The sequence below is a fragment of the Microbacterium sp. UBA7513 genome (assembly GCF_002478345.1).
Classification (GTDB): domain Bacteria; phylum Actinomycetota; class Actinomycetes; order Actinomycetales; family Microbacteriaceae; genus Microbacterium.
On record NZ_DLNJ01000002.1, the window covers coordinates 162087 to 215764 of the forward strand.

Below are 53678 nucleotides of genomic sequence, written 5' to 3' on the forward strand. Positions count from 1 at the left end.
CAAGGCGGAGGGGGATGCGGCGGCGGCCGATCTCGCTGCCCGCATCGACGACGGCGTGGCCCTCATCGCCGACGGTGCCGACCCCGCGATCCTCGACGGACCGCTGGACGAACTCCGTGACCACGCCGTCACCCAGAAGACCCTCGAGCTCGCGCACGCGTGGACGCAGGAGGCGATCGACGCCCTCACGGCCCTGCCGCGCGGCACCGTGCGCGAAGCGCTCACCCGATTCGCCGAGACCCTCGCCGAGCGCTCCAGCTGACACCGCACGGGCCCTGGGCCCGGGTGACTGCCGCGACGGCACACGAAAGGACCTCCATGACCAAGCTGAGACTGGCCATCGTCGGCGCCGGCCCCGCGGGCATCTACGCCGCGGACATCCTGCTGAAGGCCGAGCGCAAGTTCGACGTCTCCATCGACCTGTTCGAGCAGCTCCCCGCCCCGTACGGACTCGTCCGGTACGGCGTCGCCCCTGATCACCCGCGCATCAAGGGCATCATCACCGCGCTGCGCGATGTGCTCGACCGCGGCGACATCCGCCTCTTCGGCAACGTCCGCTTCGGTGAGGACATCACGCTCGACGACCTCAAGAAGCACTACAACGCGGTCATCTTCGCCACCGGAGCGATCCGCGACACGTCGCTGGACATCCCCGGCATCGACGCGGTGGGCTCCTACGGCGCCGCCGACTACGTGAGCTGGTTCGATGGCCACCCCGACGTGCCGCGTGAGTGGCCGCTGGACGCCGCATCGGTGGCGGTCCTCGGCAACGGCAACGTCGCCCTCGACGTCTCCCGCATGCTCGCGAAGCATGCGGAGGACCTTCTCGTCACCGAGGTCCCGGAGAACGTGTACGAGGGACTCAAGGCGAGCGCCGTCACGGACGTGCACGTGTTCGGCCGCCGGGGCCCGGCCCAGGTGAAGTTCACGCCGCTGGAGCTCCGCGAGCTGGGGGAGCTGCGCGACGTCGACATGGTCGTCTACGACGAGGACTTCGACTACGACGAGGCCTCGAAGGACGCGGTCGCGAGCAACAAGCAGGTCATGGTCATCGACCGCATCCTGCAGTCGTGGCGCAAGCGCGACTCCGTCAACAACGCCGGCGGCACGGCCTCGCGTCGTCTGCACCTGCACTTCTGGGCGCGGCCGGTCGAGGTCCGCACCGACGAGAACGGCCGTGTCGCGGCTCTCGTGTACGAGCGCACCCAGCCGGACGGCCAGGGTGGTGCGGTCGGCACCGGGGAGCTGCGCGAGGTACCCGTGCAGGCGCTGTATCGCGCGATCGGCTACTTCGGCTCGCCGCTGCCCGGCGTCCCCTTCGACAAGAAGCACGGCGTCATCCCCAACCACGAGGGCCAGGTGCTCGCGAAGGACTCGAACGACCGCGTCCCCGGCGTGTACGCGACCGGCTGGATCAAGCGCGGCCCGGTCGGCCTCATCGGCCACACGAAGTCCGACGCCATGGAGACCGTCCGTCACCTCATCAACGACCAGGGCTCGTGGTGGCACCCGGAAGACCCGTCCGAGGAGGCCATCCCGGCGCTGCTCGCCGAGCGCGGCGTCGCCTGGACCGATCTGGACGGCTGGCACCGCCTCGACGAGCACGAGATCGGCCTCGGCGCCCCGCAGGAGCGGGCGCGTGTGAAGGTCGTCCCGCGCGACGAGATGGTGCGCGTCTCCCGCGGCGAGTGAGTCGTCCCGGTGCCGGGAGCGCTTCCCGGCTCCGGGTCCGCGCAGCCCTAGGCTGAGGCCATGCGACCTCGTGCACTTCTGGCCCTCGGCGCCGTGGCCGTGCTCCTCCTGTCCGGCTGTGCGCCCGAGCCCGAGGTGAAGCCCACCGGCACTCCGACGGCCGCCGCCACGGTCGCGCCTACTCCCGCGTCGGCGGAAGCGCCCACTCCGGCCTTCGACGTGGACTGCGCCGATGTCGCCGAAGCGATGTCGGGCTCCGCCGGCGAGGTCGAGGGTGAGGTGGCGGAGGTGCTGGGGGTGTGGTCGTCGCCGAGCTGGTATCCCGGTCCCGCGCAGCACATGTTCCAGCGGGCGGGCGGCATCGCCTGCTCGGCGGGGACGGCGGAGCACAACTGGGAGGTCACGATCCTCCCCGGTGCCGAGGAGACGATCACCGGCGCGGAGTCCCGCGGTGGATACTACGGTGAGGAGTCCCGCTGCGAGAGCGGCGGATACTGCTTCTTCCAGCTGGTCGACGGCGACGTCCTGGTCTCGGCGACCGTCGTAGACCCGGAGAAGGGGCCGGACGACACGGCGACGCTCGAGGAGGCCCTGCGCGGACTCGGCGCCGCAGCCGTGGCGTCGCTGCGGCAGGTGGATGTGCCGGAGAGCGCGGTCGAGGGCGTGGACTGCACGCGATTCCTCACCGCGACGGAGCTCGCAGAGCAGGTCGACGCCGAGGTGCACGTGATCGACGCGTTCGGCGGGTGGTCCATCCCGGCCGAGGTCTACCAGGAGCGCAACGGTGCGCGGATCTGCTACTACGCCTCCGGGGACGACGAGTACGCCGCGCAGGGGTACATGATGCTCACCGCGCTGCCCGGTGGCGCGTGGGCGTTCGACGAGCTCAAGGACGGAGAGGAGATCGCGATCGAGGGCGCGGATGCCGCCCGCACCGGCGTCGACGAACTCCGCCGTCCGGTGCTCGATCTTCGCGTGGGTGCGGACTGGCTGCGTCTCACGACCTTCGACGGGTCGGGGATCGCCGACCTCGCGCCGATCGCGGCCACCATCGCGGACGACTTCGCCGTCGCCCGTCCCGGCGGTGAGTGACGTCGTGGGCTAGCCTGGGCGCGAGGGGAGGACGCATGGCCGAGTGGGTCCCGGATGTTCTCGGCGATGAGTTCGCCCAGCTCACCCTCGACCTCGGCAGCGACGAGCAGGGCCCGGTGGTGGCCACTCTCGTGCGGGCGCTGCCGACTCCGGTTCCGTGGTGGGAGCGCGCTCGGCGCCGACGCCCGTTGCTCGAGGGCGTGGACGTGCTCTACATCCACGGGTGGTCGGACTACTTCTTCCAGAAGCGGTTGGCCCGATTCTGGACCGCTCGTGGCGCCCGCTTCTTCGCCCTCGACCTGCGCAAGTACGGGCGCAGCCTACGCGAGGGTCAGACCCCCGGTTACATCACCGACCTGTCCACCTACGACGAGGACATCGCCGCGGCACTGGACGCGATGGGGCGCGGCGAGGATGGCGAGGAGAGCGGGCGACGCCTGATCCTGCTCGGACACTCGACCGGCGGGCTGACGCTGAGCCTGTGGGCGTCGCGGCATCCCGGTGCGGCCGACGCCCTCATCCTGAACAGTCCGTGGCTCGAGTTCCAGTTCGCTCCCGTGCGGGCCGCGATCGCCCCGATGGTGGAGTTCCAGGCGCGGATCCGGCCGCTCGACGTCGCGCCGCAGGTCGATCTCGGCTACTACACGCGGGCGCAGCAGGAGGTGGCCGACCCGGACGATCCGATGGAGGTCAACACCACGTGGCGCCCGGTGCAGACGATGGCCGTCTACGCCGGGTGGCTCAATGCGATCCTCACCGGGCACAAGGCCGTCGCCGCCGGTCTGGACATCGCGGCGCCGGTCTGCGTCCTGCTGTCGAAGCGGTTCGTGGCGCCGACCCGGTGGTCGGAGGAGCTGACCTCCGCCGACTCCGTCCTCGTCGTCGACGACATCGCCCGCGCGGCCCTGCGGCTGGGTGCCACGGTCACCGTCGAACGGATCGACGGCGCCCTGCACGACGTGTTCCTGTCCCGGCACGACGCCCGGGAGGACGCGTACCGCCGCCTGCACCGCTGGGTCGTCGGCTGGCGCGCCGCTCAGACGTAGTACATCGCGCGTGCGAGACGCTCCGCCTCATCGCCGTCGCCGGTGCGCACCGCCTCGGCGAAATCCGCATAGACCTGTCGTATCCGCTCGCGGTCGCCGGCACGCACCACCCACCCGCGCAGGTTCCGGGTCACGGCGACGGCGACATCATCGATGAGCATCCGGTGCTGGCGGTTCCCGCTGTGGTCGGCGAGGTAGGCGAAGACGGCCCACCGCGCCCGCGCCGTGGACGCGCCGTCGGTGAGCGAGCCCTGCATCCGCGCGATGAGCTCCAGCGCCCGCTCGCGTTGGACGGCGCTCAGTCTCGGCACCGCCATCCGCGCCGTGATGCCGCCCTGGTAGCCGGCGAACTCCAGCGATTCGGCCATCACCTGAGGCGTGACCGTCGTCACCTCCGTGTACCGGCTCGGGTACATCGTCACCAGTCCCAGTCGCTCCAAACGCTGGAGCGCTTCGCGCACGGGCGTCCGCGAGACGTGGAGCTCGTCCGCCACGTCGACGTCCCGGATCCGGTCGCCTTCGGCGAACTCTCCCTCCGTGATCAGCCGCCCGATGTGGTGGAACACCTCATCCGCCAGCAGCTGCTTGTTCTCTCCGATGCTCTTCGACTCGATCTGCCCCATGGCCCAGCCCCCGGTCGTTCTTGGTCTGCCACCGGCGTCCACTCTCGGGTGGGAGGGGCGCGGCGGTCGCAGGATTGCCGTCCTGCCTCCTCGGGGGGCCGATCCGCGTGGGGGCGCGCAGCGGGCGGGGAGGCCTGTCATGAACCCGGGACCGGTCGGCGTGCGACGTCGGCAGATCCCAGGCCGACGCGAGCTTCGAGGGCCCGCGCCGCTCCCTCCCCTGAGTCGGCGTGGCATCCTCGAAGCGCATCCACCGCGGCGATCGGGTGTCGGGCGGGGATGGCGTCGGAGTCGTGACCAATCACGACCGCTTCCAGTCTCGACGAAGAACACCGATATCTCGGTATGCGTTGACCGGGGAAAAGATGCGTGAAACTTCCTGTCTAACTATTTGGATCTAAAGTACTTTTAGATCACTATTTAGTGATCTAAACTAATCGCATGGCCATGACACCCATCCCCGTGAAGCGCGCAGTGCGCACGATAGGGCAGAACCTCGCGATCCAGCGCAAGTTGCTGGGTCTTACCGCCAAGATGGTCGCTGAGCGGGCCGGAACTACTCCTCAGACGATCAGCCGGCTTGAGAACGGCGAAGGCACGACTCTCGAGGTAACGCTCCGAGTCATGCGCGTTCTCGGGCTCATGGATGCGGTCGTCGCGGCCAGTGATCCGTTCAATACCGAGCGGGGGCGCCTCATGGCGGATGAGAAGCTCCCCGAACGCGTACGGGTGCGCTCCGATGGTTGACGTCTACGATGTCACGACCGTTGTCAACGGGAGCGAGGTCCTTGCGGGCAAGATCTATCGCACTCGGGCCTCAGGCTCATTCGAGTATGACTCTGGATACCTGCGCATGCGGACGGCGTTCGAGTTGGCCCCCGCTCTGGGCCTGTTTCCTGGCGCCCAACCGCTCCTTCCCAACAATCCCTTCGGAGACTCGGCCCCCGACACCTGGGGTCGGAAGGTGCAGAATCGCGCAGCCGGCCGCCGGCTTGACGAGTTGACTCTGATGTTCGGTGTCAACGACGAGGGTCGCCAAGGAGCAACGCGGTTCTGGGCCGACGGCGTCGCGGTCGCGCCGGGGGATGGTGTGCCGGTGGAGGCCGATCTCGCCGACATCATCCACGTCGCCGATCAGGTCGAGCGGGGAGAACAGGACATCGACGACGTTGCGGTTCGGCGGCTCTTCCGAGCCACCGGTTCCCTCGGGGGTGCTCGTCCCAAAGCCAACGTGAGGATCGGTGCTGACCTCTGGCTCGCGAAGTTCCCTAAGCCCGTCGGTGATGAGTGGAACGTGATGGCGTGGGAGGGGGCGATGCTCGATGCGATGGGGGCGGTCGGCATAGACGTCCCTCCGCATGAGACGAAGCGGATCGCGGTGGATGGAATCGAACGGACGGTCCTGTTCCTCAAGCGCTTCGATCGCAGAGAAGGCGACACCCGAATCCCATACATCTCCGCGATGACCGCGCTGGAAGCCACCGACGGCGAGGGCGGTGACTGGCTCGACGTCGTCGACTTCGCCCAGGTCTCCGGCTCCGATGCGACCGAGCTCTGGAGACGAGCAGCCTTCGGTGCGCTCATCGGGAACCTTGACGACCATCTTCGGAACCATGGCTTCCTGCGCTGTGGGGCAGATTGGAGGCCCTCTCCGGCATTCGATGTGAACCCCGAGCCGCTCTCCGACGGGAACGAGCATCAGCTCTCCCTCTTCGGCAACCGCGACCTCGTCCTCGATTCCTTTCTCCGAAAGGATGCCCTTGATCTCTTCCGCGTGAAGCAGTCAGAAGTCACCGAGTTCCTCGACCGGCTGCGGCCTGTGGTGCGCCGGATGCCGCGTGTCGCGGAAGCCCACGGTGCGGACGCCGTCTCGATCGAGATGATGGCCACACGGATCGCCTCCGCCGCTGCCGCCCTGGGCTGACGACCCGCGACGCAAGAAGCGCCCGTCGGGAAACGGGCGCTTCTGTCGGTGTGATTCCGGCTCGCGCGGGCGCCCGGTGGACTGAATCAGGAGTGCTCGGGCCGCGGAATAGAGTCAGCGGTAGTTGATGAACTGCAGATCGATGTCGAGGTCGCTGCCCTTGAGGAGCGCGATCACGGCCTGGAGGTCGTCGCGGCTCTTGGACTGCACGCGCAGCTCGTCGCCCTGGATCTGGCTCTTCACACCCTTGGGACCCTCATCGCGGATGATCTTGCCGATCTTCTTCGCGTTCTCGGAGGAGATGCCGTCCTTCAGGCTCGACAGGATGCGGAACTCCTTGCCGCTGGCGAAGGGCTCGCCCGAGTCGAGGCTCTTCAGCGAGATGCCGCGCTTGATGAGCTTGGACTGGAACACGTCGAGGACGGCGTTGGCGCGCTCCTCGGTGTTCGCGGTGATGAGGATCTGCTCGCCGCTCCAGGCGATCGAAGCGCCGGTCCCCTTGAAGTCGTAGCGCTGCTCCACCTCTTTGCGCGCCTGGTTCAGGGCGTTCTCGGCCTCCTGGCGATCCACTTTCGAGACGATGTCAAAGGAACTGTCAGCCATGACTCAACTGTATCCGCGGGGGTGCGGAAAGTCCCGTGGCCGGGCTCCCCGGGGCGCGCGCCGTCCCGGCACCTAGACTTCGTCGATGCCGATGTCCCCCTACGTCGAGGCGATCCGTGCGCGGATCGGACACGACTTCCTCCTGCTGCCCGGTGTCACCGCCGTCATCCGCGACGGCGAACGGTTCCTGCTGGCCCGGCACGCGCACTCCGGGGCGTGGAGCCTGCTCGGGGGCGGGGTGGAGCCCGGTGAAGAGCCCGCGGACGCGGTCGTCCGGGAAGTCCTCGAAGAGACGGGAGCGCGTCTGCGGATCACAGGACTGATCGGTGCGTACGGTGGCGACCCGATGACGGTGACCTATCCGAACGGCGACCAGGTCGGCTACGTCACGGTCGCCTACGAGTGCGAGCTGCTCAGCGACCCGGCACCGGACATGGACGAGATCGTCGAACTGGGCTGGTTCCCGCGAGAGGCCATCGCCGCCTTGCCGCGGCGTGCCTGGATCGATCGCGTCATCCGCGATGCACCGCATCGTGCTGGCGGCAACACCGCGCGCTGATGCCCTCACCATCGGCTGATATGGAAGCGTTTTCATATCAGGTGCGTCTCGCCGCGCCGATCACGGGTTGATATCAACGCGCTCGCGGATTGTGATCGCCTTTCGAAACGATGCATACTGTAAGCGCTTGCAGTCTTGCAGGCGCTCAGCACTGAGAGAGGCACACACCAATGAAGGTGAACAAGAGGGGCATGGTCGCCGCGGGCGCCATCGCCATCGTTTCGGCTCTGACGCTCGCCGGCTGCTCGACCGGCTCCGGCGGCGACGACTCTTCCTCCGGTGGGGACAGCGGCGGCACGCTGACCGTCTGGGTCGACGCCGAGCGGGTCGACGCGCTGCAGGGCGCGGCGGACGCGTACCAGGAGAAGACCGGTGTCACGGTCAAGCTGGTGGGGAAGTCCGTCGACGATATGAAGGACGACTTCATCCAGCAGGTCCCGACCGGCAAGGGCCCCGACGTGGTCATGGGCGCCCACGACTGGCTCGGCGAGCTCTCGACCAACGGCGTCGTCGCGCCGATCGAGCTCGGCGACAGCTCCGAGGACTACCTCCCCGTCGCGCTCCAGGCGGCGACCTATGAGGGCACCGTCTACATGCTCCCGTACGCGGTCGAGAACATCGCCGTCCTGCGCAACGCCGACCTCGTCCCCGAGCCCGCGACGAGCTTCGACGACATGGTCTCGAAGGGCACCTTCGTGGTGGAGCAGGGCGCCGAGGGCAACCCGTACCACCTGTACCCGTTCCAGACCGCCTTCGGCGCTCCGGTCTTCGGCACCGACGACAGCGGCAGCTACGACCCGACCGACCTGCAGCTCGGCAGCGAGGGCGGCTTCGCCTTCGCCGACTGGCTGGGTGCGCAGGGCGCGGCCGGCACGCTGAACACCGACATCGACGGTGAGATCGCCAAGCAGCAGTTCCTCGACGGCACCGCCGCCTTCTGGCTGACCGGCCCGTGGAACGTGGGCGCGGCCACCGAGGCGGGCATCAACGTCGAGATCGATCCGATTCCGAGCCCGACGGGGGAGACGGCCTCGCCGTTCGCCGGCGTCAAGGGCTTCTTCGTGAGCGCCGAGTCGAAGAACAAGGTCGCGGCCAACGACTTCCTCGTCAACTACCTCGGCACGGAGGACGTGCAGCTGGAGCTGTTCAAGGCCGGCAACGTGCTCCCGGCCCTCACGGCTGCCGCAGACACCGCGGCGTCCGACCCGATCATCGCCGGCTTCCAGGCCGTCGGCGCCGACGCGGTCCCCATGCCGGCGATCCCCGCCATGGGCGCTGTCTGGCAGTTCTGGGGCGTGGCCGAGGCCGCCATCATCAACGGCGAGGACCCGCAGGCGACGTGGCAGAAGCTCGTCGATGACGTGACCGCCGCGATCGAGTAACGGCCGACAAGATGACGACCCTGCCGGGGCGGGCCGACCAGCACGCCCCGGCAGGACCATGACGAGGACGACATGACAGACACCGAAGGGCGCACCGCGCCTCCCACGCCTCGGCAGCGCCAGGCCGCGAAGATCGCCGAGGCGGCCTCCCGACCGATCGGGTGGATGCTGCTCAAGATCCTGTTGCTGGCGATCGTGGACGCGATCGCCGTCTACGCCGTGTTCGTGCTGCTCGTGCAGCACGAGTGGCTGGTCCTCGGCCTCGTCGTCGCGGTGACGGTCGTCGTCAACTACATCTACTTCTCCCGCAAGCGCATCGCGGCGAAGTACCTCACCCCCGGCATCATCTTCCTGGTCCTGTTCCAGGTCTTCACGCTCCTCTACACGGGCTACATCGGCTTCACGAACTACGGCACCGGCCACAACGGGAGCAAGGAGCAGGCGATCTCGTCGCTGCTCGCCTCCGCGCAGGAGCGCGTGGAGGACTCTCCGACGTACCCCGTCACGGTGGTCGAGCAGTTCGGCACCTACGGCCTCCTCGTCACGGATCCGGAGGATGGCGATGCGCTCCTCGGCACGGCGGAGCAGCCTCTCGCCGCGGTCGACGCGGAGTTCGAAGGCGGCAAGGCCGTCGCCGTGGACGGGTGGACCACGCTTCCGCTCGCCACCGTCTTCACCCTGTCGGAGGAGCTGGAGCAGCTCTCGGTCCCGTTCAGCGACGACCCCAACGATGGCAGCCTCCGTGCGCCCGATGGGCAGAACGGCTACCTCTACGTCTCGACGCTGACCTACGACGCCGCTGCCGACACGATCACGGACACCGCGACCGGCACCGTCTACAGCGACACCGGTGACGGTGCGTTCACCGCGGAGGACGGCGAGCAGCTGCTGCCCGGCTGGCAGACCACGGTCGGCTTCGACAACTTCGTCCGCGCGGTGACCGACGAGTCCATCCGCGGCCCGCTCATCTCCGTCACCGTCTGGACCTTCGTGTTCGCGCTGGTGTCCGTCGCGACGACCTTCTTCCTCGGCCTGCTGCTCGCGCTCGTCTTCAACAACACGCGGATGCGCTTCCGCAACGGCTACCGGATCATCCTCATCCTCCCGTACGCCTTCCCGGCGTTCCTCTCCGCGCTCGTCTGGGCCGGGATGATGAACGAGAGCTTCGGGTTCATCAACCAGGTGCTGTTCGGTGGCGCGGCCATCCCGTGGCTCACCGATCCGGTGCTGGCGAAGGTGTCCGTGCTGCTGGTGAACCTCTGGCTCGGCTTCCCGTACATGTTCCTCGTCTGCATGGGCGCGCTGCAGGGCATCCCGGACGACGTGAACGAGGCCGCCGTCATGGACGGCGCGAACGCGTGGCAGATCTTCCGCCGGATCAAGCTGCCGCTGCTGCTGGTGACCGTGGCACCGCTGCTGATCTCGTCGTTCGCGTTCAACTTCAACAACTTCAACCTGATCTACATGCTCACCAAGGGCGGCCCGCGCTTCAGCGATGTGTCGATCCCCGTCGGCCACACCGACATCCTCATCTCGATGGTCTACAAGGTGGCCTTCACCGGACAGACCCGCGACTACGGGCTCGCCTCCGCCTTCACGATCCTGATCTTCGTCGTGGTCGCGACGATCTCGATCATCAGCTTCCGCAAGACCAAGGCCCTCGAGGAGCTGAACTGACATGAGCACCGTCCCAAGCACCGCCACCGCCCCGCGCACCGCTCCGCCGCGTCGTTCGTTCGGCGCCTGGTTCGCCGACACCGGATGGCGTCACCTCGTCGCCATCGTGGTGAGCGCCTTCGCCCTCTTCCCGCTCCTGTACGTTGTGTCGGCTTCCCTCAATCCGAACGGCACGCTCACCGGGTCGAACCAGCTCTTCTCGGCCATCGGGATCGACAGCTACGTGCGCATCCTCAGCGACCCGCAGAATCCGTACGGGACGTGGTTCCTGAACACCCTGCTCATCGCGGTCGTGACGGGCGCGGTCACCGTCTTCATCGGAGCCTGCGCGGCATATGCCTTCTCCCGCATGCGGTTCGCGGGCCGCCGCGTGGGGCTCGTCACCATCGTCGTGGTGCAGATGTTCCCGCAGCTCCTCGCGGTCGTCGCGATCTTCCTGCTGATGTCGACGCTGGGGGACTGGTTCCCGGCGATCGGGCTCAACACGCACACCGGGCTGATCCTCGTCTATCTCGGTGGCGCGCTCGGCGTGAACACCTACCTCATGTACGGCTTCTTCAACACGATCCCGAAGGAGATCGACGAGGCCGCCCGCATCGACGGCGCCGGGCACGCGCGGATCTTCTTCACGATCATCCTGCGCCTGGTCGCCCCGATCCTCGCGGTCGTCGGCCTGCTCTCCTTCATCGGCACGGTGAACGAATACGTGATCGCCAGCGTCATGCTCGTCGACGTGGATCAGCAGACCCTCGTCGTCGGTCTGACCAAGCTCGTGGCGAACCCCCGCTACGCCGACTGGTCGGCCTTCTCCGCCGGCGCGGTCATGGCCGCGATCCCGGTCATGGTGCTGTTCCTCTTCCTGCAGAAGTACATCGTCGGCGGTCTGACCGCCGGAGCGACCAAGGGCTGATCGAAGAACCGCTCCCCGCTATCCTGCGTCACATGCTACCTTGTGAGGCATGACAGCGGACGTCGGTGCGCAGATGCGCAAGGGGGTGGTCGAGTACTGCGTACTCGGCCTGCTCTCGCGCGAGCCCATGTACGGCTGGCAGCTGTCGGATGCACTCACCGGCGCCGGGCTGATCGCCAGCATCGGCACGCTGTATCCGCTCCTCGGGCGGTTGCGCGACAACGGCTGGGTGACGACGTTCGACCGGCCGTCGGAGAGCGGTCCGGTGCGCAAGTACTACCGGCTCACGGATGCCGGTATCGATCAGCTCGCGCGCTTCCGGGCGCAGTGGGCGCCGTTCGCCCGTGCCGTCACGGGCATGGTGGGGGAAGGATGACCATGACCGAGAAGACCGCAGCCGAGCTGCGTGACGACTACCTGGCCCGGCTGGACGCGGCGATGGGCGGACTTCCGCACGGCGTCGCGTCCGAGATCCGCGGCGGGATCGCAGAGGAGCTCGACGGGCTCGACGCGGTCGCGACCGCGGAGCGGATCGACCGCCTCGGAGACCCGCGGGGGATCGCGCGTGAGGCGGAGGACGAGGTGCCGACGGCACCGCCCGTCGTATTCCCTGCGCCCACTCCCGCTCCGTCGGCACCGCGAACGCCGACGACCGCGACGCGGGGCTTCGCGATCGCGGCCGCGCTCACGCTGAGCTTCGGCGGGATCGTGGTGCCGATCGTCGGCTGGTTCGTGGGAGCGGTGCTCGTGAGCCTGAGCGCGACGTGGCGGACCTGGGAGAAGGCCGTCGCGATCCTGGTGCCCTTCGTCGCCACCGGTCTGTCCTTCCTGATCACCTCGACCATGACCGGCTTCTCCACCGGATCGGCGTCCGGCAGCTCGACCGGCGGCGAGACGATGCCGGAGGTGGTGAACCCGCTCGTGCCCTCTTTCGGGGAGTGGCACCTGCTCCTGCTGCTGGGGTTCCTGCTGGTCCCGGCTTCCGGGCTCTGGCTGCTGTGGCGGATGCGCGGTCGCGGCGTCCGCTGACCGAGGCCGCCGCGTCGCGGCGTTGCTCACGGCCTGCGCGGGGGCTCGGGCCTACGGTGGGACCATGGCACGGGTGGGTGGTCGGAACCTCGGGATGAGCTGGTTCGCCGGGATCGTGTGCGCGGGCATCGTCGCCGGGCTCGTCTGGCTCTCGCTGCCGATGGTGCCGATCCTCGCGCAGTTCGCCGGGGATGCGCTTCGCAACACCTTCCCGTGAACGGCGTGGACCCGCGGAAGCACGCGTATGGCGACACGTCGGCACGCCTAAGGAAGCGTCGGGAGCCGCGGCGGTAATCTCACACTGCACATCCCCGATGAGAGGCGCACCCCATGAGTGATCCCGAGGCTCGTCAGCCCGAGAAGTCGAACGACGTCGACGACGTCGTCGGCAGCGCGAACGCCGGTCTCGACGCCGCGGCGATGGCCCGTGGAGATGTCCCCGGCCACGCCGACGACGCCCGTGCGGATGATTCCCGCGCCGCAGAGGCCACCGCGGCCTCCTCCGAGCCTGCGGCCGACCAGTCCGCGACGCGGCAGGAGCCCGCCGTCGACCCCGATCTCGCCGCCTTCGAGGCCGCCGAGCGAGACCACCCCGGCACCTTCAGCTCCGCCGCCCCGACGCCCTCGCGCACCGACGGCGACCGCTTCGACGCCGACCGCCGTGACGCGGACCTCCGCGACGCCGACCGCCGCGATGCGACCCCCGAGACCTCGCTGTACGCGACGCCGGAGACCTCGCTGTACTCCACGCCGAGCAGTCACGCGCACGAGGAGTCGGCCATGGCCGGCGCGGCCTACGCATCGCACGCCGACGACACCGACACCCGGATCGTGCCGTCCGAACCGCTCACGAACGGCGCGGCCGCCGCACCGCAGCAGCCGCAGCCGATCTTCGTGCAGGCACCGGAGCCGCCGCGCGAGCGCGGCAACCGCGGCACCGCCGGGGCCATCGGTCTGCTCGCCACCGTCGCCTTCGCGCTGCTCTACCTCGCCACCACGCTCGGCCTCGGCGCCCTGGCCGGCGACGTGAACGGGGAGAACATCGGCGAGGCGCTCGTCGCCCCGCTCCTCACGTGGGGGTTCTGGACCCCGGTGGTCGTGTTCTTCCTCGGCTTCTGGCTCCTGGGAGCCATCATCAACCGCGGCCGCTGGGGCCTGTGGGTGGTGTTCGGCATCGTGGTCGGGCTGATCGCCTACGCCGGACACATCCTGGGCCAGCTCTTCGAGGCGCCCTTCTGGAAGCTCACCGCGTCGCAGGGTCTCGAACTCGCGGGCGAGCAGCTGCTCGCCCCGCTGGCCATCGCGGCCTTCGTCTTCGCTCGCGAGCTCACCATCTGGTTCGGTGCCTGGGTGGCCCGCAGCGGTGCCCGCAAGACCGAGCTGAACGAGGAGGCGCAGCGCGAGTACGAGCGCACCCTCGAGGCCGGTCCCACCCTGTCGAGGTAATCACGAACACCACCACGCCGAACCCCCGCGGGCCCGAGTCCGCGGGGGTTTCGGCTGTCCTGGCGGCGGTGATGGCGACCATCGCCTTCTTCGCCCTCGCCGTCTTCGGTCTCGGCGCCCTGAGCGTCGCCACCGACCGCGACATCATCGACGTCCCGGGCCTGGGGCAGATCCCTGGAGTGTCCGGCATGGTCATGGCCGTCATCGTGTTCGCCCTCTCGCTGTGGGCGACGGTGCGGCGGGGACACGCCTCCTTCGGCTCCGCTCCCGTGATCGCGCTGCTCACGGCCCTCGTGCACGTGGTCACCGTCTGGATCGCCGTGCTCGTCGCGACGAGCGATGTGGTCGTGGCCACGGCCGTCGCCGGAGATCTCGTCCGCGGCGGCGCGAGCCTCGTGCTCCTCGCCGCCGCAGCGGTGGCCGCCTGGGGCGGGATAGCCCTCCGCCGAACGAGGTCTGCACGGCCGAGATGGCCGTGGGAGCGCGACGAGGGGGAGTGACACCCCGCAAATCCGCGCCGTGAGCGGCGACGCGCCGTACGCTGGTGGGGTGGAGCGCTCGTTGGAGACGCAGGTCGACCAGGCCGTCGAGGCCTGGTTGCGCTGGGTGCCGCGCTGGGAGCCGGCGACCCACCGCGGAAGGACTGCGCCGTGCCGACGCTGTCTCGGCTCGCCCGTCCTCGCCGCCGCAGGCATCGCGGGCACCACGCCGCACGGCGTCCAGCATGGGCTGTCGACGCGCATCAAGACGATCGTCGACCACGCGGTCGCGGAGTACACCGCGCGGAACCTCCCGACCCTGCAGCGCGAGCTCGATCAGCAGGCCGCGCGCAACCGCGCCCGCAGCTACCGACCGACGGAGGAGCTCGACCCCGAGTTCGAGGGCCTGCCCCTGGATCCGGAGCCCGTACCCGGCGCCCCCTTCCTCTTCACGATCGCCGGTCTCGCTGACGACTCCGCCGCCGAGTTGCCGCCGCTGCCCCCGCTGTCGGACGAGGCGAAGACCGCGCTGCGGCAGGAAGTCGCCTTGGCGGATGAGTACGCGAACCTCGTCGGGCGCGAGATCTGCGGGATCCTGCTCCGACACCGGATCACCATCCAGGCGGCGGTGTCGCGACATGTCGAGCCGCAGATCGAGGCGCTTCTCGCCGAGCTCACGGAGTCGCTGGACTCGCCGTTCGACCCCGACATCCCCTGACTTCGGGCGGCGCGGGGGAGTGCGACCGTCATTTGACCGTCAGGTTACGCGGCATTACACTTGATCAGGTGTGTGCACGTCCTGACGTGCGCGCTGGGCGTCGGCACCTCGCCGGTCCGCCCCCACGGCATACCCACCACACCAAAAGCTCGTCGGTTCCGGCGTGCCGGTGGGTCATGATGTGAAACCCATCACGCTGTCACCGTGCAGCACTATGAGGAGAGAACGTGCCAACCATTCAGCAGTTGGTTCGCAAGGGTCGCTCGCCCAAGGTCACCAAGACCAAGGCGCCCGCGCTCAAGGCGAACCCGCAGCAGGCCGGGGTCTGCACCCGCGTCTACACCACCACCCCGAAGAAGCCGAACTCGGCGATGCGCAAGGTCGCTCGTGTGAAGCTCCGCAACGGGACCGAGGTCACCGCGTACATCCCCGGTGAGGGCCACAACCTGCAGGAGCACTCCCTGGTGCTCGTCCGCGGCGGTCGTGTGAAGGACCTCCCCGGTGTGCGTTACAAGATCGTCCGTGGCGCTCTGGACACCCAGGCCGTCAAGAACCGTAAGCAGGCTCGTTCCCGCTACGGCGCGAAGAAGGGTTGAGTTAGATGCCTCGTAAGGGTCCCGCCCCCAAGCGCCCCGTCGTCAACGACCCGGTCTACGGCGCTCCGATCGTCACCTCGCTGGTGAACAAGATCCTCGTCGACGGCAAGAAGTCGCTGGCCGAGTCGATCGTCTACGGCGCCCTCCGCGGCGTCGAGGCGAAGAACGGCCAGGACGCCGTCGCCACCCTGAAGAAGGCGCTCGACAACGTGCGCCCCACGCTCGAGGTCCGCAGCCGCCGCGTCGGTGGCTCGACCTACCAGGTTCCGGTCGAGGTCAAGCCGCACCGCGCGAACACCCTCGCGCTGCGCTGGCTCGTGAGCTACGCCAAGGGTCGTCGTGAGAAGACGATGACCGAGCGTCTCCAGAACGAGATCCTGGACGCGTCGAACGGCCTGGGTGCCGCGGTCAAGCGCCGCGAGGACACCCACAAGATGGCCGAGTCGAACCGCGCGTTCGCTCACTACCGCTGGTAAACAGCTTCGCCCGCCCTTCGGCCACTCGCCGAGGGGCGGGCACCCCCTCTTCGCAGTACACCTGCTCCAAAAGATAAGGACACTCCTGTGGCACAAGACGTGCTCACGGACCTGAGCAAGGTCCGCAACATCGGCATCATGGCGCACATCGATGCCGGCAAGACCACGACGACCGAGCGCATCCTGTTCTACACGGGCGTCAACCACAAGCTCGGCGAGACGCACGACGGTGCGTCGACCACCGACTGGATGGAGCAGGAGAAGGAGCGCGGCATCACGATCACGTCTGCCGCCGTGACCTGCTTCTGGAACAAGAACCAGATCAACATCATCGACACCCCCGGTCACGTGGACTTCACGGTCGAGGTGGAGCGCTCGCTCCGCGTCCTCGACGGTGCGGTCGCCGTGTTCGACGGCAAGGAGGGCGTCGAGCCCCAGTCCGAGACCGTGTGGCGTCAGGCCGACAAGTACAACGTTCCCCGCATCTGCTTCGTCAACAAGATGGACAAGCTCGGCGCAGACTTCTACTTCACGGTCGACACGATCATCAACCGCCTCGGCGCCAAGCCGCTGGTGCTGCAGCTCCCGATCGGTGCCGAGAACGACTTCGTCGGCGTCATCGACCTCGTCGAGATGCGCGCTCTGGTGTGGCCCGGCGACGCCAAGGGTGACGTGACCATGGGCGCCTCCTACGAGGTGCAGGAGATCCCGGCCGACCTCAAGGACAAGGCCGAGGACTACCGCCAGCAGCTGCTGGAGACGGTCGCCGAGACCGACGAGGAGCTTCTCGAGAAGTTCTTCGGCGGCGAGGAGCTCACCGTCGCGGAGATCAAGGGCGCCATCCGCAAGATGGTCGTCGCCAGCGAGATCTACCCGGTCCTCTGCGGCTCCGCCTTCAAGAACCGCGGTGTGCAGCCGATGCTGGACGCCGTCGTCGACTACCTCCCGTCCCCGCTGGACGTGCCTGCCATCGAGGCGCACGACCCGAAGGACGAGGAGAAGATCATCGAGCGTCACCCCGACGCGAAGGACCCGTTCGCGGCCCTGGCCTTCAAGGTCGCCGTGCACCCGTTCTTCGGTCGTCTGACGTACGTGCGCGTCTACTCGGGCGAGCTCGAGTCGGGTGCGCAGGTCATCAACTCGACCAAGGGCAAGAAGGAGCGCATCGGGAAGATCTTCCAGATGCACGCCAACAAGGAGAACCCGGTCGACAAGCTGACCGCCGGCAACATCTACGCCGTCATCGGTCTGAAGGACACCACCACCGGTGACACCCTCGCCGACATCGCGCAGCCGGTCGTCCTCGAGTCGATGACGTTCCCGGAGCCGGTGATCGAGGTCGCCATCGAGCCGAAGACCAAGGCCGACCAGGAGAAGCTGGGTCTCGCGATCCAGAAGCTCGCTGAGGAGGACCCGACCTTCCGCACGGAGCTCAACCCGGAGACCGGTCAGACGACCATCAAGGGCATGGGTGAGCTGCACCTCGACATCCTCGTCGACCGCATGAAGCGCGAGTTCCGCGTCGAGGCGAACGTCGGCAAGCCGCAGGTCGCGTACCGCGAGACGATCCGCAAGGCCGTCGAGAAGCACGACTACACGCACAAGAAGCAGACCGGTGGATCGGGCCAGTTCGCCAAGATCCAGTTCAACATCGAGCCGCTCGAGCTCGACGGCGAGAAGACGTACGAGTTCGTGAACGCGGTCACCGGTGGCCGCATCCCGCGCGAGTACATCGGCTCGATCGACGCCGGTTTCCAGGACGCCATGAACGTCGGTGTCCTCGCGGGCTACCCGATGGTGGGCGTCAAGGCGACCATCGTCGACGGTGCAGCGCACGACGTCGACTCCTCGGAGATGGCGTTCAAGATCGCGGGCTCCATGGGCTTCAAGGAGGCCGCGCGTCGTGCCAACCCCGTGCTGCTCGAGCCGCTGATGGCCGTCGAGGTCCGTACTCCGGAGGAGTACATGGGCGACGTCATCGGCGACCTGAACTCGCGTCGTGGCCAGATCCAGTCGATGGAGGACGCCGCCGGCGTCAAGGTCGTGCGTGCCGCGGTGCCGCTGTCCGAGATGTTCGGCTACATCGGCGACCTGCGCTCGAAGACCTCGGGCCGTGCCGTCTACTCCATGGAGTTCGACAGCTACGCCGAGGTCCCGCGCGCGGTGGCCGACGAGATCGTCCAGAAGGCCAAGGGCGAGTAATCGCTCTTCTGGGAGCCCTGGGTGCTGAGCCAGTCGAAGCACCCGGGGTTCCCAGGTCACCTACAACTTCACATTCCCTCTCTACTAAACTGAGAACCTAACCCGTAGAGAACCGGTCGCAAACCAGTGCCCGGCACCTCTACAACGACGTCCTGAGGAGGACCCAGTGGCTAAGGCCAAGTTCGAGCGGACCAAGCCGCACGTCAACATCGGAACGATCGGTCACGTCGACCACGGCAAGACCACGCTCTCCGCAGCGATCTCGAAGGTGCTTGCTGACAAGTACCCGTCCGACACGAACGTGCAGCGCGACTTCGCTTCCATCGACTCGGCGCCGGAAGAGCGCCAGCGCGGTATCACGATCAACATCTCGCACATCGAGTACGAGACCCCGAAGCGCCACTACGCCCACGTTGACGCCCCCGGCCACGCCGACTACGTCAAGAACATGATCACGGGTGCGGCGCAGATGGACGGCGCGATCCTCGTCGTCGCGGCCACCGACGGCCCGATGGCGCAGACGCGCGAGCACGTTCTGCTCGCCAAGCAGGTCGGCGTCCCCTACCTGCTCGTCGCGCTGAACAAGTCCGACGCGGTCGACGACGAGGAGATCCTGGAGCTCGTCGAGCTCGAGGTTCGCGAGCTGCTCTCGAGCCAGGGCTTCGACGGCGACAACGCTCCCGTCGTTCGCGTCTCCGCTCTCAAGGCCCTCGAGGGCGACGAGAAGTGGGTCGACGCGATCCTCGAGCTCATGCAGGCTGTCGACGACAGCGTTCCGGACCCGGAGCGTGACCGTGACAAGCCGTTCCTCATGCCCGTCGAGGACGTCTTCACGATCACCGGTCGTGGCACCGTCGTCACGGGTCGTGCCGAGCGTGGCACCCTGGCCATCAACTCCGAGGTCGAGATCGTGGGTCTGCGCCCGACGCAGAAGACGACCGTCACCGGTATCGAGATGTTCCACAAGCAGCTCGACGAGGCATGGGCCGGCGAGAACTGTGGTCTGCTCCTCCGCGGCACCAAGCGCGAGGACGTGGAGCGCGGCCAGGTCATCGTGAAGCCGGGTTCGGTCACGCCGCACACCAACTTCGAGGGCACGGCCTACATCCTGTCCAAGGACGAGGGTGGCCGCCACAACCCCTTCTACACGAACTACCGTCCGCAGTTCTACTTCCGCACCACGGACGTCACCGGCGTCATCTCGCTGCCCGAGGGCACCGAGATGGTCATGCCCGGCGACACCACCGACATGACGGTCGAGCTGATCCAGCCGATCGCCATGGAGGAGGGCCTCGGCTTCGCCATCCGTGAGGGTGGTCGTACGGTCGGCGCCGGTACGGTGACGAAGATCATCAAGTAAGCAGCCGCTTCCTCGCAGAGGGGTCGAGCCTTCGGGCTCGGCCCCTCTGTCGTTTTCCGGATCGAGGGTTCCGTCGCCCGGTTCCGCCCGGCACAATGAGGTGTCCGGTGCGATCGCCGGGCGCACACACCTCCGAAGGGGATTCACATGGGTATCGAGGACGCCGTCAACAAGGGCAAGGACCTGTACGAGCAGAACAAGGACAAGCTGGCGGAAGCGGTCAAGAGCGAGCAGGCCGAGGACATCAGCGACAAGGTGCTCGACGGCGTCGCCGACTTCGCGAAGAAGATCGCACCCGGCGCCGCCGACAAGATCGACGAGATCCGCGAGAGCGCTGACAAGAGCGTCGGCAACGAATAGAGCCCGACATCTCCGTGGAGAGCGGCGGTCCCGAGAGGGGTCGCCGCTCTTCCGTGTCGAGGGAACGCATCGCGCCCTCGGATGTGGCGGATTCTCGAAGACATCGAGTAGGATCGTCTCGACCGCCTGGGGATCTTGCGGTCGGGGTGCCGAAGGGGTTCGGCTCCCGAATCACGCGGGTTCGTCCGCGTTCACACTGGGGAAAGCGATCTTGGGGATCATCGTGCGACGCGCGCACTCTTTGCGCCTGAGCGTCTCCCCGCCTGCGCGGCGGGTCTTCCGCCGCGCCCTCGGTCGAGGCGTCCGGCGTCCCTTCACGCCGGATTCCTCGCGTTCGGTGTGCCCCCTCGCACCGGACGCCCTCCCCAAGCGGGGCGAGGCATGGGGATGCCTCGCCCCGCGCTCCTCCGCGAGCTGAGGTACCAGGGGAGGAGGCGTTCACGGGGAGTCCGGTGAGCGCGACACGCCCGGGTTTGCAGAAGTGAAATCCGCCGTGGCAGAATAGACAGGTTCGATATTCCGTCGCCGCTGTGCGTGCGCCGGATCACTGCCAGGGCAGTGCATAGACGGCTCCTCCTCCGGGAGGCTGCAGGGTTCTAGGCCGCGGGCAGCAGAACACAATCCCGACACCTTCATCAGCGAGGGCACTGCCGTGCGCGGCGGGCGTCGGGCATCCGTCACCTTCGGGTGTGCGGCTGACAGCAGAACAGTGGTGCAGCCTCTTCGACAGGCTCCCTGACCGCGAGGTCGAGAGCCCGAGAAGACGAGTGCCGAGGCGCGAACAGCGCCGACGTGCGTCCAATGCCCCAAGGCCACCCGGTCTCGGACGGTAAGACGCTTAAAGAGAGAGAGCAGACAATGGCGGGACAGAAGATCCGCATTCGCCTGAAGTCGTATGACCACGAGGTCATCGACACGTCCGCACGCAAGATCGTCGACACCGTGACCCGTGCGGGCGCGACCGTCGTCGGACCCGTGCCCCTTCCGACCGAGAAGAACGTCGTGTGCGTCATCCGGTCGCCCCACAAGTACAAGGACAGCCGCGAGCACTTCGAGATGCGCACCCACAAGCGCCTGATCGACATCGTCGACCCGACGCCCAAGGCTGTCGACTCGCTGATGCGTCTCGACCTTCCGGCCGACGTCAACATCGAGATCAAGCTCTGAGGTCCGCCATGGTTGACATCAACTCCAAGGTTTCCAAGGGCATGCTCGGCACCAAGCTCGGCATGACCCAGGTCTGGAACGAGAACGGCAAGCTCGTTCCCGTCACCGTCATCGAGCTCGCGCCGAACGTGGTCACCCAGATCCGTACCCCCGAGAAGGACGGCTACAACGCCGTGCAGATCGCGTACGGTCAGATCGACCCCCGCAAGGTGAACAAGCCCCTCTCGGCTCACTTCGAGGCTGCCGGCGTCACGCCGCGTCGTCACGTGACCGAGGTCCGCACGGCCGACGCCGCCGACTACACCCTGGGCCAGGAGCTCACGGTGGACGGCACGTTCGAGGCCGGCCAGCTCGTCGACGTCGTCGGCACGAGCAAGGGCAAGGGCACCGCCGGTGTCATGAAGCGCCACAACTTCAAGGGCGTCTCGGCATCGCACGGTGCACACCGCAACCACCGCAAGCCCGGCTCCATCGGCGCATCGTCGACCCCGAGCCGCGTCTTCAAGGGCATGCGCATGGCCGGCCGTATGGGTGGCGAGCGCGTGACCGTCCTCAACCTCACGGTGCACGCCATCGACATCGAGAAGGGACTCATGCTCGTCAAGGGCGCCGTCCCCGGTGCTCGCGGCCGCATCGTCTACGTCCGCAACGCAGTGAAGGGTGCCTGATCATGGCTGACTCCACTCTCGCGCTCGACGTCCTCAAGGCAGACGGCAAGAAGGCAGGCTCCGTCGAGCTTCCCGCCGCGCTGTTCGACGTCAAGACGAACATCCCGCTCATCCACCAGGTCGTCGTCGCGCAGCTCGCGGCGGCTCGCCAGGGCACGCACTCGACCAAGCGTCGTGGCGAGGTCTCGGGCGCCGGCCGCAAGCCCTTCAAGCAGAAGGGCACGGGTAACGCCCGTCAGGGCTCGATCCGCGCGCCGCACATGACCGGCGGTGGCATCGTGCACGGCCCGAAGCCGCGCGACTACTCGCAGCGCACCCCCAAGAAGATGATCGCGGCCGCCCTGCTGGGCGCGCTCAGCGACCGCTTCCGCGGTGACCGTCTGCACGCGATCGACACGTTCGGCACCGACGGCGCGCCGTCGACCAAGGCCGCCGCGGGCTTCCTCGCCCAGGTCGCCACGTCGAAGAACGTCCTCGTGGTCATCGAGCGCGGCGACGAGCTCGCGCTCAAGAGCATCCGCAACCTCGGCCACGTCCACGTGCTGACGTTCGACCAGCTCAACGCCTACGACGTGCTCGTCTCCGACGACATCGTCTTCACCCAGGCCGCGCTCGAGGGCTTCATCGCCTCCAAGTCCGGCGCCAACCAGGAGGTCTCCGCATGAGCGAGCAGGCATCTGTTCTCCAGACGGCCCTGAACAAGGACCCGCGCGACATCATCCTGAAGCCGGTCGTGTCCGAGAAGAGCTACGGCCTGATCGACGAGGGCAAGTACACCTTCCTCGTCGACCCGCGCGCTTCGAAGACCGAGATCAAGCTCGCCATCGAGAAGATCTTCGGCGTCAAGGTCGCGTCCGTCAACACGATCAACCGCGTCGGCAAGGCCCGTCGCACCCGCTTCGGCACCGGTAAGCGCAAGGACACCAAGCGCGCCATCGTGAGCCTGAAGTCGGGCACCATCGACATCTTCACGGCAATCGGCTGATCCGGGGGATAAGGACAATCATGGCTATTCGCAAGTACAAGCCCACGACCCCGGGCCGTCGCGGCTCGTCGGTGGCTGACTTCGCCGAGATCACCCGATCGACGCCGGAGAAGTCGCTGCTGCGCCCGATCTCGAAGACCGGTGGTCGCAACAACCAGGGCCGCATCACGACCCGTCACATCGGTGGTGGCCACAAGCGCCAGTACCGCGTCATCGACTTCCGTCGCAATGACAAGGACGGCGTGAACGCCAAGGTCGCTCACATCGAGTACGACCCCAACCGCACCGCGCGCATCGCGCTGCTGCACTACTTCGACGGCGAGAAGCGCTACATCCTCGCGCCGGCGAAGCTGAAGCAGGGCGACATCGTCGAGTCGGGCCCCGCGGCGGACATCAAGCCGGGAAACAACCTCCCGCTGAAGAACATCCCCACGGGTACCGTCATCCACGCCATCGAGCTCCGCCCCGGCGGCGGCGCGAAGATGGCGCGCTCGGCCGGTGCGTCGGTCCGCCTCGTCGCCAAGGACGGCCCCTACGCCCAGCTGCGTCTGCCCTCCGGCGAGATCCGCAACGTCGATGCGCGCTGCCGCGCGACCATCGGCGAGGTCGGCAACGCCGAGCAGTCGAACATCAACTGGGGCAAGGCCGGCCGCATGCGCTGGAAGGGCGTCCGCCCGACCGTCCGCGGTGTCGCGATGAACCCGGTCGACCACCCGCACGGTGGTGGTGAGGGCAAGACGTCCGGTGGACGTCACCCCGTCTCCCCGTGGGGTCAGGCCGAGGGCCGCACCCGCCACGCCAACAAGGAAAGCGACAAGTACATCGTGCGTCGTCGCAACGCCGGCAAGAAGCGCAAGTAGGAGTAAGAGAAGATGCCTCGCAGTCTCAAGAAGGGCCCCTTCGTCGACGAGCACCTGCTTCGCAAGGTGGTCGTGCAGAACGAAGCCGGCACGAAGAACGTCATCAAGACCTGGTCCCGCCGGTCCATGATCATCCCGGCCATGCTGGGTCACACGATCGCGGTCCACGACGGTCGCAAGCACATCCCCGTGTTTGTCTCCGAGACCATGGTCGGTCACAAGCTGGGCGAGTTCGCGCCCACCCGCACCTTCCGCGGCCACGAGAAGGACGACAAGAAGGGCCGCCGCCGCTGACGCGGTGGCGATAGAGGAGAGAGAAATGGTGGAGTCCATCGCACGCGTGCGACACATCCGCGTGACCCCTCAGAAGGCTCGTCGTGTCGTCGCGCTCATCAAGGGCAAGCAGGCCCAGGAGGCTCTGGCGATCCTGAAGTTCGCTCAGCAGTCCGCCAGTGAGCCGATCTACAAGCTTGTCGCGTCGGCCATGGCCAACGCGCAGGTCAAGGCGGATCGTGACGGCGAGTACCTCGACGAGCAGGACCTGTACGTGAAGAACGCGTACGTGGACGAGGGCACGACGCTCAAGCGTTTCCAGCCCCGTGCACAGGGTCGCGCTTTCCAGATCAAGAAGCGCACGAGCCACATCACGGTCGTGCTCTCGACGCCGGAGGCGGCTCCTGCCGCGGCCGGCGACAGCAACAAGAAGGCGAGCAAGTAATGGGACAGAAGGTCAACCCGTACGGCTTCCGCCTCGGCATCACCACGGACCACGTGTCGCGCTGGTTCTCCGACTCGACGAAGCCGGGTCAGCGTTACGCCGACTACGTGGCCGAGGACATCAAGATCCGTCGCCTGCTGCAGACGCAGCTCGACCGTGCCGGCGTCTCGAACATCGAGATCGAGCGCACCCGTGACCGCGTCCGCGTCGACATCCACACCGCCCGCCCGGGCATCGTGATCGGTCGTCGTGGTGCAGAGGCCGAGCGCATCCGCGGCGACCTCGAGAAGCTCACGGGCAAGCAGATCCAGCTGAACATCCTCGAGGTCAAGAACCCCGAGGCCGACGCTCAGCTGGTCGCCCAGGGCATCGCCGAGCAGCTCTCGGCTCGTGTGGCGTTCCGTCGCGCGATGCGCAAGGGCCTGCAGGGCGCGCAGCGCGCCGGAGCCAAGGGCATCCGCATCCAGGTCTCGGGCCGTCTCGGCGGCGCCGAGATGAGCCGGTCGGAGTTCTACCGCGAGGGTCGTGTGCCGCTGCACACGCTGCGCGCGAACATCGACTACGGCTTCTACGAGGCCAAGACCACCTTCGGCCGCATCGGCGTGAAGGTGTGGATCTACAAGGGCGACCTCACCGCCAAGGAGCTCGCGCGCGAGCAGGCCAACGCGCCGAAGTCGCGCCGTGACGACCGTGGTGACCGCCGCCGTGCCCCGCGCAACGAGGCACCTGTTGCAGAAGGAGCGTCGGCATAATGCTCATCCCCCGTAAGGTCAAGTACCGCAAGCAGCACCACCCGGGGCGCTCGGGTCAGGCCACCGGCGGCACGAAGGTCTCCTTCGGCGAGTTCGGCATCCAGGCCCTCACCCCCGCGTACGTGACGAACCGTCAGATCGAGTCCGCTCGTATCGCGATGACCCGTCACATCAAGCGTGGCGGCAAGGTGTGGATCAACATCTACCCGGACCGTCCGCTCACGAAGAAGCCTGCCGAGACCCGCATGGGTTCCGGTAAGGGTTCCCCCGAGTGGTGGGTCGCCAACGTCAAGCCGGGCCGCGTCCTCTTCGAGGTCGCGGGTGTCGACGAGCAGCTCGCTCGCGAGGCACTGACCCGTGCAATCCACAAGCTGCCGCTCAAGGCACGCATCATCAAGCGCGAGGAGGGCGACGCGTAATGGCGATCGGCACCAAGGAGCTCGCTCCGGCAGAGCTCGACACGTTCGAAGACCAGCGCCTCGTTGAGGAGCTGCGCAAGGCCAAGGAGGAGCTGTTCAACCTCCGTTTCCAGTCGGCCACCGGCCAGCTGGAGAGCCACGGCCGCATCCGCGCCGTCAAGCGCGACATCGCGCGCCTCTACACGGTGATCCGCGAGCGCGAGCTGGGCATCCGTGCGACGCCCGCTCCGGTCGAGGCTCCCGCGAAGAAGGCGACCAAGTCGAAGGCGAAGAAGGCGGACGCCGCCGAGGACGCCCCGAAGGAAGAGGCTGAGTGATGGCCACCAAGAAGGAAGCCGCCGTCGAGGCTGAGCACGCCGCTCACGACGTGCGCGACGCCGACGCCCGCGGGTACCGCAAGGCCCGTCGTGGCTATGTCGTCAGCGACAAGATGGACAAGACGATCGTCGTCGAGGTCGAGGACCGCGTGAAGCACCCGCTTTACGGCAAGGTCATCCGCCGGACGTCGAAGGTCAAGGCGCACGATGAGGCGAACTCCGCCGGCATCGGCGACCTGGTCCTGATCAACGAGACCCGCCCGCTGAGCGCCACCAAGCGCTGGCGTCTGGTGGAGATTCTGGAGAAGGCCAAGTGATTCAGCAGGAGTCCCGTCTCAAGGTCGCCGACAACACCGGCGCCAAGGAGCTGCTCACGATCCGCGTCCTCGGTGGCTCGCGCCGCCGGTACGCCGGTCTGGGCGACACCATCGTCGCGACCGTCAAGGACGCGATCCCCGGAGGCAACGTCAAGAAGGGCGACGTCGTCAAGGCGGTCATCGTCCGCACCAAGAAGGAGACCCGTCGTCCCGACGGCTCCTACATCAAGTTCGACGAGAACGCCGCCGTCATCCTGAAGAACGACGGGGAGCCCCGCGGCACCCGTATCTTCGGGCCGGTCGGCCGTGAGCTTCGCGACAAGAAGTTCATGAAGATCGTCTCGCTGGCACCGGAGGTCATCTGATCATGGCGAAGATCAAGAAGGGCGACCTGGTTCAGGTCATCTCGGGCGCCAAGCCCGAGCGTGGTGGCGACCGCGGCAAGCAGGGCAAGGTCCTCGACGTCCTCGTCGAGCAGAACCGTGTCGTCGTCGAAGGCGTCAACTACGTCACCAAGCACACGCGCGTCGGTCAGACGCAGCGTGGTACGAAGACGGGTGGTCTCGAGACCGTCGAGGCGCCCATCCACATCTCGAACGTCGCACTCGTCGACCCCTCGACCAAGAAGCCGACCAAGGTCGGCCACCGGGTCGAGGAGCAGACCAAGGACGGCGTGAAGCGCACCGTCCGCGTGCGCTTCGCGAAGAAGAGCGGTAAGGACCTCTGATGGCAACGACCGACGCTGCGGTGGCTGGCAAGATCCAGCCCCGCCTGAAGGCGAAGTACAACGCCGAGATCAAGAAGGCTCTGCAGGACGAGTTCGGCTACGAGAACGTCATGCAGATCCCCGGCCTGGTCAAGGTCGTCGTGAACACCGGTGTCGGCGAGGCTGCTCGCGACAGCAAGGTGATCGATGGTGCAGTCGACGACCTCACCAAGATCACCGGCCAGAAGCCGATCGTCACCAAGGCCCGCAAGTCCATCGCGCAGTTCAAGCTGCGTGAGGGCCAGGCCATCGGCGCGCACGTCACCCTCCGTGGCGACCGTGCGTGGGAGTTCGTGGACCGCCTGGTCTCGCTCGCCCTGCCCCGCATCCGCGACTTCCGCGGTCTGTCGGCCAAGCAGTTCGACGGCAACGGCAACTACACCTTCGGTCTCCAGGAGCAGAGCGTGTTCCACGAGATCGATCAGGACAAGATCGACCGCGTCCGTGGTTTCGACATCACCGTCGTGACCTCGGCGAAGACGGACGACGAGGGTCGGGCGCTGCTCCGTCACCTCGGCTTCCCGTTCCGCGCGGACGACGCCCAGGCGTGACCCTTCGACGGGCTCAGTGGTCTCGTGTCACTGAGCCCGTCGATGTGCACGTACAATTGAAGATTGCGTGCTCATCGCAGGCCGTCTGTCGTGTAACGGCAGCCGGAACCTCATGAACGAAAGTAGACAACAATGACAATGACAGACCCGGTCGCAGACATGCTGACCCGTCTGCGCAACGCGAACTCGGCGCACCACGACACCGTGACGCTGCCGTCGAGCAAGCTCAAGACGCACATCGCAGAGATCCTCCAGCAGGAGGGCTACATCGCCGGTTGGGAGACCTCCGACGCGCGTGTGGGCAAGAACCTCACGCTGACGCTGAAGTACGGCCCGAACCGCGAGCGCTCGATCGCGGGCATCAAGCGCGTGTCGAAGCCCGGCCTCCGCGTGTACGCGAAGTCGACCGAGATCCCCACGGTCCTCGGCGGCCTCGGCGTGGCCATCCTGTCCACCTCCTCCGGTCTCCTCACGGACCGCCAGGCTGAGCAGAAGGGCGTGGGCGGAGAAGTTCTCGCCTACGTGTGGTAATCCGAAATGTCGCGTATTGGACGACTTCCCATCGACGTTCCCGCGGGCGTGACCGTTTCGGTCGACGGCCGTGAGGTCGCGGTGAAGGGCCCCAAGGGTGAGCTCACCCTCACGGTGGCCAGCCCCATCGAGGTGTCGGTCGAGGAGAACCAGGTTCTCGTCACCCGCCCCGACGACGAGCGCGAGTCCCGGTCGCTTCACGGCCTGACCCGCACGCTCATCAACAACAACATCATCGGCGTGACCCAGGGCTACACCAAGGGTCTCGAGGTCGTCGGCACCGGTTACCGCGTGCAGCAGAAGGGCAACTCGGTCGAGTTCGCCCTCGGCTTCTCGCACCCGGTCCTGGTCGACCCGCCCGCCGGCATCACGCTCACGGTCGAGGGCACGAACAAGCTCACCGTCAGCGGGATCGACAAGCAGGCCGTCGGTGAGGCGGCCGCGAACATCCGCAAGATCCGCAAGCCCGAGCCGTACAAGGGCAAGGGTGTGCGCTACGCCGGCGAGGTCGTGCGTCGCAAGGCCGGAAAGGCTGGTAAGTAACCATGGCTGTGAAGTCGAAGTCCGACGCCCGCGCGCGTCGTCACGCCCGTCTTCGCAAGAAGATCGTGGGCACCGAGGTGCGTCCGCGCCTCGTCGTCAACCGTTCGGCGCGTCACGTCTTCGTGCAGCTCGTCGACGACAGCAAGGGCCACACGGTTGCCTCGGCCTCGACGCTCGAGACCGACCTGCGTTCGCTGGATGGCGACAAGACCGCCAAGGCTCGCAAGGTCGGCGAGCTCCTCGCCGAGCGTGCGAAGGCCGCAGGCGTTTCCGAGGCAGTGTTCGACCGTGGCGGCAACCGCTACGCGGGTCGTGTCGCCGCCATCGCCGACGGCGCCCGTGAAGGGGGTCTGGCACTGTGAGTGACAACAAGGAGAACGAAGTGACCGAAGCGGCTGCTGCCACTTCCGAGACGGCCGCCGGCACCACGCAGGCTGAGCCCACTCGCGACCAGCGGGACGGCCGCCGCGGCGGACGTGACCGCAACCAGGGCGGCCGCGACCGCAACTCGCGCGACCGCGGCGACAACCAGTTCCTGGAGCGCGTCGTCACCATCAACCGTGTCTCGAAGGTCGTGAAGGGTGGTCGTCGCTTCAGCTTCACCGCTCTCGTGGTCGTCGGCGACGGCAACGGTCTGGTGGGCGTCGGCTACGGCAAGGCCCGTGAGGTCCCCCTGGCGATCTCGAAGGGTGTCGAAGAGGCCAAGCGCAACTTCTTCCGCGTCCCGCGCGTCGGCAGCACCATCCCGCACCCCGTGCAGGGTGAGTCGGCCGCCGGTGTGGTGCTCCTGCGCCCCGCCGCCGCCGGTACCGGTGTCATCGCCGGTGGTCCGGTCCGCGCCGTGCTCGAGTGCGCCGGCATCCACGACGTGCTGTCCAAGTCGCTCGGCTCGTCGAACACGATCAACATCGTGCACGCGACGGTCACCGCCCTGAAGGAGCTCGAGGAGCCCCGCGCCGTCGCCGCACGTCGTGGTCTCGAGTTCGACCAGGTCGCCCCGGCCCGGCTCGTCCGCGCCGAGGCCGAGGCCATCGCCGCACAGAAGGTAGGTGCCTGATGGCCGCGCGACTCAAGGTCACGCAGATCAAGTCCAAGGTGAGCGAGAAGCAGAACCAGCGCGACACGCTGCGCAGCCTCGGTCTCAAGCGGATCGGTGACACCACCGTCCGCCCCGACGACGCGCAGACGCGCGGCTACGTCAAGACCGTCGCCCACCTCGTCAAGGTTGAGGAGATCGACTAATGGCTGAGAAGAACGAGGCCGTCGAGGCCGAGAAGGCCACGAAGAAGGCGGCGGCTCCCAAGGCCGACGCCGCCAAGAAGCCCGCCGCGAAGAAGGCACCGGCCAAGACCGCTGCCGCCGACGCGAAGGCCGACGGCTCCGCCAAGGCTGCGCCGAAGAAGGACGCCCCGGCGTCCCGCCCCGGCGTGCTGAAGGTCCACCACCTGCGTCCGGTCCCGGGTGCCAACACCGCGAAGACCCGTGTCGGTCGCGGTGAGGGCTCTAAGGGCAAGACGGCCGGTCGCGGCACGAAGGGCACCAAGGCCCGCAACACCGTGCGCGTCGGCTTCGAGGGTGGCCAGATGCCGCTGCACATGCGCACGCCGAAGCTGCGCGGCTTCAAGAACCCGTTCCGCGTCGAGTACCAGGTCGTGAACCTGGAGAAGCTCGCGGAGCTCTACCCCCAGGGTGGCGACGTCACCGTGAGCGACCTGGTGGCCAAGGGTGCGGTTCGCAAGAACGAGAAGGTCAAGGTTCTCGGCAACGGCGACATCGCCGTGAAGCTCACCGTCGCGGTCGACAAGGTCTCGGGTGCCGCCGAGCAGAAGATCGTGGCTGCGGGCGGATCCGTCAAGTAACCACTGCGGAAGAGGGGTCGGAGATTCTCCGGCCCCTCTTCTGGTTCGGCGGGGGAGAAGCCGACCGCTCGCATTCCCCGGACCTCGGAGTGGGTTACCCTGGTGTTTCAGCCGCCCCTCGGGGGTTCGGCCACCTTTTCAGGAGGAACGTTCTTGTTTAGCGCCATCGCGCGGATCTTCCGCACGCCCGACCTGCGTCGGAAGATCGGTTTCACTCTCGCGATCATCGCGATCTACCGTCTGGGCTCGAACGTCCCCGCGCCGTTCGTCAACTTCCCGAACGTGGAGCAGTGTCTCGCGGCCAATGCCGGCACCGAGGGTCTGCTCGGACTCGTCAACCTCTTCTCCGGCGGCGCTCTGCTGCAGCTGTCGATCTTCGCGCTCGGTGTCATGCCGTACATCACGGCGACGATCATCACGCAGCTCCTGCGCGTCGTCATCCCGCACTTCGAGGCGCTGCACAAGGAGGGCCAGGCCGGACAGGCCAAGCTCACCCAGTACACGCGGTACCTCACGATCGCGCTCGCGCTCCTGCAGTCGACGACGCTGGTCACTGTGGCCCGCACCGGTCAGCTCTTCGGAACGACCGACATCGGGGCGTGCACCCAGCTCCTCACCAACGACGTGTGGTGGGCGCAGGTGCTCATCATCATGGCGATGACGGCCGGCACGGGTCTGATCATGTGGTTCGCCGAGCTCGTCACCGAGCGCGGCATCGGCAACGGCATGTCGCTGCTGATCTTCACCTCCATCGCCGCGACGTTCCCCGGTGCGATGTCGATCATCTGGCAGACCCGCGGCTTCGAGGTGTTCCTCCTCGTGCTGCTCGTCGGCATCATCGTGATGGGGCTCGTGGTGTTCGTCGAGCAGTCGCAGCGGCGCATCCCCGTGCAGTACGCGAAGCGCATGGTGGGACGCCGCACCTACGGCGGCACGAACACGTACATCCCGATCAAGGTGAACATGGCGGGCGTGATCCCCGTCATCTTCGCCTCGTCGCTGCTGTACATCCCCGCACTCATCGCGCAGTTCAACACCCCCCAGGATGGCTCCACGCCGCCCGCCTGGGTCAGCTGGATCAGCGCGAACTTCACCACCGGCAACAGCCCGATCTACATGGCGGCGTACTTCCTGCTGATCATCGGGTTCACCTACTTCTACGTCGCGATCACGTTCAACCCGGTCGAGGTCGCCGACAACATGAAGAAGTACGGCGGCTTCATCCCCGGGATCCGGGCCGGCCGTCCGACCGCGGAGTACCTGGACTACGTGCTCACCCGCATCACGCTCCCCGGTTCCCTCTACCTGGGTCTGATCGCCCTCATCCCGTTGATCGCCCTCGCCACGGTCGGCGCCAACCAGAACTTCCCGTTCGGTGGCGCGTCGATCCTCATCATCGTCGGCGTTGGTCTCGAGACGGTCAAGCAGATCGATGCCCAGCTGCAGCAGCGACACTACGAAGGACTTCTCCGATGACAGCATCCGCACGTCTTCTCATCGTCGGCCCCCAGGGTTCCGGCAAGGGCACGCAGGGTGTGCGCATCGCCGAGTCCTACGGGATCCCCGTCGTCTCGACCGGCGACATCTTCCGCGCGAACATCAAGGAGGGGACGGCTCTCGGCCAGCAGGTCACGGCCATCCTCGACAAGGGCGACCTCGTCCCGGACGAGTTGACGAGCGAGATCGTGCGCGATCGGCTGAGCCAGGACGACGCGCAGAACGGTTTCCTCCTCGACGGCTATCCCCGCAACACCGCTCAGGTCGCGCACCTGGACGCATTCCTCGAAGGACGCGGCGAGGCGCTGGACGCGGTGATCCTCCTCGACGTCCCGCGCGAGGAGAGCATCGCCCGCCTCACCCTCCGCGCTGCGGAGCAGGGGCGTTCCGACGACACGGACGAGGCCATCGCGCACCGACTCGACATCTACGAGAAGGAGACGGCGCCGATCATCGAGCTCTACAGCAGCCGCGGCATCGTCGACCGCATCGACGGCGTGGGCTCCCTCGAGGAGATCACGGAGCGCATCGCCGCCGCCCTGGCCGCTCGCGGGCTGCGTTCCGCCACCTCCGCCGTCTGAGATGTTCCGCCGCTCGATCTACAAGACCCCGGCTCAGCTGCGAGCCCTGGTCGAGCCTGGCCTCATCACCGCCGAGGCCCTCGACGCCGTCCGGGCGCTCGTCAAGCCGGGGGTGAAGACGATCGAGCTCGACGCCGCCGCGAACCGCGCGATCGTGCAGCGGGGAGCGGAGTCGAACTTCCAGCTCGTCAAGGGCTACCACCACACGATCTGCGTCTCGGTGAACGAGCAGGTCGTGCACGGCATCCCGGGGGAGCGGGTGCTTCAACCGGGCGACATCGTCTCGGTGGACTGCGGCGCCCAGTTCGAGGGCTGGAACGGCGACAGCGCGATCACCATCGTCGTCCCCGATCCCGAGCGTCCGGAGCTCGTCTCCCGCCGCGAGGAGCTCTCGCGCGTGACCGAGGGCTCGATGTGGGCGGGGATCGCCGCGATGGCCACAGCGTCGTCGATCGACGAGATCGGGGCTGCCATCCAGGACTACATCGAGGCGCAGGGGCCGTCCGCCGTGAGCGGCGAGCCCTACGGGATCCTCCGCGAGTACGTCGGCCACGGCATCGGGCGGAAGATGCACGAGGCGCCCAGCGTCTTCAACTACCGGACGCCCGACCGCGGCGCGGACGTGAAGCCCGGGCTCGTGCTCGCCATCGAGCCCATGGTCACCGCCGGCGGCGAGGCGACGTTCGTGGAGGACGACGACTGGACCGTCACGACGGTCGACGGCACCGACGGCTCACATTGGGAACATAGCGTCGCCCGGCATGATGGGGGCATCTGGGTGCTCACCGCGCCCGATGGTGGAAGAGCCGGACTCGCCCCGTTCGGGGTCGAGCCTCGAGAGATCGGAAAGTAATGGCAGCGGCGAAGAGCAACACCAACTGGTTCGCGATCGGCGTCTCCATCGCCGTCGTCGTGGTCCTGGTGGCCCTCGGCGGACTCGTGGTGTTCCTCAACAACCAGGCGACCTCGCCCGGCGCCACCCCGACCGCCAGCGACAACTTCGACGCCGAGGCCGGCTCCATCTCCATGGGAGACGGCGACACCACGGTGTCGGTCTTCCTCGACTTCCAGTGCCCGGTCTGCAAGTCCTTCGAGGACCAGTTCGGCGCCGCCCTCGAGGCCAAGGCGCAGAGCGGAGAGATCACGCTCGAGCAGCACCCCATCGCGATCCTGGACCGCTTCTCGCAGGGCACGGAGTTCTCCTCCCGTTCGGCCGGTGCCGCGTTCTGCGTCGCCGAGTCGGACTCCGACCTCTACTTCGACTACGCGAAGGTCCTGTTCGAGAACCAGCCGGCGGAGAACAGCCCCGGCCTCACGAACGAGCAGCTCGCCGAGTTCGCCACCCAGGTCGGCGCGGGCGACGACGTCGTGTCCTGCATCACCGACGAGACGTACCGCAAGTTCGGTGCCGCGCAGGCGAAAGCCAACGATATCCAGGGCACGCCGACCGTCGAGATCGACGGCGAGCGGCTCGACCTGCAGAACCAGGAAGACATGAAGCGGTTCACCGACCTGCTCGGCTGACACGCGCTCACCCCGCTCGACGCCCCATTCGGCCAAGTTGCCGGATGGGGCGTCGTCGGATAACATGGATCTTTGGTGCCTTGTGCCATGCGTTCGGCGTGTCCGATCCGGCCCGGTACCGCACACCACCCACCCACCGCAGATCGACCGATCTGCAGAAGCGTCAGCGAGGCTATGGCTAAGAAAGACGGTGTCATCGAGATCGAGGGCGTGATCTCCGAGGCTCTTCCCAACGCGATGTTCCGCGTTGAGCTCAGCAACGGACACAAGGTCCTGGCAACGATCTCCGGAAAGATGCGGCAGAACTACATCCGTATCATCCCCGAGGACCGTGTGGTCGTGGAGCTCAGCCCCTACGACCTGACCCGCGGCCGCATCGTCTACCGCTACCGCTGATCGGTCGAGAAGTAACGGCTGGCCTTCGACGGGCTCAGGGACCCAGGTCTCCGAGGTCGGACATCGGGCAGCACGAAGACAGCGAACAGGAAACATCATGAAGGTCAACCCCAGCGTCAAGCCGATCTGCGACCACTGCAAGGTGATCCGCCGCCACGGCCGCGTCATGGTGATCTGCAAGAGCAACCCGCGCCACAAGCAGCGCCAGGGCTGAGCCCCCGCTGCGTGAGTGCCGCTCTCGCAATCTCATAACTCAATACGAAACGGCAGGATCAGAACCCGCGTGAGCGGGGGACACCTCGGGGCGGAGGCCCGGGCACCGATCCTGCTCCACACCTCCACAACACCCAGGAGAACCGCATGGCACGTCTTGCCGGCGTTGACATCCCGCGCGACAAGCGCGTGGTGATCGCCCTTACCTACATCTACGGCGTCGGCCGTACCCGCTCGGTCGAGATCCTCAAGGCGACCGACATCGACGAGAGCATCCGCGTGAAGGACCTCAGCGATGACCAGCTCATCGCCCTCCGCGACTACATCGAAGGCAACTACAAGGTGGAGGGTGACCTGCGCCGCGAGGTCGCCGCAGACATCCGCCGCAAGGTCGAGATCGGCTCCTACGAGGGCCTCCGCCACCGTCGTGGCCTTCCGGTCCGCGGTCAGCGCACCAAGACCAACGCCCGTACCCGCAAGGGCCCGAAGCGCACCGTCGCCGGCAAGAAGAAGGCCCGCTAAGCAGCGGCCAGGGACTAGGAGAACACTTTCATGGCTGCACCCAAGGCCGCCGCGCGCAAGCCGCGCCGCAAGGAGAAGAAGAACATCGCGCTGGGCCAGGCCCACATCAAGTCGACGTTCAACAACACCATCGTTTCGATCACCGACCCGTCCGGCGCCGTCATCGCCTGGGCCTCGTCGGGTGGCGTGGGCTTCAAGGGCTCCCGCAAGTCGACCCCCTACGCCGCCGGCATGGCAGCGGAGTCCGCTGCCCGCCAGGCCGCTGAGCACGGCGTGAAGAGGGTCGACGTCCTCGTGAAGGGTCCGGGCTCCGGCCGCGAGACCGCGATCCGCTCGCTGCAGGCCGCCGGCCTCGAGGTGGGTTCGATCCAGGACGTCACCCCGCAGGCGCACAACGGCTGCCGTCCGCCGAAGCGCCGCCGCGTCTGATGCGTGTGCCGAGCCGCTCGTCCTTCGGGTCGAGCGGCTCGGCGCCCCGCGTGGGGCATCGACTTCCACAACTCAAGACCTCACCCCACCACATGTCATATAGCGGGCATGTGATCGAAAGGAACACAGAGTGCTTATTGCACAGCGTCCCACACTGACCGAGGAAAAGATCGTCGAGAACCGGAGCCGGTTCATCATCGAGCCTCTGGAGCCCGGCTTCGGCTACACGATCGGCAACGCGCTGCGTCGCAGCCTGCTGTCGTCGATCCCCGGCGCCGCTGTCACCAGCGTCCGCATCGACGGTGTGCTGCACGAGTTCAGCACGATCCCCGGCGTGAAGGAGGATGTCACCGAGATCATCCTCAACATCAAGCAGCTGGTCGTCTCCAGCGAGCGCGACGAGCCCATCACCGCGTACCTCCGCAAGACCGGTGCCGGTGAAGTGACCGCCGCCGACATCTCGGCTCCGGCCGGTGTCGAGGTGCACAACCCCGAGCTCGTCATCGCGACGCTCAACGACACCGCCAAGTTCGAGCTCGAGCTCACCATCGAGCGCGGCCGTGGCTACGTCTCCGCGACGCAGAACCGCAACGAGTACGCCGAGGCCGGTCAGATCCCGATCGACTCGATCTACTCGCCCGTGCTCAAGGTCAGCTATCGCGTCGACGCCACCCGTGCCGGTGAGCGCACCGACTTCGACAAGCTCATCCTCGACGTCGAGACCAAGTCGGCGATCAGCCCCCGCGACGCCGTCGCGTCGGCCGCCAAGACGCTCACCGAGCTGTTCGGTCTCGCCCGCGAGCTGAACGTCGAGGCCGAGGGCATCGAGATCGGTCCGGCGCCGGTGGAGGCTGTGAACTCCAGCGAGCTGTCGATGCCGATCGAGGACCTCGACCTGTCGGTCCGCTCGTACAACTGCCTGAAGCGTGAGGGCATCAACACCGTTTCTGAGCTCGTCGCCCTGTCGGAGACGCAGCTCATGAACATCCGCAATTTCGGCCAGAAGTCGGTCGACGAGGTGCGCGACAAGCTCATCTCGCTCGGTCTGTCGCTCAAGGATTCGGTGCCCGGTTTCGACGGCGCCCACTTCTACGGCGGCAGCGAAGACGAGTCCTTCTGATACCCGACCCTTTCTGACCAGGAGTTAGACGATTATGCCCAAGCCCACCAAGGGTCCCCGCCTCGGAGGCGGCCCCGCCCACGAGCGCCTGCTGCTTGCCAACCTCGCGGCTGCGCTGTACACCCACAAGTCGATCAAGACGACCGAGACGAAGGCCAAGCGCCTCCGTCCCCTCGCCGAGCGCCTCATCACCTTCGCCAAGCGCGGAGACCTGCACGCCCGCCGTCGCGTGCTGTCGGTCATCGGTGACAAGGAAGTCGTGCACGTCCTGTTCAACGAGATCGCTCCGCTCGTCGCGGACCGCGAGGGTGGCTACACGCGCATCACCAAGGTCGGCAACCGCAAGGGCGACAACGCTCCCATGGCCGTGATCGAGCTCGTCCTCGAGCCCGTCACCCCGAAGGCGAAGTCGACCAAGAAGGCCGCCGCGGCTCCGAAGGACGAGAAGCCTGCTGCCGAGGAGGCTCCCGCCGAGGAGACCGTCGAGGCTCCCGCGGACGAGGCCGCTGCCGACGACACGGCTGCCGAGGCCGGCGCCGAGTCGCAGGCCGAGGGCGAGGCCGCTGAGGCCGCCGCCGAGGACGCTGTCGAGAAGAAGTCCGAGTAAGGACCGCTCTGCGACGAAGCCCGCCGCCCCTCTCGGGGTGGCGGGCTTCGTCGTTCAGCGGGGATCGGTGATCCGATAGCGCGCTCCGGGGCGCCCCTTGGTGGAGTAGTCCAGGGACCGCACGGCCTGGCCCGTGGCGGCGAGGTGCTCGAGATAGCGACGGGCGCTGACGCGGGAGATGGCGAGGTCATCCCCGATCTCGGTCGCCGAGGCATCCGGTCGGGCGGCGAGGGCGGCGGAGACCCGTTCCAGGGTCTCCGCGCTCAAGCCCTTCGGCAACCCGTACCGCTCCCGGAAGGCGATGATCGCGTCGGCCGTCTCGACCCGGCGGACGACGTCGTGCAGCTCGGTGTGGTCGCGCAGCAGGAGCGTCGCCCCGACGTCGGCGGAACCGTTCCCGGAGGCGGTGCTGCGGGCGACGAGCACATGCGAGCCGACGATCACGGGACGGCCCGCGGCCTCGCCTTCCCGGAGCACGGTGGCGAGGTCGGCGCCGAGCACCTCGTCGGCGGGAGCACCGTCGAGGTCGGCGGCATCGCGACCGAGGAACCGCGCAGCCGCGTCGTTGACCAGGGTGATCCGCCCGGCACCGTCCACCGTCACCACGCCTTCGCTGAGCCCGTGCAGGGTCGTCTCCTGGTTCTTGACCAGCGCCGCGATCTGGTGCGGCTCGAGCCGGTAGATGCGTCGCCGGATGAACGACGTCACCCACGCGGCCCCGAAGACCCCGAGGACCGCTGCCACGAGCATGGCGGAGATGAGTCCGACGAGATTGCTGGTGAACTCCTCGTTCAGCTCGGACTCCAGGATGCCGACGGACGCCGTGCCGATGACGGCGCCGTCCTCGTCGCGGATGGGCACCTTCACCCGCCACGAGGTCCCGAGCGTACCGGTCTGCGTGCCGACGAAGATCTCGCCGCCGAGCGGGATCGACGGGTCGGTGGACACCCGCTCGCCGATGCGGTCGGTGTTCGGATGCGAGTACCGGATGCCCTCGTCGTTGGCGACCACCACGTAGGCGAGGTCGGAGGCCTCGCGGATGACCTCGGCGACCGGCTGGATGGCGGCGGCCGGATCCTCGTCGTCGAAGGCATCGAGGACGACGGGGAGCGCGGCGACGGACTGGGCGACCGCCTGCATGCGGTCCTTGTAGGCCTCGCGAAGCGCGTTCTCCTGGAACGCCCCGGCGGCGATGCCGGTGCCGAGGGTCACCAGGAACACGATCAGCGCCTGCAGCGCGAGCAGCTGCACACGGAGCGTCATCTTCGAGGCCACGGACCCATTCTCCCGCCTGGGTGGACGGGTCGCGAGCCGGCGACGCAGCTGGTCGCGACCAATAGTTTCGGAACGCGACCAATGGTTTCCGAAGCTTGAGCGGGCGCATCCGCGCCTCGACAGTGGACGGATTGCACCCGAACGCTCAAGGAGGAGCGCCATGAATCACGCCCGCATCGGGACCATCGCCGCGGCCGTCGCCGCGACCGCCCTCGTCCTCACCTCGTGCTCGACCGCCGACGGCGGAACGGCCGGCTCCGACGGCGGCGACGAGGCGGTCGCCATCACCGACGTCAACATCGTCGTCCCCGCCGACCCGGGCGGCGGCTGGGACCAGACCGGACGCGCCCTCTCGCAGCTGCTGACGCAGGAGGACATCGTCGGCTCGGCGCCCGTCACCAACGTCGGCGGCGCCGGAGGCACGGTGGGCCTCGCGCAGCTCGCCAACGAGAAGGACCCGGCGACCCTCATGGTCATGGGCCTCGTGATGGTGGGTGCGGTGGAGACCAACGCCTCCGCCGTCCGCATCGAGGACATGACCCCGATCGCCCGCCTCACCGACGAGCCCCTCGTCGTGGTCGTGCCAGCGGACTCCGAGTACGACACCCTGGAGGACCTCGTCGAGGACGTCGTGGACAAGGGCCAGGAGGTCACGATCACGGGCGGCTCCGCCGGGGGAGCCGATCACATCCTCGCCGGACTGCTGCTCGAGGAGGCGGGACTCGACGGCGCGGAGATCGCCGAGAAGCTGAACTACACGCCCAACTCGGGCGGCGGCGAGGCCACCTCGCTGATCCTGGGCGGCAAGGTCTCGGCCGGCATCTCCGGCGTGGGCGAGTTCCTGCAGCACATCGAGGCCGGCACCATGAAGGCCCTCGCCGTCTCGTCGGAGGAGCCGGTCCCGCAGCTGCCGGACGTCGACACGATCACCGACTCCGGGTACGACGTCGTGCTCACCAACTGGCGCGGCGTGATCGCCCCGGGCGGGATCAGCGACGCCGAGCGCTCGGAACTCGAGCGCCTCGTCACCGAGCTGGAGGCGTCCGACGCGTGGAAGGACGAGCTGGAGACGCGAGGGTGGGCGGACGCTTTCCTCACCGGCGCGGAGTTCGACGAGTTCCTCGACGGCAATATCGCCGAGGTCACCACGACGCTGCAGAACATCGGGCTGGTCGGCTGAGATGACGACCGGGTCTTCCGGACCCGGCGAGGAGGTGCGGACCGACGCCCGTCGGTCCGCACGTCTCGTCGCGTCCCTGCCGCGGGGTGAGCTCGTCTTCGCCCTGCTGATGGTGGCCCTCGGCGTGTTCGCTCTCGCCGGGGTCTTCACCATCCATGTGCCCGCGGGCGGCCAGGTCGGCCCGACGGTCTTCCCGCTGTTCGTCTCGATCCTGCTGCTCGGCTCCTCTCTCGCCGTCGTGGTGAGCATCCTCCGCGGCCACCGCGGCGTTCCGGAGGAGGGGGAGGACGTCGATCAGAGCCTGCCGACCGACTGGCTCACGCTCGTCAAGATCGTCGCGCTCGTGGTCGCCCATCTGCTTCTCATCGAGCCGCTCGGCTGGGCCCCGGCGGCGGCTCTGCTGTTCGGCGGCGTCGCGTGGGCGCTGGGCGCCCGCCGCTGGTGGATGGCGCTCCTCATCGGCGCCGTCCTCGCGCTGGTCGTCCAGGTCGTGTTCGGCGGTCTGCTCGGGCTGTCGCTCCCCTGGGGACCGGCGCTCGGCTGGCTGGGAAGGATGTTCTGATGGACAGCTGGAGTCTGCTCCTCGAGGGGTTCGCGACCGCGCTGCAGCCCCAGTACCTCGTGTTCGCCTTCTTCGGCGTGCTGATCGGCACCGCCGTGGGCGTGCTCCCCGGGATCGGGCCGGCGATGACCGTCGCCCTGCTCCTTCCCCTCACCTACACGTTGGAACCGGCCGCAGCGCTCATCACGTTCGCGGGGATCTACTACGGCGGCATGTACGGCGGGTCGACCACGAGCATCCTGCTGAACACCCCGGGGGAGTCGTCGTCGATCGTGACGGCGATCGAGGGCAACAAGATGGCGAAGCTCGGGCGGGGCGCGGCGGCCCTGGCCACCGCGGCCCTCGGGTCGTTCGTCGCCGGAACCCTCGCCACGGTGGGCTTGACGCTGCTCGCACCGGTGCTCGCGCACTTCGCCGTGAATCTCGGGCCGGCCGACTACGTGGCTCTCATCGTCGTGGCCTTCGTCACGGTCGGTGCGCTGATGGGGTCATCCGTGCCGCGCGGTCTGCTGTCGCTCGGCGTCGGTCTGTTCCTCGGCCTGGTCGGCACCGACTGGCTCTCGGGTCAGCAGCGGTACACGCTCGGCCTGCTGCCCCTGGCGGACGGCATCGATGTGGTGCTCGTGGCGGTGGGGCTCTTCGCGGTCGGCGAGACGCTGTACGTCGCGGCGCGCCTGCGGCACGGCGCGATCGAGGTGATCCCGGTGTCGCGCGGGTGGCGCAGCTGGATGACGAAGGACGACTGGCGTCGTTCATGGAAGCCCTGGCTCCGCGGCACCGCCATCGGCTTCCCGATCGGCACGATCCCCGCCGGCGGTGCGGACGTGGCGACCTTCCTGTCCTACGCGACCGAGCGCAAGCTCTCGCGCCGCAAGGAGGAGTTCGGCCGTGGGGCCATCGAAGGAGTAGCGGGCCCGGAGTCGGCGAACAACGCCGCGGCCGCGGGCGTGCTCGTGCCCCTGCTCACGCTGGGACTTCCGACGACGGCGACGGCCGCGATCATCCTCACCGCGTTCCAGACGTACGGGCTCCAGCCCGGGCCGCAGCTGTTCACCGGACAGGCGGACCTCGTGTGGGCACTGGTCGCGAGCCTCTACATCGGCAACGTGATCCTGCTCGTGCTGAACCTGCCGCTCGTGGGCATGTGGGTGAAGCTCCTGCAGATCCCGCGGCCGTATCTGTACGCGGGCATCCTCCTGTTCGCCGCCTTCGGGGCGTACGCGCTGAACTTCGCGGTCGTCGACATCCTGATCCTGCTGATCATCGGCGTCCTCGGCTACTTCCTGCGGCGGTACGGGTTCCCGGTGGCGCCGCTGGTGGTGGGCATGATCCTCGGGCCGATGGGGGAGGAGCAGCTGCGCCGTGCGCTGCAGCTGAGCCAGGGCGACCTGACGACGCTCATCGCGCAGCCGTTCTCCGCGGTCGCCTACGTCATCCTCGCGCTGCTGATCGCCGGCGGGCTGTGGCTGCGGCGCCGGCAGCGCCGGTACGAGCAGGCGCTCACGGAGTCCATCGCGGTGCCCGTCAAAGCGGACTCGGAGGTCTGAGGCCGTTCGATTCGAGGAGGGGAGAGGCCGGGAGTAGGCTGATCCGGTGAACGATGCGACGGTCCTGAAACGCGGGCCCCGCGCCCACGCGGCATTCATCGGCATCGGCCTTCTCGCCGGCCTCCTCTCCGGTCTCTTCGGCGTCGGCGGCGGCACCGTCATCGTCCCGTTGCTGGTGCTCCTGCTCGCGTTCGACCAGCGGCTGGCGGCCGGGACGTCGCTGGCGGCGATCGTCCCGACGGCGACCGTCGGGGTCATCTCCTACGCGGCGTCGGGCTCCGTCGCCTGGATCCCGGCGCTGATCCTCGCCGCCGGGGCCGTGGTCGGCGCGCAGATCGGCACCCGCCTGCTCCCGCGGATCTCGCAGACCGCCCTCCGCTGGGGCTTCGTCGGCTTCCTCATCGTCGTGATCGTGAGTCTCTTCCTCGTCATCCCCTCGCGCGACGCCGTCTTCGAGCTCACCTGGCTGACCGCGATCGCCCTGGTGGCCGTCGGCGTCGGCACGGGCGTCCTGGCCGGGCTCATCGGCGTGGGCGGCGGTGTGATCGTCGTCCCGGTGCTCATGCTCGCGTTCGGCACGAGCGACCTCGTCGCCAAGGGCACCTCGCTGCTCATGATGATCCCGACCGCGCTCTCCGGCACGGTCGGCAATCTCCGCAACCGCAACGTCGATCTCCTGGCCGCGCTGCTCATCGGCGTCTCGGCGTGCACCACGACGGCCCTCGGCGCCTGGCTGGCGACCGTCGTCGACCCGACGGTCGGCAACCTCCTCTTCGCCGCCTACCTCGTCGTGATCGCGGTGCAGATGGCCCTCAAGGCCGTCCGCGGGCGTCGGCGCGGCTGACCGTCCGTGAGGATGAAGAGATCTTCATCCTCACCTCATCTCCTCCTCATCCGCCCCGGGCACGATGGAGGCATGAGCACCGCACGACGCATCCTGATCCCCGGCGCGCTGATCGCGGTGCCCGTGGCGTTCGCGATCGGGAGTGTCGCGCTCGCGCAGATGCCGGCGTCCCCCCGGCTGCCGGACACCCCGCTCACCGTCCGGCTCGCGACGCCGACGCCGACGCCCGTTCCCACGCCGACACCCACGGAGTCGGTCGCCCCCGCCCCCGCCCCGCCGCCCGCGCCGGCCCCCGCGCCGGCTCCCGCACCGGCTCCGCCGGTGGACGACGACGATGACGACGACGGAGGCGACGATGACTGAGCCCCAGGCCCCGCAGAGACCCGGCGCCCCGCTGCGCACCCTGCGCCGCCGCACGCTCCCCGCCCGCTGGCGGATCACGCTCTGGATCATCCTCAGCACCATGATCACCGTGCTGGCGATCGGGCTCATCGGCCGCAGCGTCTTCCTCGCCGCGGTCGAGCAGACGGCGAACGGCGAGATCGAGCAGGAGGCGGCGGAGTTCGCGCGTTTCGCGGAGGACGCCGCATCGGGAGGGCTCACGACCGCCGAGGAGCTGCTGCGGGAGTACGTCGCCCGCCAGTCCGTGCACGAGGACGAGGTCGTCATCGCGGCCCTCGACGGCACCCCGATCGCGGTCGCCGAGGACGGCGGCGCGCGCACGCTGGAGACCCACGCGGCGCTGGTGGAGCGGATGCTCACGGACACCGCGGTCTCCGGTGCCTTGGCGACGCCCGAGACCGGCCCGGTCCGCTGGGGACGGATGGACTTCACGGGCGGAGGACAGGACGGAGCGGTGCTCATCGTGCAGTTCACCGCGGAGCCGCGCGCACAGGTCGACCGCAGTTTCGGGGCGATCGCCTGGGTCGCCCTCATCGGGGTGCTCCTCAGCTCCGGCGTCGCCTGGCTCGTCGCCGGTCAGATCCTCGCGCCGGTCCGGGAGGTCTATCGCGTGGCGCGGGACATCGGCGAGCACGACCTCACCGCGCGCGTCCCCGTCGAAGGCAGCGACGACATCGCCGCCGTCGCCACGACGTTCAATCAGATGCTCGACCGGCTGGAGGCCGTGCACGCCACGCAGCAGCGCTTCGTCGACGACGCGGGTCATGAGTTGCGCACGCCGATCACGATCGTCCGCGGTCACCTCGAGCTCCTCAGCGAAGACCCCGAGGAGCGCGCGGCGACCCTGCGCCTCGTCAGCGAGGAACTGGACCGCATGAGCCGGATCGTCACGGACCTCCTGGTGCTGGCGCGCGCGGAACAGCCCGACTTCGTGCGCCTCGCCGCCTGCGACATCGCGACGCTCACACTCGACATCGAGGCGAAGGCGCAGATGCTGGGCGAGCGACGCTGGCAGTTGATGGAGGTCGCCGAAGGCGTCGTCCCCCTCGATCCGCAGCGCGTGACGCAGGCGGTGCTCCAGCTCGCCGCCAACGCGGTCCAGGTCACCGCGGACGGCGACACGATCCGGATCGGCTCGCGCTTCGAGGGGGACGGCCCCGAGCGGCGGCTGCGGCTGTGGGTGCAGGACACCGGTCCCGGTGTGGCACCGGCCGACGCCGAGCGCATCTTCGACCGGTTCACCCGCGGGGACAGCGCCGGTGCGCGACGCGGCTCCGGGCTCGGCCTCGCGATCGTGCGGGCCATCACCGACGGGCACGGCGGCTCCGCCTGGGTCGACAGCGTGCTGGGCGAGGGGGCCACGTTCGGGATCGACGTGCCCGCACCCGTCCTGGACACCGGCGAGATCGAAGGGAAGAGCTGACATGCGCCGCATCCTCATCGCGGAGGACGATCCGCACATCACCTCCTTCGTCCGTCGCGGACTCCGCGCCGCGGGCTACGACACCGCCGACGCGACCGACGGCCACACCGCACTGCTCATGGCCCGCAGCGGGCTGTTCGACCTCGTCGTCCTCGACATCGGCCTCGGCGGCATCGACGGCTTCGACGTCCTCGCCCACCTCCGCGGCGAGGGGGTCTCCACGCCGGTCGTCATCCTCACGGCACGGGACTCCGTGATCGATACCGTGCGAGGTCTCGAAGGGGGCGCGAACGACTACATGACCAAGCCGTTCCAGTTCGCCGAGCTGCTCGCCCGCGTGCGGCTGCGGATCGGCGACGGGGAGGGCCGCAGCGGCGGGGCCGCGCTCACGCATGGCGACGTCAGCGTGGACGTGCGGTCGCGGACGGTGACCGTCGCCGGCGAGGTGCGCGAGCTGACGTCCCGCGAGTTCGCGCTGCTGGAGGTCTTCCTGCAGAACGCCGGTCAGGTGCTCTCCCGCGACCAGCTCATCGGCCACGTCTGGGGGATGGACTTCGATCCCGCGTCCAACGTCGTCGACGTCTATGTGCGCGCGCTCCGCGGCAAGATCGGGACCGACCGCATCGAGACGGTGCGGGGTGCGGGGTACCGGTTCCGATGAACGATCCCGTCGCTCTTCCCGCCTCGGCGGCACGCACCCGCTTCGCGACCGTTCCTCCGCGACGCACCGACCCCCTCCCGATCATCCACCGTCCGGATGCGGTGAAGCCGCGACGCGCCCTGCGCCTCATCGGTCTCGTGCTCGTCGTGGCGATGGGTGCGGCGATGGTCATCGGCGCACTGGGCCCGGGCGCGAGCGTGCGCGGGATCACGGTGCCGATCGCCGTCACGCTGACGGTGTTCCTCCTCGCGGTCTGGGCGTGGAGCGCGACGCGTCTCGATGACACCCTGGTGGCGTTCCTCGCGGCGATCGCGCTCATCGTCGCCGGCGTCCTCCCGGTCGACGAGTTCTTCGCATCCCTCGGAGACGAGACGATCTGGCTGCTGATCGGCGCGTTCGTGATGGCGGCAGCCGTCTCGACCTCCGGGCTCCCGCTGCGCGCGGCCGCGCACCTCGTCCGTTTCGCTCGTGGCCCCCGCAGCCTGTTCCACCTCACGACCGTCGCGCTCACCCTCTCGGCCTTCGCGGTGCCCGCGACGTCAGGGAGGGCGGCGCTCGCGGTCCCGGTCTTCGGAGCCCTGTCGACGGCGCTCGACGGGCGAGGGCGCGTCATCCGGGCCCTCGCGCTGCTCATGCCGACGGTGGTGCTCCTCTCGGCCGTCGCCTCGCTGCTCGGCGCCGGAGCGCACATCATCACCGATCAGCTCCTGCGGGCGGCGGGAGAGTCCGGCTTCTCCTTCCTCTCGTGGCTGTGGCTCGGACTGCCGCTGGCGGTGGTCTCGTCTCATCTGGCTGCGGAGCTCATCCTCTGGCGCTTCGTCGACCGCGACGACCGCGCCGCACCGGTGCGGGTGACCACGGACGACATCGAGAAGGCCGCCGGCCGGCAGGTGACCGGTCCCCTCACCGCGCTGGAGCGCCGCGCGGCCCTCCTCGTCGGCGCGGCGATCGTGCTGTGGAGCAGTGAGCCTCTGCACGGGATCCCCCCGGCGCTCGTCGCGCTGTTCGGTGCCGTCGCGGCCGTCACCCCGGGCATCGGCTGCACCACCCTCCCGGCCGCGGTCGCGCGCGTGCCCTGGTCGCTGCTGCTGTTCCTGGCCGCTACACTCGCGCTCGCCACGGCGCTCACCGACTCGGGGGCGGCCGCCTGGCTCAGCACGACCGCCCTCGAGCCTCTACGCGGGCTCGGAGCGGCGGGTGCCGTCGGTTTCCTCCTCGCCGTGATCGCCCTGTCCACGCTCGCGCACCTGCTCATCCCCTCCCGTTCCGCGCGCTCGGCCGCGATCATCCCCGCGGTGATCGCCCTCGCACCGGGACTCGGCGTGGAGCCCATGGCCGCCGCCTTCGCATCGACGGCGGCGGCCGGGTTCTGCCACACCCTGCCGAGCTCCGCCAAACCGGTCGCGATGTTCGCCGATCCCGAGGTCGTCTCCGGCGGCTTCGATGCCTCCGACCTGCGCCGGCTGTCCGTGGTGCTCGCGCCGGCCATGTTCGTCCTCGTGGCTGTCTTCGCCCTCTGGATCTGGCCGCTCCAGGGTCTGCCGCTGCTGCGCTGACCACCGTCACCGCTGTTCCGCGTGCGCCGCCGGCGTACCGGTGTCCGTCGTGCCCGCACCCGGGCTGTCTCGCGCCCCCGGGCGCAGAAGGAGGTCCTCATGTCCATCCACGCTCCCCAGCGCATCCTCGTCGCCCCGAGCGGCTTCAAGGAGAGCCTCGGCGCCGACGCCGTGGCCCGAGCCATCGCGGCCGGCGTGCGCCGCGTCATCCCCGGCGTGCGCGTCGACGAGTTCCCCGTACCCGACGGCGGCGAGGGGACGGCGGCCGCGCTCGCCGCGAGCACCGGGGGCGCGCTCGTGCCCGCGACCGTGACCGGACCGGTCGGGGAACCGGTGGTGGCGCACTGGGCGCGCCTCGGAGGGGCGGCGCGCGGGACCGCGGTGGTGGAGATGGCGGCCGCGGCCGGGCTCCGACTCGTGCCGCGCGACCGTCGCGATCCGGCGGCCACCACGACCTCCGGGGTCGGACAGCTCATCGCCGCGGCCCTCGACGACGGCGCCGAGCGCATCGTGGTCGGCTGCGGCGACTCGGGGACGAGTGATGGGGGAGCGGGTGCCTTGACGGCGCTGGGCGTGCGCATCCTCGACCGGGCGGGCCGTGTCGTCCCAGCGGGCGGCGGACATCTGGCGGAGGCCGCGTCCCTCGATTTCTCGGGCGTGCACCCGCGGCTCGCCGAAGTCGAGATGGTCCTCGCCTGCAACATCCACAACGTGCTCTGCGGTCCTCGCGGGGTGGCCAGGGTGTTCGGCCCGCAGAAGGGGGCGTCGCCGGCGGAGGTCGAGCGGCTCTCGGACGCGCTCGACGCCTGGGCCACGCTGCTGGAGGAGCAGAGCCCCTTCGGAGGCGGGATGGACGTGCGTACCGGTGGGGGGACCGGCGCCTCCGGAGGGCTCGGTGCGGGGCTCGCCGCCGCTTTCGGCGCCCGGCTCGCACCCCGCTTCGAGGTGCTCCTCGACGGCGGGCTGATGCCGCACGACCTCGACGCGCTGATGGGGGAGGCGGACCTCGTGATCACGGCGGAGGGCGCGATCGACTTCCAGACGCCGCGTGGCAAGGTCCCGGCGGAGATCGCGATGCGCGCCCGCGTCGCCGGGGCGCCGGTGCTCGGTCTGGCGGGTTCGCTCGGACGCGGCGCCCCGGCCGTGCACGACATCGGCATCGACGCGATCGCCTCCATCCTCACCGTGCCGATGCCGCTGGAGGAGGCGGTGGAGCACGGGGAGGAGCTGCTCCGTGATGCTGCCGAGCGCACCATGCGTCTCGTCCTGCTCGGCTCGGCGATGTCGGCCAGAGCCGCCTGAGGGCTTTTCGGACGGCCCGCCGCGCGGCGGGCCGTCCGTCGCCCTCGGTAGGATCGACGGGTGGCAGTGAACCAAGAACTCGTCGGCCGGGAGTTCCCGCCGACCGCCCCCTACCTCGTCGGGCGGGAGAAGGTGCGCGAGTTCGCGCGCGCCGTCTTCGCCGACGCCCCCCAGCACACCGACGTCGAGGCCGCCCGTGCGGCGGGCTTCGCCGACGTCGTCGCGCCGCCGACCTTCGCGATGGTCCTGCAGGACCTCACGCTGCAGCAGCTGCTGGCCGAGCCGGATTCCGGCATCGTCCTGGCGCGCACCATCCACGCCGAGCAGCGGTTCCGCTACACCAGGCCGATCGTCGCGGGAGACGAGCTGACGGCGCAGCTGCGCGTCACCGGCATCCGCATGATGGGCGGCAACGCCATGATCACGAGCGAGGCCGAGATCACCGACGACGGGGGCGCGCATGTCGTCACCGCCACCAGCGTCCTGCTCGTCGGTGCCGAGGAGGAGACCGCATGAGCGCGTTCACCGTGGGAGACGTGCTGGCCGAGCGCACCGTGCACCTGACGAGAGAGTCGCTCGTCCGCTATGCCGGTGCCTCCGGAGACTTCAACCCGATCCACTACCGCGACGACGTCGCCGCCGCGGTGGGCCTTCCCGGCGTGCTCGCGCACGGCATGCTGACCATGGGCATCGCCTCCTCGGTGGTCGTGGCGGCGCTCGACCCGCAGACCCGGATCCTCGACTACGGCGTGCGCTTCACCAAGCCCGTGGTGGTCGACCCCGAGACCGGCGCCGACGTGCACGTCGTCGCGACGGTCGGCGCGGTGGACGACGAGTCCGCGCGCATCGACCTCAAGGTCACGACCGGCGACACCACCGTGCTCGTCAAGGCGCAGCTGCGCGTCGCCGTCCGATGAGCGACGTCGAGCCGATCCGGCTGTCCGAGCTCACCACGCTCCGCACCGGCGCCGCCCCCGCGCGCATGCGCGAGGCGACGACGACGGCGGAGCTCGTCGCCGTCCTCCGGGAGACCTGGGCGGAGGGCGACCCCTGGCTGGTGCTCGGAGGGGGGTCGAACCTCTTCGTGGGCGACGAGCCGTTCGAGGGCACCGTCATCCGCATCCGGACGAGCGGCATCGAGGAGCTCCCGTCGCCGCACGCCGGCCGCCTCCGCCTGCGCGCGCAGGCCGGACACGGCTGGGACGACCTGGTCTCCTACGCGGTCGAGCGGGGCTACGCCGGGCTCGAAGCCATGAGCGGCATCCCCGGCACGGTCGGCGCAGCGCCCGTGCAGAACATCGGCGCCTACGGACAGGAGATCCAGGAGACCCTGGTCGAGGTCGAGCTGATCGACGAGGACTCCGGCGAGATCTCCACTGTTCCGGCGACCGAGCTCGGGCTCGGATTCCGCACCTCGGTGCTCAAGCACCATCACGGGAGCGCGCCGCAGCGCCGGGCCGTGATCCTGTCTCTCACGGTCGATCTCCTCGTCGCCCGCGAACGCGTGGTCCGTGGGGAGCAGCTGCGCCGCGCTCTCGGTCTGACCGACGACACCCCGGTGCCCCTGACATGGGTCCGAGAGCGCATCCTCGCCACGCGCGCATCGAAGGGCATGCTGCTCGACGCCGACGACCCGGATACGCACGGGGTCGGCTCCTTCTTCCAGAACGCGATCGTCACGGCCGCCCAGGCCCGGTCCCTCCCGCCGGAGTGCCCGCGTTGGCCGGTCGCCCCTGACCTCGATGCCGTGACCGTCATCCCCCTCGCCTCCTACGACGGACACGTGCCGCCGACGAAGACCGAGGCCCCGGACGTGAAGGTGAGCGCCGCCTGGCTCATCGAGCAGGCCGGCATCCGCAAGGGGTTCACGCTGCCCCGCTCGCGGGCGTCCGTCTCGACCAAGCACGCCCTGGCGCTCACCAACCGGGGCGGCGCCACGGCGGCCGAGGTCGCCGAGCTCGCCCGCTTCATCCAGAACCGCGTGCACGCCGAATTCGGTCTGGTGCTGCAGCCGGAGCCCGTGCTGGTGGGCGTCGACCTGTGACGAAGCTCGAGCGGGTGTCGCGGACGCAGGCCGTCGTGGACGGACTGCTCGATGCGATCATCGCGGGTCGGCTCGAGGCCGGACAGCCGCTGCCTCCCGAGGGGGAGCTGGCGGAGCAGTTCGGGGTCTCCCGCCTCACGATGCGCGAGGGCGTCCGCCTCCTGCAGGCGCAGGGCGTGATCGTCGCGGTGCCGGGCACGCGACACCGCATCGCGCCGACCGACGAGTGGACGGGCCTCGACGCGGTCGTGCGGCACGCCCAGAGCGCGGGTGCTCGGGAGCGCTCCTCGCTGGAGATGCTCGAGATGCGCATGATGTTCGAGACCGGGGCGGCCGAGTTCGCGGCGGGGCGGCGCACGGAGGAGCACCTCGCCGAGATGGCCGCGCTCCTCGCGGAGATGCAGGCGGCGCACGAGCGGGCCGACGTGGACGCCTTCGTGGCCGCGGACCTCGCCTTCCACGACGTGATCATCCGCGCGGCGGAGAACCGCATCCTCGTCGCCTCGATGCGCCCCCTGACGACGATGCTGCAGGCGACCCGCAGCGAGACCAGCGCCATCCCGGACATCCGTGAGCACGCGCTGGCCGAGCACGCGGCGGTGCTGGAGGCGATGCGGACCGGGTCCGGTGCGGCCGCCCGCCAGGCGATGCGCAGCCACATGCGCCAGACCCGCGACGACCTGCTGCACTACGTCCACGGTCGCTGACCGCACGGCTGCCATCGGTTTGGAGCCGTGGTGATCGTGGGGTACGCTCGTCGTTATCTGATATCGGATAACGATGCAGATCCCCGGTCCGCGGCCCCCACCACGGACCCTCTCCGGAACGAAGGAGTTCGTGTGCACATCGACGACCTGCTGGCCCCCCTGCCCGCACCCGTCGCCGTCACCGCGGCCGATGTCCGCACCGAGGTCGACCCCGCCGACGTGCTCCTCGTCCTCGACGACGACCCGACCGGCACGCAGTCGGTCGCGAACCTCCCGGTCCTCACCCGATGGGAGCGCGCCGATCTGGACGAGGCTCTCGCGACAGGCGCCGCCGCCGTGTATGTGCTCACGAACACCCGGTCCCTCGACGAGGACGCCGCCGCCGCCCGCAACCGCGAGATCGTCGACGTGGCCCTCGCCGCCGCCGAGGCCCAGGGGCGGCGCGTCACGTTCGTCTCCCGGGGCGACTCGACGCTGCGCGGCCACTTCCCGCTCGAGACCGACGTCCTCGCCGCGGAGATCGGATCCCGCACCGGCCACGCCCCCGCGCTGACCCTGCTCGTGCCCGCGTTCCCCGACGCCGGCCGGATCACGGTCGACTCCGTGCACTACTGGGTCACCGACGGCGAGGCCACCCCGGTCGGCGAGACGCCCTTCGCGGCGGACGCGACCTTCGGCTACGCCTCATCCGATCTTCGCGCGTGGGTCGCCGAGAAGACGGGCGGACGCATCCCGGCACCGGCGGTCGCGGGTCTCGACATCCGCACTATCCGCGCCGGGGTGGACGCCGTTGCCGGCTTCCTCGAGGCGCTGCCCGACGGCACGGTCGTCGCGGTCGACGTGGTCGAGGAATCGGACATGCGCGTCGTCGCGCTCGCGCTGCACCGCCTGCGGGACCGCGACGTGCTCCTCCGAGTCGGCCCGCCCTATGTGCGCGCGCACATCGGACAGGAGATCGCCGAGCCGGTGCGCGCGGAGGACATCCCCTTCGCGCATGACCGCGGCGGTCTCGTGGTCGTCGGCAGCCACGTGCCGCTCACCACCGCTCAGCTCGAAGCACTCACGGCGGCACGGCCGAACACCCGCACGATCGAGCTCGACGTGCGCGCCCTCATCGGCTCTGAGCGCGAGACCCATCTCGAGACGCAGGCCCACGCCGTCGCCGAGGCGCTTGCCACGGGAACCGTGATCGTGCACACCACCCGCGAACTCGTCACCGGCTCCGACGGCGACGAGAGCCTCGCGATCGCCCGCCGCATCTCCAGCGGCGTGGTCGAGCTCGTGCGTCGGGTGCTCGCCATCGCCCCGCCCCGCTTCGTCATCGCGAAGGGCGGCATCACCTCCAGCGACGTCGCGAGCGAGGCCCTCGAGATCCGCCGGGCCACCGTGCTCGGCCCCATGCTGCCCGGCCTCGTCTCGCTGTGGCAGCCGGAGACCGGTCCCGCGGTCGGCATCCCGTACGTCGTGTTCGCCGGCAACGTCGGCGACGCGGACTCCCTCGTCACGGTCGTCGCCACGCTCGCAGGCGACGATGGAAACAACCCGGAAGGACACTCATGACATCCACCGTCGCTGTCATCGGACTCGGCGCCATGGGGCTGCCGATGGCCACCCGCCTCGCCGAGCGCTTCGCGGTGCGCGGCTTCGACATCGCCGCCGAACGCGTCGCCCTCGCCGCAGAGGCGGGTGTCACGCCGGCGGCGTCCGCAGCCGACGCCGTGGACGGTGCCGACGCGGTGCTCGTCGCCGTCCGGACCGGCCAGCAGCTCGAGGCGCTGCTCTTCGGCGAGGACGGGCTCGCCCCGCACCTCGCCGACGGCGCGGTCGTGATCCTCACCAGCACGGTGGGCACGGACGGCATCGACGCCATCGCCACCCAGCTCGCCGCGCACGGTGCGCAGCTCGTCGACGCCCCGCTCTCCGGTGGCCCGGTCCGTGCGGGGGAGGGTGACCTCCTCATCGTCGTCGGCGCCACCCCGAGCGCTCTGGAGACCGCGCAGCCCGTGCTCGACCAGCTCGCCTCCACGCTGTCCATCGTCGGCGACAAGCCCGGCGACGGGCAGGCCCTGAAGACCGTCAACCAGCTCCTCTGCGGCGTGCACATCGCCGCGGCCGCGGAGGCACTCGCGCTCGCCGACGCCCTCGGGCTGGACCGCGCGCGCACGCTGGACGCGCTGACGGCCGGTGCCGCGAACTCCTTCATGCTCGGCAACCGCGGTCCGCGCGCCCTGCAGGCCTACGACGAGGACGGCGCCGAGGTGCTCAGCCGCCTCGACATCTTCGTCAAGGACCTCGGCATCGTCGGCGACGCCGCCCGCCGGGCGCACCTGTCCACGCCGGTCGCCGCCGCAGCCGAGCAGCTGTTCCTCCTCGGCGAAGCGCAGGGCCTCGGCGCCCTGGACGACTCCGCCGTCATCCGCGTCGTCGCACCCGAACGACTGTCCTGAGCGCGACGTCGCGCCCTCACTGAAAGAAGAGATCCAGAGATGCTTCCTCTTCCGATCCTCATCCTGATCGGCCTGGCAGGCCTCGGCCTGCTGCTCCTGCTCATCATCCGGTTCAAGATGCAGGCGTTCTACGCCCTCATCCTCGTGTCGATCATCGTCGGCATCGCGGCAGGCCTGCCGCTGACCACGATCCCCGCCGACGGCGATACCCC

70 protein-coding genes (2 of these 70 cut by a window edge) are annotated in these 53678 nt (G+C 68.8%); 67 read left to right on the forward strand and 3 right to left on the reverse strand.

Annotated features, from left to right (window positions below; translation table 11 throughout):
- The 4 genes in view from B2W79_RS00925 to B2W79_RS00940 are tightly spaced (at most 60 nt apart) and all read left to right on the forward strand, a layout consistent with a single transcriptional unit that may run on beyond the window.
- Positions 1-262 carry the 3' end of a polyprenyl synthetase family protein gene (locus tag B2W79_RS00925; RefSeq protein WP_062632900.1) on the forward strand. Its footprint begins 800 nt before the window's first position, so the window shows 262 of its 1062 coding nt (coding positions 801-1062); the start codon falls outside the window, past its left edge; it ends in the stop codon at positions 260-262.
- A gap of 56 nt (positions 263-318) precedes the next feature.
- Entirely contained in the window at positions 319-1692 is a 1374-nt protein-coding gene (locus B2W79_RS00930) for an FAD-dependent oxidoreductase (RefSeq protein ID WP_071328966.1), read from the forward strand.
- Between the two features lie 60 nt (positions 1693-1752).
- Entirely contained in the window at positions 1753-2784 is a 1032-nt protein-coding gene (locus B2W79_RS00935) for a hypothetical protein (protein WP_292786055.1), read from the forward strand.
- Positions 2785-2819: 35 nt separating this feature from the next.
- Positions 2820-3830 (forward strand): alpha/beta hydrolase, encoded by a 1011-nt coding sequence (locus tag B2W79_RS00940; protein WP_071328964.1) that lies wholly within the window; start codon positions 2820-2822, stop codon positions 3828-3830.
- Here B2W79_RS00940 and B2W79_RS00945 read toward each other — a convergent pair.
- The gene (locus tag B2W79_RS00945) at positions 3821-4453 is read right to left on the reverse strand and encodes a GntR family transcriptional regulator (protein WP_071328963.1); all 633 of its coding nucleotides are present in this window, start codon (positions 4451-4453) and stop codon (positions 3821-3823) included. The genes B2W79_RS00940 and B2W79_RS00945 overlap by 10 nt on opposite strands.
- A 441-nt stretch (positions 4454-4894) precedes the next feature.
- On the opposite strand from B2W79_RS00945, the gene B2W79_RS00950 reads away from it, so the two are divergent.
- Both B2W79_RS00950 and B2W79_RS00955 read left to right on the forward strand, forming a co-directional pair.
- Complete coding sequence (locus B2W79_RS00950) at positions 4895-5200, forward strand: helix-turn-helix domain-containing protein (RefSeq protein WP_071328962.1); 306 nt, start codon at positions 4895-4897, stop codon at positions 5198-5200.
- Positions 5193-6377 carry a type II toxin-antitoxin system HipA family toxin gene (locus tag B2W79_RS00955; RefSeq protein ID WP_292786056.1) on the forward strand — a complete coding sequence of 395 codons (1185 nt, stop codon included), beginning with the start codon at positions 5193-5195 and terminating at the stop codon, positions 6375-6377. The genes B2W79_RS00950 and B2W79_RS00955 overlap by 8 nt, the downstream gene beginning before the upstream one ends.
- A 114-nt stretch (positions 6378-6491) precedes the next feature.
- Here the strand turns inward: B2W79_RS00955 and B2W79_RS00960 are convergent, their stop codons facing one another.
- Positions 6492-6980, reverse strand: a complete 489-nt coding sequence (locus B2W79_RS00960; RefSeq protein WP_025102421.1) for a YajQ family cyclic di-GMP-binding protein — start codon at positions 6978-6980, stop codon at positions 6492-6494.
- 85 nt (positions 6981-7065) lie between these two features.
- On the opposite strand from B2W79_RS00960, the gene B2W79_RS00965 reads away from it, so the two are divergent.
- The 45 genes from B2W79_RS00965 (at position 7066) to rplQ (ending at position 37516) form a co-directional block, all read left to right on the forward strand.
- Complete coding sequence (locus B2W79_RS00965) at positions 7066-7539, forward strand: NUDIX domain-containing protein (protein WP_292786059.1); 474 nt, start codon at positions 7066-7068, stop codon at positions 7537-7539.
- A 170-nt stretch (positions 7540-7709) separates the two neighbouring features.
- Complete coding sequence (locus B2W79_RS00970) at positions 7710-8921, forward strand: sugar ABC transporter substrate-binding protein (protein ID WP_062632885.1); 1212 nt, start codon at positions 7710-7712, stop codon at positions 8919-8921.
- Positions 8922-8993: 72 nt separating this feature from the next.
- On the forward strand, positions 8994-10598 hold the full coding sequence (gene malF, locus B2W79_RS00975) for a maltose ABC transporter permease MalF (protein WP_292786062.1): 1605 nt from the start codon (positions 8994-8996) through the stop codon (positions 10596-10598).
- A 1-nt stretch (position 10599) separates the two neighbouring features.
- Positions 10600-11508, forward strand: a complete 909-nt coding sequence (locus tag B2W79_RS00980; protein WP_292786064.1) for a sugar ABC transporter permease — start codon at positions 10600-10602, stop codon at positions 11506-11508.
- A 49-nt stretch (positions 11509-11557) separates the two neighbouring features.
- On the forward strand, positions 11558-11884 hold the full coding sequence (locus B2W79_RS00985; protein WP_025102416.1) for a PadR family transcriptional regulator: 327 nt from the start codon (positions 11558-11560) through the stop codon (positions 11882-11884).
- A gap of 2 nt (positions 11885-11886) precedes the next feature.
- Positions 11887-12537, forward strand: coding sequence for an HAAS signaling domain-containing protein (locus tag B2W79_RS00990; protein ID WP_292786066.1), 651 nt, complete (start codon positions 11887-11889; stop codon positions 12535-12537).
- A 64-nt stretch (positions 12538-12601) separates the two neighbouring features.
- Complete coding sequence (locus B2W79_RS00995; RefSeq protein WP_177173821.1) at positions 12602-12754, forward strand: hypothetical protein; 153 nt, start codon at positions 12602-12604, stop codon at positions 12752-12754.
- Between the two features lie 113 nt (positions 12755-12867).
- Positions 12868-13983, forward strand: a complete 1116-nt coding sequence (locus B2W79_RS01000; protein ID WP_292786070.1) for an ABC transporter — start codon at positions 12868-12870, stop codon at positions 13981-13983.
- Positions 13984-14054: 71 nt separating this feature from the next.
- Positions 14055-14483, forward strand: coding sequence for a hypothetical protein (locus B2W79_RS01005; protein ID WP_256209433.1), 429 nt, complete (start codon positions 14055-14057; stop codon positions 14481-14483).
- 49 nt (positions 14484-14532) lie between these two features.
- Positions 14533-15180, forward strand: coding sequence for a spermidine/putrescine ABC transporter substrate-binding protein (locus tag B2W79_RS01010; protein WP_292786072.1), 648 nt, complete (start codon positions 14533-14535; stop codon positions 15178-15180).
- A 227-nt stretch (positions 15181-15407) separates the two neighbouring features.
- Positions 15408-15776 carry a 30S ribosomal protein S12 gene (gene rpsL, locus B2W79_RS01015; protein WP_018187369.1) on the forward strand — a complete coding sequence of 123 codons (369 nt, stop codon included), beginning with the start codon at positions 15408-15410 and terminating at the stop codon, positions 15774-15776.
- Positions 15777-15781: 5 nt separating this feature from the next.
- Positions 15782-16252 (forward strand): 30S ribosomal protein S7, encoded by a 471-nt coding sequence (gene rpsG, locus B2W79_RS01020; RefSeq protein WP_017201608.1) that lies wholly within the window; start codon positions 15782-15784, stop codon positions 16250-16252.
- 87 nt (positions 16253-16339) lie between these two features.
- Positions 16340-18454 (forward strand): elongation factor G, encoded by a 2115-nt coding sequence (gene fusA, locus B2W79_RS01025; protein ID WP_025102411.1) that lies wholly within the window; start codon positions 16340-16342, stop codon positions 18452-18454.
- Positions 18455-18620: 166 nt separating this feature from the next.
- Positions 18621-19814, forward strand: coding sequence for an elongation factor Tu (gene tuf / locus B2W79_RS01030; RefSeq protein ID WP_025102410.1), 1194 nt, complete (start codon positions 18621-18623; stop codon positions 19812-19814).
- Positions 19815-19961: 147 nt separating this feature from the next.
- The gene (locus B2W79_RS01035) at positions 19962-20174 is read left to right on the forward strand and encodes a hypothetical protein (protein ID WP_071328953.1); all 213 of its coding nucleotides are present in this window, start codon (positions 19962-19964) and stop codon (positions 20172-20174) included.
- 858 nt (positions 20175-21032) lie between these two features.
- Entirely contained in the window at positions 21033-21341 is a 309-nt protein-coding gene (gene rpsJ / locus B2W79_RS01040) for a 30S ribosomal protein S10 (protein WP_017201594.1), read from the forward strand.
- Between the two features lie 8 nt (positions 21342-21349).
- The gene (gene rplC / locus B2W79_RS01045; protein WP_025102408.1) at positions 21350-22009 is read left to right on the forward strand and encodes a 50S ribosomal protein L3; all 660 of its coding nucleotides are present in this window, start codon (positions 21350-21352) and stop codon (positions 22007-22009) included.
- A gap of 2 nt (positions 22010-22011) precedes the next feature.
- Positions 22012-22674 (forward strand): 50S ribosomal protein L4, encoded by a 663-nt coding sequence (gene rplD / locus B2W79_RS01050; RefSeq protein WP_025102407.1) that lies wholly within the window; start codon positions 22012-22014, stop codon positions 22672-22674.
- A complete protein-coding gene (rplW, locus tag B2W79_RS01055; RefSeq protein ID WP_025102406.1) occupies positions 22671-22994 on the forward strand; it encodes a 50S ribosomal protein L23 in 324 nt (107 codons plus the stop codon). Before rplD ends, rplW begins: the two co-directional genes overlap by 4 nt.
- A gap of 20 nt (positions 22995-23014) precedes the next feature.
- Complete coding sequence (gene rplB, locus B2W79_RS01060; protein ID WP_025102405.1) at positions 23015-23854, forward strand: 50S ribosomal protein L2; 840 nt, start codon at positions 23015-23017, stop codon at positions 23852-23854.
- A 12-nt stretch (positions 23855-23866) separates the two neighbouring features.
- Positions 23867-24148: a 30S ribosomal protein S19 gene (gene rpsS / locus B2W79_RS01065; RefSeq protein ID WP_017201589.1), complete on the forward strand. Its 282-nt coding sequence runs from the start codon at positions 23867-23869 to the stop codon at positions 24146-24148.
- Between the two features lie 25 nt (positions 24149-24173).
- A complete protein-coding gene (gene rplV / locus B2W79_RS01070) occupies positions 24174-24572 on the forward strand; it encodes a 50S ribosomal protein L22 (protein ID WP_025102404.1) in 399 nt (132 codons plus the stop codon).
- Positions 24572-25324 carry a 30S ribosomal protein S3 gene (gene rpsC / locus B2W79_RS01075; RefSeq protein WP_025102403.1) on the forward strand — a complete coding sequence of 251 codons (753 nt, stop codon included), beginning with the start codon at positions 24572-24574 and terminating at the stop codon, positions 25322-25324. The genes rplV and rpsC overlap by 1 nt, the downstream gene beginning before the upstream one ends.
- The gene (gene rplP, locus B2W79_RS01080) at positions 25324-25743 is read left to right on the forward strand and encodes a 50S ribosomal protein L16 (RefSeq protein WP_025102402.1); all 420 of its coding nucleotides are present in this window, start codon (positions 25324-25326) and stop codon (positions 25741-25743) included. The genes rpsC and rplP overlap by 1 nt, the downstream gene beginning before the upstream one ends.
- Entirely contained in the window at positions 25743-26060 is a 318-nt protein-coding gene (gene rpmC, locus B2W79_RS01085) for a 50S ribosomal protein L29 (RefSeq protein ID WP_025102401.1), read from the forward strand. The genes rplP and rpmC overlap by 1 nt, the downstream gene beginning before the upstream one ends.
- A complete protein-coding gene (gene rpsQ / locus B2W79_RS01090) occupies positions 26060-26377 on the forward strand; it encodes a 30S ribosomal protein S17 (RefSeq protein ID WP_025102400.1) in 318 nt (105 codons plus the stop codon). Before rpmC ends, rpsQ begins: the two co-directional genes overlap by 1 nt.
- On the forward strand, positions 26374-26742 hold the full coding sequence (gene rplN / locus B2W79_RS01095) for a 50S ribosomal protein L14 (RefSeq protein ID WP_025102399.1): 369 nt from the start codon (positions 26374-26376) through the stop codon (positions 26740-26742). Before rpsQ ends, rplN begins: the two co-directional genes overlap by 4 nt.
- Positions 26743-26744: 2 nt before the next feature.
- Positions 26745-27104, forward strand: coding sequence for a 50S ribosomal protein L24 (rplX, locus tag B2W79_RS01100; protein ID WP_025102398.1), 360 nt, complete (start codon positions 26745-26747; stop codon positions 27102-27104).
- Positions 27104-27694 carry a 50S ribosomal protein L5 gene (gene rplE, locus B2W79_RS01105; protein WP_025102397.1) on the forward strand — a complete coding sequence of 197 codons (591 nt, stop codon included), beginning with the start codon at positions 27104-27106 and terminating at the stop codon, positions 27692-27694. The genes rplX and rplE overlap by 1 nt, the downstream gene beginning before the upstream one ends.
- A gap of 132 nt (positions 27695-27826) precedes the next feature.
- Entirely contained in the window at positions 27827-28225 is a 399-nt protein-coding gene (rpsH, locus tag B2W79_RS01110) for a 30S ribosomal protein S8 (RefSeq protein WP_025102396.1), read from the forward strand.
- 6 nt (positions 28226-28231) lie between these two features.
- On the forward strand, positions 28232-28768 hold the full coding sequence (rplF, locus tag B2W79_RS01115) for a 50S ribosomal protein L6 (protein ID WP_025102395.1): 537 nt from the start codon (positions 28232-28234) through the stop codon (positions 28766-28768).
- Positions 28769-28770: 2 nt separating this feature from the next.
- Entirely contained in the window at positions 28771-29130 is a 360-nt protein-coding gene (gene rplR, locus B2W79_RS01120; protein WP_025102394.1) for a 50S ribosomal protein L18, read from the forward strand.
- A 20-nt stretch (positions 29131-29150) separates the two neighbouring features.
- Positions 29151-29825: a 30S ribosomal protein S5 gene (gene rpsE, locus B2W79_RS01125; protein ID WP_200838869.1), complete on the forward strand. Its 675-nt coding sequence runs from the start codon at positions 29151-29153 to the stop codon at positions 29823-29825.
- Entirely contained in the window at positions 29825-30010 is a 186-nt protein-coding gene (gene rpmD, locus B2W79_RS01130) for a 50S ribosomal protein L30 (protein WP_017201575.1), read from the forward strand. Before rpsE ends, rpmD begins: the two co-directional genes overlap by 1 nt.
- Entirely contained in the window at positions 30010-30627 is a 618-nt protein-coding gene (gene rplO, locus B2W79_RS01135) for a 50S ribosomal protein L15 (RefSeq protein WP_292786089.1), read from the forward strand. Before rpmD ends, rplO begins: the two co-directional genes overlap by 1 nt.
- Before the next feature lie 153 nt (positions 30628-30780).
- Positions 30781-32103, forward strand: coding sequence for a preprotein translocase subunit SecY (gene secY, locus B2W79_RS01140; RefSeq protein WP_025102391.1), 1323 nt, complete (start codon positions 30781-30783; stop codon positions 32101-32103).
- Positions 32100-32705, forward strand: a complete 606-nt coding sequence (locus B2W79_RS01145) for an adenylate kinase (RefSeq protein ID WP_071328952.1) — start codon at positions 32100-32102, stop codon at positions 32703-32705. Before secY ends, B2W79_RS01145 begins: the two co-directional genes overlap by 4 nt.
- A gap of 1 nt (position 32706) precedes the next feature.
- Positions 32707-33558, forward strand: coding sequence for a type I methionyl aminopeptidase (gene map / locus B2W79_RS01150; protein ID WP_071328951.1), 852 nt, complete (start codon positions 32707-32709; stop codon positions 33556-33558).
- Positions 33558-34229, forward strand: a complete 672-nt coding sequence (locus B2W79_RS01155; protein WP_062632864.1) for a DsbA family protein — start codon at positions 33558-33560, stop codon at positions 34227-34229. Before map ends, B2W79_RS01155 begins: the two co-directional genes overlap by 1 nt.
- A gap of 174 nt (positions 34230-34403) precedes the next feature.
- Positions 34404-34625, forward strand: a complete 222-nt coding sequence (gene infA, locus B2W79_RS01160; protein WP_017201569.1) for a translation initiation factor IF-1 — start codon at positions 34404-34406, stop codon at positions 34623-34625.
- A 97-nt stretch (positions 34626-34722) separates the two neighbouring features.
- Positions 34723-34839, forward strand: coding sequence for a 50S ribosomal protein L36 (rpmJ, locus tag B2W79_RS01165; protein ID WP_005050492.1), 117 nt, complete (start codon positions 34723-34725; stop codon positions 34837-34839).
- Positions 34840-34985: 146 nt separating this feature from the next.
- The gene (gene rpsM / locus B2W79_RS01170; protein ID WP_025102387.1) at positions 34986-35360 is read left to right on the forward strand and encodes a 30S ribosomal protein S13; all 375 of its coding nucleotides are present in this window, start codon (positions 34986-34988) and stop codon (positions 35358-35360) included.
- Positions 35361-35390: 30 nt separating this feature from the next.
- Positions 35391-35789, forward strand: coding sequence for a 30S ribosomal protein S11 (rpsK, locus tag B2W79_RS01175; RefSeq protein WP_292786095.1), 399 nt, complete (start codon positions 35391-35393; stop codon positions 35787-35789).
- Between the two features lie 130 nt (positions 35790-35919).
- Entirely contained in the window at positions 35920-36909 is a 990-nt protein-coding gene (locus B2W79_RS01180; protein WP_025102386.1) for a DNA-directed RNA polymerase subunit alpha, read from the forward strand.
- Between the two features lie 34 nt (positions 36910-36943).
- Entirely contained in the window at positions 36944-37516 is a 573-nt protein-coding gene (gene rplQ, locus B2W79_RS01185) for a 50S ribosomal protein L17 (protein WP_292786097.1), read from the forward strand.
- 54 nt (positions 37517-37570) lie between these two features.
- Here rplQ and B2W79_RS01190 read toward each other — a convergent pair whose 3' ends face one another.
- A complete protein-coding gene (locus tag B2W79_RS01190) occupies positions 37571-38791 on the reverse strand; it encodes a PAS domain-containing protein (protein ID WP_292786099.1) in 1221 nt (406 codons plus the stop codon).
- 160 nt (positions 38792-38951) lie between these two features.
- Between B2W79_RS01190 and B2W79_RS01195 the strand changes: the two genes are divergently transcribed.
- The 16 genes from B2W79_RS01195 to B2W79_RS01270 all read left to right on the forward strand — a co-directional run.
- The gene (locus B2W79_RS01195; protein WP_292786101.1) at positions 38952-39971 is read left to right on the forward strand and encodes a Bug family tripartite tricarboxylate transporter substrate binding protein; all 1020 of its coding nucleotides are present in this window, start codon (positions 38952-38954) and stop codon (positions 39969-39971) included.
- Between the two features lies 1 nt (position 39972).
- On the forward strand, positions 39973-40533 hold the full coding sequence (locus B2W79_RS01200; protein ID WP_292786103.1) for a tripartite tricarboxylate transporter TctB family protein: 561 nt from the start codon (positions 39973-39975) through the stop codon (positions 40531-40533).
- A complete protein-coding gene (locus B2W79_RS01205; RefSeq protein ID WP_292786105.1) occupies positions 40533-42080 on the forward strand; it encodes a tripartite tricarboxylate transporter permease in 1548 nt (515 codons plus the stop codon). Before B2W79_RS01200 ends, B2W79_RS01205 begins: the two co-directional genes overlap by 1 nt.
- Before the next feature lie 46 nt (positions 42081-42126).
- Complete coding sequence (locus B2W79_RS01210) at positions 42127-42924, forward strand: sulfite exporter TauE/SafE family protein (RefSeq protein WP_292786107.1); 798 nt, start codon at positions 42127-42129, stop codon at positions 42922-42924.
- A 72-nt stretch (positions 42925-42996) separates the two neighbouring features.
- Positions 42997-43287 (forward strand): hypothetical protein, encoded by a 291-nt coding sequence (locus B2W79_RS01215; RefSeq protein ID WP_071328944.1) that lies wholly within the window; start codon positions 42997-42999, stop codon positions 43285-43287.
- A complete protein-coding gene (locus B2W79_RS01220; RefSeq protein ID WP_071329129.1) occupies positions 43280-44749 on the forward strand; it encodes a sensor histidine kinase in 1470 nt (489 codons plus the stop codon). The genes B2W79_RS01215 and B2W79_RS01220 overlap by 8 nt, the downstream gene beginning before the upstream one ends.
- A 1-nt stretch (position 44750) precedes the next feature.
- Positions 44751-45410 carry a response regulator transcription factor gene (locus B2W79_RS01225; RefSeq protein WP_062632846.1) on the forward strand — a complete coding sequence of 220 codons (660 nt, stop codon included), beginning with the start codon at positions 44751-44753 and terminating at the stop codon, positions 45408-45410.
- Complete coding sequence (locus B2W79_RS01230) at positions 45407-46966, forward strand: SLC13 family permease (RefSeq protein WP_292786112.1); 1560 nt, start codon at positions 45407-45409, stop codon at positions 46964-46966. Before B2W79_RS01225 ends, B2W79_RS01230 begins: the two co-directional genes overlap by 4 nt.
- A 99-nt stretch (positions 46967-47065) precedes the next feature.
- Positions 47066-48268 (forward strand): glycerate kinase, encoded by a 1203-nt coding sequence (locus B2W79_RS01235; protein WP_292786114.1) that lies wholly within the window; start codon positions 47066-47068, stop codon positions 48266-48268.
- Between the two features lie 60 nt (positions 48269-48328).
- Positions 48329-48784 carry an FAS1-like dehydratase domain-containing protein gene (locus tag B2W79_RS01240; RefSeq protein ID WP_036292129.1) on the forward strand — a complete coding sequence of 152 codons (456 nt, stop codon included), beginning with the start codon at positions 48329-48331 and terminating at the stop codon, positions 48782-48784.
- Complete coding sequence (locus tag B2W79_RS01245) at positions 48781-49185, forward strand: MaoC/PaaZ C-terminal domain-containing protein (RefSeq protein WP_060921254.1); 405 nt, start codon at positions 48781-48783, stop codon at positions 49183-49185. Before B2W79_RS01240 ends, B2W79_RS01245 begins: the two co-directional genes overlap by 4 nt.
- A complete protein-coding gene (locus B2W79_RS01250) occupies positions 49182-50312 on the forward strand; it encodes a UDP-N-acetylmuramate dehydrogenase (protein WP_071328941.1) in 1131 nt (376 codons plus the stop codon). The genes B2W79_RS01245 and B2W79_RS01250 overlap by 4 nt, the downstream gene beginning before the upstream one ends.
- Positions 50309-51019, forward strand: a complete 711-nt coding sequence (locus B2W79_RS01255) for a FadR/GntR family transcriptional regulator (RefSeq protein WP_292786119.1) — start codon at positions 50309-50311, stop codon at positions 51017-51019. The genes B2W79_RS01250 and B2W79_RS01255 overlap by 4 nt, the downstream gene beginning before the upstream one ends.
- A gap of 132 nt (positions 51020-51151) precedes the next feature.
- A complete protein-coding gene (locus tag B2W79_RS01260; RefSeq protein ID WP_292786121.1) occupies positions 51152-52579 on the forward strand; it encodes a four-carbon acid sugar kinase family protein in 1428 nt (475 codons plus the stop codon).
- Positions 52576-53466, forward strand: coding sequence for an NAD(P)-dependent oxidoreductase (locus tag B2W79_RS01265; protein WP_071328939.1), 891 nt, complete (start codon positions 52576-52578; stop codon positions 53464-53466). Before B2W79_RS01260 ends, B2W79_RS01265 begins: the two co-directional genes overlap by 4 nt.
- Before the next feature lie 39 nt (positions 53467-53505).
- Positions 53506-53678, forward strand: partial view of a GntP family transporter gene (locus B2W79_RS01270; RefSeq protein ID WP_292786123.1) — the beginning only. Its footprint extends 1249 nt past the window's final position; only the first 173 of its 1422 coding nucleotides appear in the window; its start codon is at positions 53506-53508; the stop codon falls past the right edge of the window.

What these genes read in the sequence shown, in the direction of transcription:
- B2W79_RS00930 (WP_071328966.1), top strand. Translation starts at nt 319, where the DNA reads ATGACCAAGCTGAGACTGGCCATCGTCGGCGCCGGCCCCGCGGGCATC.
- B2W79_RS00935 (WP_292786055.1), top strand. Translation starts at nt 1,753, where the DNA reads ATGCGACCTCGTGCACTTCTGGCCCTCGGCGCCGTGGCCGTGCTCCTC.
- B2W79_RS00940 (WP_071328964.1), top strand. Translation starts at nt 2,820, where the DNA reads ATGGCCGAGTGGGTCCCGGATGTTCTCGGCGATGAGTTCGCCCAGCTC.
- B2W79_RS00945 (WP_071328963.1), bottom strand. Translation starts at nt 4,453, where the DNA reads ATGGGGCAGATCGAGTCGAAGAGCATCGGAGAGAACAAGCAGCTGCTG.
- B2W79_RS00950 (WP_071328962.1), top strand. Translation starts at nt 4,895, where the DNA reads ATGGCCATGACACCCATCCCCGTGAAGCGCGCAGTGCGCACGATAGGG.
- B2W79_RS00955 (WP_292786056.1), top strand. Translation starts at nt 5,193, where the DNA reads ATGGTTGACGTCTACGATGTCACGACCGTTGTCAACGGGAGCGAGGTC.
- B2W79_RS00960 (WP_025102421.1), bottom strand. Translation starts at nt 6,980, where the DNA reads ATGGCTGACAGTTCCTTTGACATCGTCTCGAAAGTGGATCGCCAGGAG.
- B2W79_RS00965 (WP_292786059.1), top strand. Translation starts at nt 7,066, where the DNA reads ATGCCGATGTCCCCCTACGTCGAGGCGATCCGTGCGCGGATCGGACAC.
- B2W79_RS00970 (WP_062632885.1), top strand. Translation starts at nt 7,710, where the DNA reads ATGAAGGTGAACAAGAGGGGCATGGTCGCCGCGGGCGCCATCGCCATC.
- malF (WP_292786062.1), top strand. Translation starts at nt 8,994, where the DNA reads ATGACAGACACCGAAGGGCGCACCGCGCCTCCCACGCCTCGGCAGCGC.
- B2W79_RS00980 (WP_292786064.1), top strand. Translation starts at nt 10,600, where the DNA reads ATGAGCACCGTCCCAAGCACCGCCACCGCCCCGCGCACCGCTCCGCCG.
- B2W79_RS00985 (WP_025102416.1), top strand. Translation starts at nt 11,558, where the DNA reads ATGACAGCGGACGTCGGTGCGCAGATGCGCAAGGGGGTGGTCGAGTAC.
- B2W79_RS00990 (WP_292786066.1), top strand. Translation starts at nt 11,887, where the DNA reads ATGACCGAGAAGACCGCAGCCGAGCTGCGTGACGACTACCTGGCCCGG.
- B2W79_RS00995 (WP_177173821.1), top strand. Translation starts at nt 12,602, where the DNA reads ATGGCACGGGTGGGTGGTCGGAACCTCGGGATGAGCTGGTTCGCCGGG.
- B2W79_RS01000 (WP_292786070.1), top strand. Translation starts at nt 12,868, where the DNA reads ATGAGTGATCCCGAGGCTCGTCAGCCCGAGAAGTCGAACGACGTCGAC.
- B2W79_RS01005 (WP_256209433.1), top strand. Translation starts at nt 14,055, where the DNA reads ATGGCGACCATCGCCTTCTTCGCCCTCGCCGTCTTCGGTCTCGGCGCC.
- rpsG (WP_017201608.1), top strand. Translation starts at nt 15,782, where the DNA reads ATGCCTCGTAAGGGTCCCGCCCCCAAGCGCCCCGTCGTCAACGACCCG.
- B2W79_RS01035 (WP_071328953.1), top strand. Translation starts at nt 19,962, where the DNA reads ATGGGTATCGAGGACGCCGTCAACAAGGGCAAGGACCTGTACGAGCAG.
- rpsJ (WP_017201594.1), top strand. Translation starts at nt 21,033, where the DNA reads ATGGCGGGACAGAAGATCCGCATTCGCCTGAAGTCGTATGACCACGAG.
- rplC (WP_025102408.1), top strand. Translation starts at nt 21,350, where the DNA reads ATGGTTGACATCAACTCCAAGGTTTCCAAGGGCATGCTCGGCACCAAG.
- rplD (WP_025102407.1), top strand. Translation starts at nt 22,012, where the DNA reads ATGGCTGACTCCACTCTCGCGCTCGACGTCCTCAAGGCAGACGGCAAG.
- rplW (WP_025102406.1), top strand. Translation starts at nt 22,671, where the DNA reads ATGAGCGAGCAGGCATCTGTTCTCCAGACGGCCCTGAACAAGGACCCG.
- rplB (WP_025102405.1), top strand. Translation starts at nt 23,015, where the DNA reads ATGGCTATTCGCAAGTACAAGCCCACGACCCCGGGCCGTCGCGGCTCG.
- rpsS (WP_017201589.1), top strand. Translation starts at nt 23,867, where the DNA reads ATGCCTCGCAGTCTCAAGAAGGGCCCCTTCGTCGACGAGCACCTGCTT.
- rplV (WP_025102404.1), top strand. Translation starts at nt 24,174, where the DNA reads ATGGTGGAGTCCATCGCACGCGTGCGACACATCCGCGTGACCCCTCAG.
- rpsC (WP_025102403.1), top strand. Translation starts at nt 24,572, where the DNA reads ATGGGACAGAAGGTCAACCCGTACGGCTTCCGCCTCGGCATCACCACG.
- rplP (WP_025102402.1), top strand. Translation starts at nt 25,324, where the DNA reads ATGCTCATCCCCCGTAAGGTCAAGTACCGCAAGCAGCACCACCCGGGG.
- rpmC (WP_025102401.1), top strand. Translation starts at nt 25,743, where the DNA reads ATGGCGATCGGCACCAAGGAGCTCGCTCCGGCAGAGCTCGACACGTTC.
- rpsQ (WP_025102400.1), top strand. Translation starts at nt 26,060, where the DNA reads ATGGCCACCAAGAAGGAAGCCGCCGTCGAGGCTGAGCACGCCGCTCAC.
- rplX (WP_025102398.1), top strand. Translation starts at nt 26,745, where the DNA reads ATGGCGAAGATCAAGAAGGGCGACCTGGTTCAGGTCATCTCGGGCGCC.
- rplE (WP_025102397.1), top strand. Translation starts at nt 27,104, where the DNA reads ATGGCAACGACCGACGCTGCGGTGGCTGGCAAGATCCAGCCCCGCCTG.
- rpsH (WP_025102396.1), top strand. Translation starts at nt 27,827, where the DNA reads ATGACAATGACAGACCCGGTCGCAGACATGCTGACCCGTCTGCGCAAC.
- rplF (WP_025102395.1), top strand. Translation starts at nt 28,232, where the DNA reads ATGTCGCGTATTGGACGACTTCCCATCGACGTTCCCGCGGGCGTGACC.
- rplR (WP_025102394.1), top strand. Translation starts at nt 28,771, where the DNA reads ATGGCTGTGAAGTCGAAGTCCGACGCCCGCGCGCGTCGTCACGCCCGT.
- rpmD (WP_017201575.1), top strand. Translation starts at nt 29,825, where the DNA reads ATGGCCGCGCGACTCAAGGTCACGCAGATCAAGTCCAAGGTGAGCGAG.
- rplO (WP_292786089.1), top strand. Translation starts at nt 30,010, where the DNA reads ATGGCTGAGAAGAACGAGGCCGTCGAGGCCGAGAAGGCCACGAAGAAG.
- B2W79_RS01145 (WP_071328952.1), top strand. Translation starts at nt 32,100, where the DNA reads ATGACAGCATCCGCACGTCTTCTCATCGTCGGCCCCCAGGGTTCCGGC.
- map (WP_071328951.1), top strand. Translation starts at nt 32,707, where the DNA reads ATGTTCCGCCGCTCGATCTACAAGACCCCGGCTCAGCTGCGAGCCCTG.
- B2W79_RS01155 (WP_062632864.1), top strand. Translation starts at nt 33,558, where the DNA reads ATGGCAGCGGCGAAGAGCAACACCAACTGGTTCGCGATCGGCGTCTCC.
- infA (WP_017201569.1), top strand. Translation starts at nt 34,404, where the DNA reads ATGGCTAAGAAAGACGGTGTCATCGAGATCGAGGGCGTGATCTCCGAG.
- rpmJ (WP_005050492.1), top strand. Translation starts at nt 34,723, where the DNA reads ATGAAGGTCAACCCCAGCGTCAAGCCGATCTGCGACCACTGCAAGGTG.
- rpsM (WP_025102387.1), top strand. Translation starts at nt 34,986, where the DNA reads ATGGCACGTCTTGCCGGCGTTGACATCCCGCGCGACAAGCGCGTGGTG.
- rpsK (WP_292786095.1), top strand. Translation starts at nt 35,391, where the DNA reads ATGGCTGCACCCAAGGCCGCCGCGCGCAAGCCGCGCCGCAAGGAGAAG.
- rplQ (WP_292786097.1), top strand. Translation starts at nt 36,944, where the DNA reads ATGCCCAAGCCCACCAAGGGTCCCCGCCTCGGAGGCGGCCCCGCCCAC.
- B2W79_RS01195 (WP_292786101.1), top strand. Translation starts at nt 38,952, where the DNA reads ATGAATCACGCCCGCATCGGGACCATCGCCGCGGCCGTCGCCGCGACC.
- B2W79_RS01200 (WP_292786103.1), top strand. Translation starts at nt 39,973, where the DNA reads ATGACGACCGGGTCTTCCGGACCCGGCGAGGAGGTGCGGACCGACGCC.
- B2W79_RS01205 (WP_292786105.1), top strand. Translation starts at nt 40,533, where the DNA reads ATGGACAGCTGGAGTCTGCTCCTCGAGGGGTTCGCGACCGCGCTGCAG.
- B2W79_RS01215 (WP_071328944.1), top strand. Translation starts at nt 42,997, where the DNA reads ATGAGCACCGCACGACGCATCCTGATCCCCGGCGCGCTGATCGCGGTG.
- B2W79_RS01220 (WP_071329129.1), top strand. Translation starts at nt 43,280, where the DNA reads ATGACTGAGCCCCAGGCCCCGCAGAGACCCGGCGCCCCGCTGCGCACC.
- B2W79_RS01225 (WP_062632846.1), top strand. Translation starts at nt 44,751, where the DNA reads ATGCGCCGCATCCTCATCGCGGAGGACGATCCGCACATCACCTCCTTC.
- B2W79_RS01230 (WP_292786112.1), top strand. Translation starts at nt 45,407, where the DNA reads ATGAACGATCCCGTCGCTCTTCCCGCCTCGGCGGCACGCACCCGCTTC.
- B2W79_RS01235 (WP_292786114.1), top strand. Translation starts at nt 47,066, where the DNA reads ATGTCCATCCACGCTCCCCAGCGCATCCTCGTCGCCCCGAGCGGCTTC.
- B2W79_RS01245 (WP_060921254.1), top strand. Translation starts at nt 48,781, where the DNA reads ATGAGCGCGTTCACCGTGGGAGACGTGCTGGCCGAGCGCACCGTGCAC.
- B2W79_RS01250 (WP_071328941.1), top strand. Translation starts at nt 49,182, where the DNA reads ATGAGCGACGTCGAGCCGATCCGGCTGTCCGAGCTCACCACGCTCCGC.
- B2W79_RS01265 (WP_071328939.1), top strand. Translation starts at nt 52,576, where the DNA reads ATGACATCCACCGTCGCTGTCATCGGACTCGGCGCCATGGGGCTGCCG.